Source organism: Acidipila rosea, assembly GCF_004339725.1.
Lineage (GTDB): Bacteria > Acidobacteriota > Terriglobia > Terriglobales > Acidobacteriaceae > Acidipila > Acidipila rosea.
The window spans coordinates 57,672-115,342 of the sequence record NZ_SMGK01000006.1 but is presented as its reverse complement, the minus strand read 5'-3'; the positions used below and the strand labels follow the sequence as shown (position 1 = coordinate 115,342).

The window sequence follows — 57,671 nt, the reverse complement described above, 5'->3', positions numbered from 1 at the left end:
CCGGCAGCGAACGCCTCAGTCCCCGCCTCGGCGAGTGTGCTTCCCGCGGCCACATCGAGCACCTGCGTGACGGCAATTCCGACGTGCCTTTCTCCATCGCGGCACACCACAACCGTCATCTCGCCATCGACATCTCCATTCGCCAAACCTGCCGAGTCCTCGACCGGCAGCAGCGTGCCCTCGAAGCGAAGCACTGGCCGCCCGCGCAGCCGCTCCATCTTTGAACGCGGAAGGCGCTCGATGCGGAGTACATCTGAAAGAGGAAGAGCCGCCTGTTCAACGCCGACCTCAATGAGCAGATACTCGTCCGAAGTGCCCGTGGTCAGTTCCCTGCGCTCCTCTACATCTTCAGTTTCCTCGGCCAGGCGGATGCCTGCGCGGGCCGCGATCGCTCCGGGGTCGAGGATGAGCGCCATCTCTCCATTGCCAAGAACCGTCGCACCTGAGAAGAGTGCAATCTGCTTGAGCACAGAGGACAACGGCTTCACTACTATCTCTTCAGGATCTGCAAGGCCATCGACGACCAATCCGTAGTGGCGACCATCGGCATTGAGTACGGCGATATAGGTTTCGCCGCTACGGCCGGCATGTGCAGGAGTGCCCTCGCCGTGGCCTAGCAGGCTATCGAGAAAAACCAGCGGCAGCAGTTTGCCTCGCAGCCGATAGAGCGCGGCGTTTTCGATCCACTCGATCGCCGTTGAGGCCTCATCCGCCGAAAGGTGTACAAGCTCATGCAACGCTCCCTGAGGCAACGCAAAACTCTGCTGCAGACAACCGGAGCTGCTATTGCTCTTGCACCTGACAATCAGTGCAGGAATGATCGCGAGCGTCAGCGGAATACGCAGCCGCAGCGTGGTTCCTTTGCCTGGGCGACTCTCAATCTCAACCTTGCCGCCGATTTTTTCGACATTGGTGCGAACCACATCCATGCCGACACCACGGCCTGAAACGTTTGTGATGGCTTCGGCAGTGGAGAAGCCCGGCAGGAAAATCAGCTGCATCAGTTCGCGCTCGGAGAGCTGTGCCGCCTTTTCGCGACTGATGAGCTTGCGCTCGATGGCTTTGTCACGGATGCGCTCGACGGGCATGCCGCCACCATCATCGGACACCTCGATCAGCACATGGCTGCCTTCCTGATAGGCTCGCAGGCGCAGCGTGCCCTCGGGGCTCTTTCCTGACTGCTCACGCACCTCCGGCATTTCGATGCCGTGGTCGATTGCATTACGCACCGAATGGGTCAGAGGGTCCTTGATCGCCTCGAGCAGCCCCTTATCGAGCTCCGTCTCCTGCCCTTCCATTTCGAGAACCACCCGCTTGTTGAGCATCTGCGAGAGATCCCGCACCATCCGCGGAAACTTGGCGAAGACGTGGCTCACGGGCTGCATGCGCGCCTTCATCACCGACTCGCGAAGGTCCGCAGTGACCATATCGAGACGGCGCGAGAGCAGCGCAAAGCCGGCGTCGGTAGCTGTAGCCTGGAGAATCTGGTTGCGCGTCAGCACCAACTCACCCACCAGATTCATCATGCGGTTGAGCAGGTCAATATCTACCCTGAGGGTGGAGTCCGCGGTAGCGCTCCTGGCCGCGGTTCCACCCGACGCAGAGTCCTGGGCTCCATTTGCGGGTAAATCAATTGTTGTTTCAAGCGACTGTAATACTGCGAGCGCTGCTGTTGTTTCAGCTGCCTGCGCGGGCGGCTGCTTGGCGCGACTCTTCCGGGTACTCTTCTTCCGCTTCTGGGGTGGTGATGCTTGGACTGAGGTATTGCTTGGCTCAGTCTGCTGCAGCACGACAAGCCGCTCGATCATTGCATCATCGCCGCCCCCGCCTTCGTTCCCGTCCGACTCGATTGAGTCCAGGATCGAGCGCAGCCCATCGAGCAGTGCCAGTAGTCCGCTGATGATTTCCTGCGTCGCGCGCAACCTACCATCACGCAGCAGTCCCAAAAGGTTTTCGCCTGCATGGGCCAGCTTTTCAAGGCGCACAAAGCCGAGGAAGCCGGTGGTGCCTTTAATCGTGTGAACCGACCGGAAAATATCGGCAATCAGCTCGCGGTCATCCGGGCGGTCTTCAAGCTCGGTCAGGCACCGCTCCATGCGGTCAAGGCCTTCCTGGCTTTCAATCAGAAATTCGCGTGTAAGGTCGTCCACGGATAGGTTATCGGGAAAGATGATGAGGAACTTGAGAAGGATGACCCGCGAGGCTTGCATCCTGTGTCCGCAGCCATTAGCCTCAGGGTCGATGGTTACCCTGCGATTGGCGCCGGAAATGATCGCTCGGCTGCGGTCCGCCGCCGAGGAGGCAGCGTCGCGGGCCTACGCCCCTTATTCAAATTTTCATGTGGGGGCAGCCCTGCTTTTCGACGATGGAGCCGTGATTACCGGCTGCAATGTCGAAAATGTTTCGTACGGGCTGACCAGTTGCGCCGAACGCAATGCCCTTTTCCGCGCCATTAGCGAAAGTGGCGCAGGCCGGAAGATAATGGCGGTGGCAGTGGCCAATCAAAACCACGCGCCCAGCCCACCGTGCGGGGCATGCCGTCAGGTGCTGGCGGAGTTTGCCCAGCCAGACGCCATGGTTTTCTTCCAGGATGGAGAGGGGATGACGGCGATCTCCTTCGCCGAGCTCTTTCCGCTGCGCTTTACTCTTGAAGGACGATAGGCGATGCACCCGGTCGATCTCATTCGCAAGACTCGCGACGGCGAACCACTGTCTCATGCAGAGATCGAATTTCTGGTTGAGGGAGCCGCCCGCGAAACGATTCCTGTAGAGCAGCTCGCCGCATGGTTGATGGCTGTCTTTCACCGTGGGCTTGCGCCCAATGAACTGGCTACGCTCACTGCTGCTATGCGTGATTCCGGCAGTAAATTTGATCCCTCGAGACTCGGGGGCGTCTCCGTAGACAAGCATTCCACGGGAGGCGTTGGAGATAAGACGTCATTCATGGTGGCGCCCATCGTAGCCGCTGCAGGCCTGGTTGATCCGATGATCAGTGGACGGGCCCTCGGGCATACAGGCGGCACTCTCGACAAGCTGGAGAGTATCCCCGGCTACCGGACCAGCCTTTCTCCCGAGGAGATGAAGCGCGTGCTTGCGCATTGCGGAGCCTGCATCGTCGGGCAGACCGCCAATCTGGTTCCGGCCGACCGTATCCTCTATGCACTGCGGGACCGGACGGCTACCGTCGAGAGTCCTTACCTGATTTGCGCTTCGATCATGAGTAAAAAGCTCGCTGCCGGGCTCGATGCTCTGGTGCTTGACGTGAAAACCGGCACCGGCGCTTTCCTTCAAGATCAGGAGCAGGCTCTCTTTCTGGCCGCTTTGATGGTCGATACAGGAGAGCGGGCCGGAACCCGCACCGCCGCCCTGCTGACAGACATGAATCAGCCCCTCGGCTGCTTTGCGGGTAACTGGGTGGAGATTGCAGAAGCCGTTGCAATGCTCCGCAATGAGCGCCACCCACTCAATGAAGACCTGCGCGAACTGTCGCTGACTCTGGCCGGCTGGATGCTCCACCTTGGCGGCCAAGCCGACGGCCCGGAGACGGGCTATGCGGTGGCGGAGACGCTTCTGGTTGGCGGCAAGGCGCATTCTATTTTTCTTGAAATGGTTCGCGCGCAGGGTGGCGACGTGAGAGTGTTCGATCATGTCGCCTCCTTCCACGCGCCAAAGGCAAGACGCGAATATATAGCGAATAGAGAGGGTTATCTTTCTTACGTGGACTGCACGGCCGTAGGATGGGCAGTCCAACGCCTCGGAGCAGGGCGCGAGCGAGTCGGTGAACCGGTGGATCCACACGCGGGCATCGAGATGCATGCAAAGCTCGGCAGCCATCTGGGGGCAGGTCAGCCGCTACTCACGCTCTTCGGCAGCAGCGAAGATCATATCGAGGAGGCCGTGAGTATCCTCAGCCGGGCATTCGTAATTGAAGATATGCCGCGGGCATCACAGCCGCTTATCAAACAGATCATCACAGCCGAAAACAGAATTCAATTTCTCGAAAAGCCGCTTCGCCCTTAGGATTGTCTTTTACCGGAGAAAACCTTGGGACGTTTTACTGGCGTGCTTGGACTGCTCACCATGCTTCTGCTGGCGTGGCTCTTCTCGACGAACCGCCGCGCCATACGCTGGCGTACGGTTTTTTGGGGGCTTGGGCTCCAGCTTTTGTTCGCCTTTCTTGTGCTCGATTTCAGCTGGGGACAGCGCATTCTTGCCGCCGCCGGCGCGGGTATCAACCGCCTACTGTCTTACTCCTATGTAGGATCCTCCCTCGTCTTTGGCAAGCTGGGGGAGCAGCACTCCTCCTTCGGAGCCATCTTTGCCTTTCAGGTGCTGCCCACGGTTATCTTCATTTCCGCTCTCTTCGCCGTGCTCTATTACCTGCGGATCATGCAGTTCATCATCCGCATTTTTGCCAGGCTGATGCTGATAACAATGCGGGTAAGCGGAGCGGAGTGCCTCAACGTAGCGGCGAGCATCTTCATGGGGCAGACAGAAGCGCCTCTGACCATCCGGCCATTTCTGCCAGGCGCCACCCGGTCAGAGCTGATGACTATCATGACCAGCGGGATGGCCCATGTCTCCGGCGGCATCATGGCCGCATATATTCTCTACGGCATCTCTGCGCAACACCTGCTTGCCGCGGTCATCATGACCGCGCCCGGCACGATCCTGATATCAAAGATGCTGGTGCCTGAAACCGAAGTTCCGGCCACGGAGGGCACCGTCCATATGCCCGAAGAGGCAGAGCACAGGGGAGAAAACCTCCTCGGCGCGATCGCCCGCGGGACCATCGACGGCGGCCAGCTGGCTTTCAATATCGCCATCATGCTTATCTCCTTTCTGGCGCTCATAGCGCTGCTAAACGGCATTCTTGGTGGCATACACAACATACTGGGGGCACACCACATTCCCTTTCCCGCCAAGCTCGATACGATCCTCGGGGTTCTTTTCGCGCCGATTGCGTGGCTGATCGGAATTCCGTGGCACTCGGCACGGGTTGTCGGCAACCTGCTGGGCACGCGGATGGTGGTCAACGAACTGGTTGCCTATTCCCTTCTCGGCGCGCAGAAAGCGGCTCTTGACGTGCGGTCCTTCACAATTGCAACCTTCGCCCTCTGTGGCTTTGCCAACCTCAGTTCCATCGGCATCCAGATTGGCGGCATCGGCGCGCTGGCTCCGACGCGCCGCAATGAACTCGCACGTCTTGGCCTGCGCGCCATGCTGGCGGGAACGATGGCGAACCTGATGTCGGCCTCCATAGTCGGCATCCTGATGAGATGAATACCGTCGATTGAAATTGTGCGATAAATGATTAGCAGATGAATCTCTACGAAAAGGCCAGTGCAGCAGCGGACTTCCTCCGCGAGCGAATCCCGACCATCCCGCAGATCGCAGTCGTGCTCGGCTCGGGGCTGGGCGGCTTTGCCACCCAGCTTGAGAACAGCGTGGCGATTCCGTTTGCGGAGGTACCCTATTTCCCCAAACCCACCGCGCCGGGCCATAGCGGACGCATCCTTTGCGGAAGCTGCGGCAAGACTCCCGTTGCGGTCATGCAGGGTCGGGTCCACGCCTATGAAGGCTATTCGCCTGAGGAGGTCAGCTTTCCCGTTCGGGTACTCGGACGGCTGGGCGTGAAGACGCTCATCCTCACGAATGCCGCTGGCGGCATCCGTATGGACTTGCAGCAGGGGCAGCTGGTGCTGATCTCGGACCACATCAACTTTCCTCAACTGAACCCGGTTGCCGGACCCAATGACGAAAGGCTCGGCCCCCGGTTTTTCGACATGACGGAAGCCTACTCCGGACGGCTGCGAAAGCTCGCCCAGGCGGCTGCCCAGCATGAGGGCTTTATGCTCGAGGAGGGTGTCTACCTCAACGTGCTTGGCCCCAGTTTTGAAACGCCAGCCGAAATCAGGGCCTTCCGCGGCATGGGCGCAGACCTTGTCGGTATGTCTACCGTGATGGAGACGATCGCCGCGCGCCACATGGACATTGAAGTCCTCGGCATCTCCTGCGTGACGAATATGGCTGCCGGCATCCAGGCCGAGCCCCTGAATCACGAAGAAGTTCTTGCAACTGGGCGGCAGGTGGAAGAACAACTTGGACGCCTGCTCACCCGCATCGTGCAGGCACTGCAGGAACAGCAGGGATGAGCAGACCAGTTATTCTCGGTATCGCGGGCTGCTCGGGATCTGGCAAGACAACGCTCGCACAGGAACTTGCGCGAGAGCTTGAAGGCACTCATCTTCACCTCGATCACTACTACCGCGATCTAAGCCATCTGACTTACGAACAGCGATGCCAGCAGAACTTTGACCATCCGGATGCGCTTGAGTTGCCGCTGCTCCTCAGCCATCTGCGAGAGCTCGCCGCTGGCCGCAGCGTCGAGCTGCCGCAATATGATTTCACTACCCATACCCGCAAGCCCGGAATTACAGAGCACATTTTCGAACGGCATCTACTGCTGGTGGATGGCATCTTCGCGCTGCATTACGACAATCTGCGCCCTCTCTACGACCTCAGCATTTATGTCGATACCCCGGACGAGGTCTGCTACGGACGCCGCCTGGCGCGCGATGTACGAGAACGCGGCCGCTCCCCGGAGGTAGTCGCTGCGCACTACGCTGACACGGTCCGCCCGATGGCCGAGAAATATGTGCGCCCCTCGGCTCAATATGCTGATGTCATTGCCGATGGCACCTCTTCGCTTGACTGGTCGATTGAGCAGGTGCTCTCAGCACTGCGCAAGCGCGGGCTTCTCAAGCTGCTCGAGGCTGGCATGAACAGCTATCTTGGGCACATGTAAGCGTGCATTTGGATAGCATCCTGAAAGGAGACAAGTTTAATGGTCCGCGTTGGAGTTCCCCCCGAAACCTCGCCAGAACTATTTGAGAATTTTCCTCCGGAAGTATCTGTGCACGTGCTGCCGCCGAAGCCGGAATCTCCAATCGAAATTGACTTCTGGGTTGCCTCTGTCTACGCTGCTGCAGCGAAGCAGATCGTGCCGCAACTGCGCGGGGTAAAGGTGGTGCAGTCTCTGCAGGCCGGGGTTGACTGGCTGAAGCCTCTTGTCCCAGAGGGCGCACAGCTCTGCGATGCCCAGGGGGTGCATAATGTCGCCACGGCTGAGTGGGCAGTTGCAGCGCTACTCGCTATGCTCAAGTTTCTCCCCCGGTACGTTGACCTGCAACACGAGGGAAAGTGGGCTAATCGGCCTGCAGCCAATGCGTACTACAAGTCACTCTATAAAACCGATCACGATCCATTTCCGCCAGTGCTGCTCGAGGAACTGGACCGCAAGACGGTCCTCATCGTCGGCTACGGGTCCATCGGTAAGTCCATTGAAGACCGACTTATCCCTTTTGGCTGCAACATCCAGCGGATCGCGCGGAATGCCCGGCCCGGCGTCGAACCCATCGGAAGCCTGCATGCACTGCTACCGCAAGCTGATGCGGTTGTACTCATCACTCCACTTACGGCAGAGACACGCGGCCTAATCGGTGCGAAGGAGCTTGCATTGATGAAACAAGGCGCCGTGCTGGTTAACGCTGCAAGAGGTCCCGTTGTCGACACTGGCGCACTTCTTGACGCGCTGAACAACGGACAGATTCGGGCAGCTCTCGACGTCACGGATCCCGAACCGCTGCCCGATGGACATCCGTTGTGGCATGCGCCAAATGTTCTGATCACCCCGCATGTTGCCGGCTCAAGCCCGATGTTCATGAGGCGCGCCTTTGAATTTATCGCCTCTCAGGTGCGGCGATTTGCGAACGGTGAGCCGCTCGAAAATGTGGTTCACGGAGAGTATTGACCGACCTTTCCTTTGCTAGCGCGGGGCAATAATCTCTGCGAAGTGAACTGCGCGACGCGATGAGTTCTGCGCAATCTGCTCGCGACAGCTGAAACCGTCCGTCACGATAAGAGTCTCCGCTGAGGCTGAGCGGACGGCAGGCAGCAGTACCCGCTCGGCCAGCGTCTGCGAAACCGCGAACTTTTCTTTCTCGAAACCGAAGGGGCCCGCCATGCCGCAGCAGCCGGAGTCTAACACCTCTACCTCCGCTCCTGTGGCACGGAGCAGGTCAACTTCAGCGTTCATTTTCAACACAGACTTGTGGTGGCAGTGACCATGAAGAAGGATGCGGGCGCCCTCGCGCTGAGGTGGGCGATAGTGCGGCGCGCGCTCCACAAGGAAATCGCTGAGCAACCTTGTTGATCGGCTCAGGCGTTGCGCGCGCTCGTCCGCAGGAAAGAAGTTGAGCAACTCATCGCGAAAAACGCTCGCGCAACTCGGTTCGAGGAAAATAATCGGCATGCCGCTGTCGATCTGGGGCGCCAGGGTCCGCATCACCCGCTCTAGGTAGGAGCGCGCCTGCTTGAGGAAACCAAAATCGTAGAGCGGACGCCCGCAGCAGAGGTGTTGACGCGGGGTTTCTACAGAAAAACCTGCAGAGGCCAGCACGCTATGGGCAGCGGAGAGCGCCGGCGGATGAAAATAATTGTTCCAGGTATCAGGCCATAGCAGCACGCGCTCGCCAGCGCCTGTTGTGCGACTACGTGCTATTCCCTTCTGATAACTCTTCGATGCGAAGCGCGGCAACGTGCGTGCGGGGGCGATGCCAAGGGTAGCCTTAACGAGAGACGCAGCGGGAGGCAGCCTCATGGGCAGGTTCGCAAGCGCAGGAGCGTAAGATGCCGCATGCGCCCAGCGATCCATAAAGCCGAAGGCGTAGTCACGCAGACGGTGACCATGCCGCTCGTGATAATGCGCAAGAAACTCCGCTTTGTAAGTGGCCATGTCGACATTTACAGGGCATTCACTCTTACATGCTTTGCAGGAGAGGCAAAGGTCGAGAGCCTCATGCACATGCTCGTCCTGCCATTCGTCTTTGAGCACGCCGCCTTCGAGCATCTCCCATAGCAGGTGCGCACGGCCGCGCGTGGAGTGCTGCTCCTCCTGCGTAGCCATGTAGCTTGGGCACATGGTGCCGCTGCCGGCCTTTCTACATGCTCCGACGCCGACGCAGCGCAGGGTCGCCTCGGCGAACGACCCATGGTCCCCAGAAAAGCTGAAATAGGTATCTGTCTTGCGTGCATGGTAGCCGGCGCCCAGGCGAAGATTCTCCTCTGGCTGGTACACCTCGATCGGGTCAATGAGTTTACCGGGGTTCATGCGATTGAGCGGGTCCCACACGGCCTTAAACTCACGGAAGGCCTGCATCAGCTCAGAGCCAAACATCTTGGGCAGCAGAGCCGCCCGGGCCTGGCCGTCGCCATGCTCGCCCGACAAGGAGCCGCCATAGGCGAGCACGATGTCAGCCGCATGATCGATGAAGTCCCGATACTTCCGGATACCCTCCTCGCTCTCCAGATCGAAGTTGATGCGCATGTGCACGCATCCCTGCCCGAAATGTCCGTACATGGGGCTGCGATAGTTGTAATCGCGCATGAGCTCCGCCAGATCGCGCAGATAACTTCCCAATCGCGCGGGTGGCACGGCAGCATCTTCCCAGCCCTCCCAGCCGTGCGGTTCGCCAGGTACAAAAACGGTCGCCCCGAGAGCTGATTCGCGGACCTTCCAGACCCGCGCAGCATCGGCCGGAGAGTAGAGCTGCGCATGCGGTTGAGGCGCAAGAGACTGTGACGCCAGGACAAACTCCGCAGCCTGCAAGTCGGCCTCCTCCGCGGACCACGCCCCGAACTCGACCAGCAGGTGTCCCCGGCCTTCAGGCAGGAGCTTCACGTCTTCGACTGCAAGCTGCTTACGCAGCATGAAGTCGACCAGCATCCCGTCAAAACCCTCAAGCCCTATGGGCTTATATTCCAGCACGAACGGGACATGGTCTGCTGCGAGAAATGGATCAGCAAACCCAAGCGCGACCAGCCGGCGGTAGGGTGGACTTGGCTTGAGGTCAAGCTGTGCGCCCACAATCGTGACGCACGTTCCTTCGCTGCCGACGAGAGAGCGTGCAACATGGAAGCCGTGCTCCGGCAGCAGTTCGTCCAGGTTATAGCCGGAGACACGCCGTGGAATTCGCGGAAAGCGCTGGCGGACGAGATCTGCATAACGGTCTCGTATATTCAACAGCGATTGATAGATTTGCCCACGGCGTCCGCCCGATGCAACGATGGCGCGCAACTCTTCATCACTCGTGGCACCGACGGTCATTCGAGTTCCGTCGTAGAGCACTACATCCAGCGCACGGATATTTGAGACAGTCTTGCCACCCATCAGCGCATGCACGCCGCAGGAGTTGTTGCCTATCATGCCGCCGATGGTGCAGCGGCTATGAGTAGCGGGATCAGGTGCAAAGGTGAGCCGATGTAGTTCGGCGGCCTCTCGGACACGGTCAAGCACAATGCCTGGCTCAACCTGCGCTACACGCGCATCTGGATCGAGAGACTGAATCGATCGCATGTATTTTGAAAAGTCGAGCACCACCGCGACGTTGCAGCACTGACCAGCAAGGCTTGTGCCGCCGCCACGAGCGAGCACAGGCGCCCCCACTGAGCGGCAGGCGCGGAGCGCAGCTTCAACATCCGCTGCATCGCGCGGCACAACCACAGCAATCGGCACCTGCCGGTAATTGGAAGCATCGGTCGAGTACAGAGCGCGCGAACCGGCATCGAAGCGCACCTCGCCGCGCATCTCAGCGCGCAAGACACGTTCGAGCTCCTCGACGGCTCCAAAACGTTCATGAGAATGAGGATGATTATTGAGAACCGGAAGCAAGGAAGAAGCGCCCACGGCTGTCATGGTAGCAGTTCAGCAACTGGCATTGCGCGCTGAATCTCGGGTGTCCCTTGAACTAGGCCGCGATGAGCGCTACAGCCGCCAGCGCCAGTCCCATGCCCACAGTTTGCCGCCGCGTGGTGCGCTCTCGCAACAGGAGCGCCGCGAGGAGAATGGTGCCCGCAGGATAAAGTGAAGCCAACACGGCCGCGATATCGAGCCGCCCCATTAGAGAGGCGAACGTATAGCAGACGTTCCCGCCAGTATCGAAGATGCCGGCAACAACGGCGAGTGCAACAACAGCTGCCAATCCCCTGCTGCTACCCCTAACTGCCCGTTTAGCAAAGGGTAAGGCCGCGCCGGCTACAAGCGCCCCCGCAATACGCGACCACGTCATGGCCCAGACGACCCCGCCTCGTCCGGCAATATGCAGCAAGGTCAGTTGAATTCCGAAGCCTATGCCGGCGAGCACGGCCAACCCCAGGCCCCGCGGATGCGGTTTGCCTCCTGGAGTGACTGCAATCAGCCATATAGCGACGACAGCGAGCGCAAAGCCAGACATCTGCCCCAGCGTGGGCCGCCCCTCCTGAACCATGGAAACCAGTACGGGAAGAACAGCCGTCAGCACCCCAGCCACGGCTGCCGGGAGGCCCATCGTGTCAAGCGCCAGCGCCTCATAGAAACAGAGCAGCGCAAGACCGTTGGCAGCCCCACTCAACAGGGCTATAGAGGCCAGGTGTTCTGACGGCAGAGGAATATGCCAGAGAAAAACTGCGAGCAGCAGGAGAAAGATACTCGAGCCATGAGCCAACAGCACAACCAGCGAAGGGCCTGCACGACGAGCCGCCAGCCCCCCGGCGAAGTCGGCTGCTCCCCAGATGGCCGCTGCTGCAAGCCCAAGGCCTGCAGCATGCGCGGCTCCTGCGGTCATCAAGCTACGATCGTCACTGCTCGATATCGGCGGACGACGGATAGTATCCGTCGCGGGCCTGTACATCGAGGCCGGTAATTCCCTCAACCCGAACATCGATTGTGTGGAATTTGCTGCTCATGATCGGCGCGTGGCTTATGTAGCCAAGGGTGTACTGAGTACGAACAGATTGAGTGATTTTTGCAAAGCTGCGCTGGATGCCATTTTCAGAAAACTCGGAATCGAGTACACCTCCCGTGGCAAACGCATACTTCGGCAGGATGTTATCGCGCATCGTCGGAATAAGCGGTAGATGCATCTTGTCCAGATACCCCATTCCCCACATCGCCGATTCCCCTACCAGAGTGCCGTAGAGGGAGATGTTGTTGGTCAGCATGTAGCGAACAACTTCCTTATAGGTGGCCTTGCTGCCGGCCTCCTTGCCGTCGCTGATGACGTAGAGAATGCGCCGACGGCCTTTGGGCTGGCTAGCCAGGGCCTTGGCAGCGGCCAGGATCGCATCGTTGAGGGGATGATTCTCCTTCGGAATCTTGATAAAGCCCACACTGCCCCGCTGGGGGGCCATATTAGGGTCAACCTGCTTATTGTTGATCATCGGCCCGTTATCAAGCGGGCCTCCGAGGGCAGGTACGCCCATGTCGCGACCCGGGCGCTTTGCGCTCTGAAAAGCAGCCACGAGTCGGTTTCCCTCGGCGGCGGTGAAGGTCGTGACCTCGGTTGGGGAGGTGTTGTACGTAAAGATGGCGACCGAATCCGCCGGTGAAAACGCTCCTGGAACCGCGGCGAGGCTTTCATTCACTTTGTGCATCACGTCGGCTGGAACGCTGGCATCGATAACAAACGCGACGGAGAGCGGGAAGGGATCAACGGTAAAGAAGGAGATGCGCTGCGGCTGGCCATCCTCGTAGACGCGGAACTGTCTCCAGGTAAGACCCGGGACCAGATTCCCCTTCTTATCCCGGACCGTGACGGGCACAAGGATTTCGTTTACCGGAACGTGAATGGTGTAGCTCGGGCCCTGTCCGGCGACCGGAAGTTCGGGCGCCGTCTGCTGTACTGGCGCTTGTTCAGGAGGGGGAGCGGGCTGCTGGTCAGCCTGAGACTGCGGAGAATCAGGGGTCGCATCTTTCGCGGTACCTTCGCCCGGAGTGACACTATTCTTCAAGTTCGACAAATTCGCAGGCGAAGAAGCAGCCGGCTGCGGAGCCGGTGCATCCGGAATACTCTGCTGCTGTTGCTGCAGCCCACCCATTAAGAACAATGCCAGTGTGGCTGCTAAAGCGCCTTGCATCACGAAACGACCCCCAGAAACACTTACCGCAATCGCTCAGTCCGAACGGAGCGGAATTATTTGCACTCGTTGGATGCGTCCTACCAGTCATCTGGAATGCCTGAAAGGGAGCATCGCCTGAAACGATTGCCAAGCAGTTAGACTAACAGATGACCCATGCGTCATCCCTGCGGGTTGTGATGCAGGTAGACTGACCTTTAATGCTGATCTTCGTCTAACGCACCGTATGCGACCATTTTGTGTCCCGGCCCTGCTGGCCACTGCCCTCTGCTCGATAGCCCTCTGCAGCCCTGCGCAGCTCTGGGCGCAGGAAGCGCCATCGCCGGACGCTCCGCCGGTCAGCACTGCGCCGGACACCAGTAATCTGGATCAACAGCCGCCCACGACAACACTTAAAGTCAACGTGAACCTTGTCAGCCTGTTTTTCACGGCCCGGGACAAACGGGGAGCACTGATCCCTAACCTGACCCAGAATGAGTGCCAGGTTTTCGAAGATAAGCAACTCCAGAAGGTCAAGAACTTCTCTCCTGAAACCGATCTGCCGTTGACTCTAGGGATAATGCTCGACACCAGCGGCAGTCAGCAAAATGTCCTGCAGATGGAGCAGCAGACCGGCGACTCCTTCGTAAAGCGCATTCTGCGAGACAAGGATCAAGCCTTCCTGATCTCGTTTGATGTACAGGTGAGCCTGCTGCAGGACTTCACGAGCAACCCGCGGCTTATCGCCAAAGCGATGGACCAGGCGGAGATCAATACCGCTGGGGGCAATGGGTCCGCCGGCATTCCCGGCATCGGGCAAGGCCCCATGCCGACGCAGGGGGCACCGAAAGGAACCCTGCTCTACGATGCGGTTTACCAGGTGTCGAATGATAAGCTCCGGAGCGAGACAGGCCGCAAAGCACTCATCATCCTCACCGACGGCGAGGATGAGGGCAGCCGCGAAAAGCTTGCCGATGCCGTTGAGGCTGCGCAGAAGGCCAACGCTATCATTTATGTTCTGCTCATCGCTGATCGCGGCTTCTATAGCGGTGGCGGAATGATCAACCTCGGAGGATTCACCGGCGATTCGGCAATGCGCAAGATGGCTGAAGATACCGGAGGCAGGATGATCGACGTCGGCAATAACGGCAAAAAGATGGAAGCAGCCTTCGCCCAGATCGAGGAGGAACTGCGCACGCAATACCTTGCCAGCTATACGCCGACGAATACCAGGCTCGACGGCAGCTACCGCAAGGTGGATGTTTTCTGTAAGCACAACAACGAAAATCTCAAGATTCAGGCTCGCAAAGGCTACTATGCGATAGCCCCGGACGATAGCGGGCAATAGAGACCTCTGCGCGACGTTATAAACATTGATTTTGCATCCCGCCCTCGGGATGTTAACCTGTCGGGCAACACGAGGCCGTAACCGCTCTCTAAGTAGAGGAGGAACGTGTCCCAATGAACCCGACCCCTGTTTCCCTGCCGTACAGCGCAACGGCCAGCTTATTTGCCAGCGTCCGGCGGCAGTCGGAAACTTTGTGCTCTCCCCTTACCCCTGAAGACATGATGGTGCAGTCGTGCCCCGAGGCGAGCCCTGCCAAGTGGCATCTGGCGCACACCGCATGGTTTTTTGAAACATTTGTGTTGCGCGAGTTTTTGCACGGCTACCGCCCCCTCAATGAGGACTACCTCTGGCTCTTCAACAGCTACTACAACGCAATTTCAGCACAGCCGGAGAAGAAGCTGCGTGCCTGCTTTTCCCGCCCTTCGCTCGCCGAAGTGCTCCGCTATCGCAGCCATGTGGATTCCGCCATCCTGGAACTATTGGAAATGGGCGCTCCGGAAGAGGCTGAGAGACGCATCGTTCTCGGCCTGAACCATGAGCAACAGCACCAGGAACTGCTGCTGACTGACATCAAGCATTCCTTCTGGATGAATCCGTTAAAGCCTGTGTACAAGCTTGAAGGGCCCGCGATCACAGGACGCGGCGCGCCAGTGCGGGAATTCCTTGTCTATGAGAGCGGGGTGTACGCAACAGGCCACAGCGGTGAAGGCTTCGCGTTCGACAACGAACTCCCGAGGCATAGGGTCTGGCTGGACAGCTTTGCAATTGCTTCGCAGCCTGTCACCTGCGCCGAGTACCTGGAATTCATGCAGGACGGGGGATACGAACAGCCGGAACTGTGGCTGGCCGAGGGCTGGACCGCGGTCCAGGAAGAAAAGTGGCGCGCGCCTCTTTATTGGTTTCAAGAGGACGGCGAGTGGCAGCTCTTCACCCTGCGCGGAACGTTTTCTGTGAGCGACCTTGGGAACTCCCCCGTCTGTCATCTCAGCGGTTATGAAGCGGAAGCCTTTGCGCGATGGGCCGGCAAGCGCCTGCCGACAGAAGCTGAATGGGAAACTGCAGCGGCGACCCAGCCCACCCATGGCAACCTCCTGGAATCGGGCGCTCTTCATCCAGTTGCCAATGCGGGCACCTTCTTTGGCAACACATGGGAATGGACGGCAAGCGCCTATCTCGGATATCCCGGCTATCGCGCACTGCCCGGGGCGCTCGGCGAGTACAACGGCAAATTCATGTCCAACCAGACGGTTCTACGCGGCGGCTCCTGTGTAACGCCCGCCAGCCATATTCGCCCAACCTATCGAAACTTTTTCCCCTCACGGACGCGCTGGCAGTTCTCAGGCCTGCGCCTGTGCCTAACGCAAGAATGACCCCTGGAGTTGTTGCTTATGCATGTTGCCTCAGCACGATCTTCGCTGAATACCGCCATTCAGACGCCGCTCGGCGAAGAGGTCTATCGCGGCCTCACCGGACATCCGAAATCCCTCTGCCCCTGGCTCTTCTATGACGAGAAGGGTTCGGCGCTATTTGAACAGATCACGGCATTGCCGGAGTATTATGTGACGCGCACCGAACGCGCGATTCTAGCCGACTACGCTGATGAAATTATCTCTACTGCCGCCGACCGCAGGCTCACCCTTGTCGAACTGGGAGCAGGAACAGCTACCAAAACCGGGCTGCTTCTCGAGGCTGCCTTGCGGCACCAGCAGAGGGTAACCTACCACCCCATCGATGTCTCAGAGAGCGCCCTCAATGAGGCGAAACTGCGCATTGAGACCAGACTACCGGGCGTTACCGTCAAGCCGCGCGTCGCCGACTACACGGAAGGACTGGGAGCAATCGATGCAGCTGGACAGCGCCGCCTCGTGCTCTTCATCGGATCGAGCATCGGCAACTTCGAGCCGACAGATGCTGTTCAGTTGCTGCGAGGCCTGCGTCAACAGCTGCATGCAGGAGACCGGCTCCTGCTTGGGGTTGACAGGATCAAGGAGCGCAAGCTGCTGCTCGCCGCCTATGACGATAAGGCTGGCGTCACAGCCGCTTTCAACCTGAACGTGCTCGAGCGGCTGAACCGTGAGCTGGGTGCGAATTTTAATCTGCGCCTCTTCCGCCACTGCGCGCGGTGGAGTGAGGAACATTCTCGCATTGAGATGCACCTCGAGAGCCTGGTTTCTCAACAGATCTTTATCCCCGCGCTGGAGCTTGAAGTGAAGCTCAACCGAGGAGAAACGATCCATACGGAGAACAGCTACAAATTCACACCCGAGGGGCTTTCCTCTCTGCTGGAGCGTTCGGGATTCAAACCGTCGCGCCAATGGACGGATGAGCGCAATTGGTTCAGCGTATTCCTGGCTACAGCCTGGTGATCTATGGAGCTGACGGCCGGCGCTGCACCTGTCGAGTGCCGGCCAACTTCACCCCTGGCGAAGCTCCGCTGGCGGAGGTTGCACCATTGGCCTGTCGGGAACAGCTCGGAAGCGAGTCACGGGCAGGCTGTCCGGATAATTCTTCTGGATGTAGGTGATCATCGCTTCGCGCACAAGACAGCGCAGATTGAACTGATCACTGGAGTTGGACGCGCTTAGGAGAAAGCGCAGCTCCATAGTGTGGGCATCAAGGTTCGTCACCTGCACAATTCCCACTTTACGATCCCAGATGGGAGACGCCTCGAGCACCCGGTTGAACTCTGCGCGCAACGGCTCGATGGGGATGCTGTAATCAACGTAAACGAATGCAGTTCCCAGCAGATCGGCACTGTGGCGGGTCCAGTTCTGGAATGAGTTCTCGATGAAAAAACTAAGCGGTACAATCAGGCGCCGCAGATCCCAGATAGCAACGACCACGTAAGCGGTGGTAATTTCCTCAATACGTCCCCACTCGCCATCGATCACCACCACATCATCAATTCGGATTGGCTCAGTGAGGGCGATCTGAATACCTGCCAACAGGTTTGAGGCAGTGGATTTAGCCGCGGTAGCGAGTACCAGGCTGGCCAATCCTGCGGATGCCAACAACCCTGCGCCATAGTGCCATATCTGCGAATCGCGGAAGATCGACAGCACCAGCCCAAGATCAATCAGGATGATGATGCCGATTGCGAGCCGGCGGAGCACCTGAAGCTGGGTACGGACGCGGCGAGCACGGAGATTATCGCTGACATGGATGTCGTACCGCAGCACCATGATGTCTTCCACCATGTACACCGCGGAAACGGCCAACCAGCCCAGCACGATCAGCCAGAGAATGCCTACCGTGCGCCCCACTATAAGGCGATACGGGCCAAGCACACTCAGGAACGGAAGTGCGGCCCCGACGCCAGTGAGAACGACCATCCACCGCGCGGGACGCTTGAGCCGCTGTACGACGACCAGCATCCTGGAGTGTTCTATCGTCTTCGCCAGTTTGAAGCGGCCAAGCACGCGAAAGACAATGTCGTGCAAGGTGAGGCCAACCACAATTACCAAACTAAAGATGACTACGCTCAGCACCCACTCATGCCCATGTGAGTGAAACATCCGCTGGACCTCCAAAATGGCTGTTCGAGAAGCTTTCCTCGCTAGGAAGATGCCCACAAACGCAGCAGAGGTTTGTCAAAGGAGTAAATGAGGGAGACGAGAGGAACACTATCCTCGGCTTCAGGATTTGGAGCGAAGATATTTCCCGCTCTTGCCGCCTGATTTCCGCTCAAGTTTTATTTCGCGGATGACAATCCCTTTATCCAAGGCCTTGCACATGTCATAAACCGTGAGGGCTGCAACGGAGGCCGCAGTGAGCGCCTCCATCTCAACGCCCGTCGGGCCGGTGGTGGCTGCCTGCGCGCGAATCGCTACACCGTCCTCGACGATAGTCGCCGAAACATCAATGAAGCTCAACGGCAACGGGTGACACATTGGCACCAGCTCGGATGTCCGCTTCGCAGCCTGGATGCCGGCGAAACGGGCAACTTCAAGTGGATTTCCTTTGGGGTTAGACGGCAGGGCGGCTAACACGGCAGCCGAAAGAGCTACGAAAGCCGAAGCCTCGGCTTCACGCCGAGTCTCCGGCTTACCGCTCACATCAACCATCGCAGCGCGCCCTGCATCATCATAGTGGGAGAGTCTGCTCATGCAATCAGACTAAACCGCAGAAGCAGCCAATGACTCCGCAAGTGAATTTTCACGCTCCACTTGACCGATACACTCTTCGAAAATATCGAGAGCAACAGAGGCTTCCTGCTCATTGACGATAAGCGGAGGAGCAAGCCGGATGGATGTTTCGCCGCATCCCAGGATCAACAAGCCGCGTTCAAAAGCCAGTTCTACGATCCGATCACGCCATGCACCTGCAACCTCTCTCGTCGCCTGATCCTTGACGATCTCGATGCCGATCATCAACCCGCGTCCGCGCACATCGCCAACCACCGGATGCCTGGAAGGCCATGTTTTCAGGCGAGTCATCATCTTCTCGCCGATGACGCCCGCATTGGCGACTCCCTCACGCTCCAGAACATCCATTGTCGCAAGCGCCGCGGCAATCGAAACCGGGTTGCCGCCAAAGGTCGAGGCATGCGAGCCGGGTTTCCAGTCCATGATCTCTGCGCGAGTCATGCAAATACCGAGCGGCATTCCTGACGCGATTCCCTTCGCCATACAGACGATATCGGGCTCGACGCCCGTGTGCTCGATGGCCCACCACTTGCCCGTCCGTCCTGCGCCAGACTGCACCTCGTCGGCCACCAGCAGAATGCCGTATTTGTCACAAATCCGGCGCAACTCCTGCATGAAAATCGTCGGCGCAACCACATAGCCGCCTTCGCCTTGAATTGGTTCGACAAAGATCGCGGCAACCTCTTCCGGCGCAAGCGTCGTCTTGAAAAGCTTCTCTTCGATGTAGCGGGCGCAACCAAGCGCGAAGGCTTCTTCGCTCTGCGGGCCACCGCTGCAGCCGCGATACGCATAGGGATAGCGGACATGCGTTACGCCGGGAACCAGCGGCGAAAAGCGCCTCCGCTGCTGGGGCTTCGAGGCGGTAAGCGAAAGGGCTCCCATGGTGCGTCCATGAAATGCCCCGAAGAAAGCGATGATATTCTGGCGGCCCGTATGATAGCGCGCAATCTTCAGCGCGCACTCCACGGCCTCTGCGCCCGAGTTGCCGTAGTAGAAGCGGTGCGGCCCCTTCATGGGGGCAACTTTCGATAACCGCTCTGCAAACGTAACCAGCGACTCGTAGTAGAAGTCCGTACCCGACATGTGGATCAGTTCGGCTGCCTGCTCCTGAATTGCCTTCACTACCTCGGGGTGGCAATGACCGGTGGATGTAACGGCGATGCCGGCAGCGAAATCAAGGAACTCATTTCCATCAACATCCTCAACCCGCACACCGCGGCCGCGTTTCGCAACCATTGGATAGGAGCGCGTATAACTGGGCGAAATCAGCCGGTCATCTGCTTCAACAATCGATTTGGCCTTCGGGCCAGGAATGGGGCCCTTCAACTTCGGGCCAAACTTCTCAAATAATTCAGTCGTGCTTTGCATAGACGTCTCCTGTCTGGGGCCACATAGGCCGGTGGTGTGTGCACTTCTCAGGATTGATCAGATGGGTCTTCTTCCGACGAGGACACAGCGACGGGGCGTGCCTCGGGCAGCGGCGACTAATCGCTGCCGAAGAGACTAGGTCGCGTACGTGTAGGCAGCACGCGGAGATGCTTTCTGGGAGAAATCATGCGCGCGAAGGACCTGCTCCAGCGCTTCTGGCTGGGGGTACTCTCCGGTATCTGACAACTTGCACGCATGGGAGCCTTTGCCGATGAGCTTAGCACGTCAAAATGCGAATCGGAAGTGAATTACGCATCTTCCCGCCGGCGACCCACGTCCGCGCCAGTTTCAGCCGCTCAATGGATGGTACGCATCTTGCGCTGCATGTAGTCCATAAGCAAATATTCTCCCAGCCGGTCGGGGGTCGTGAAATAAGCCTTGCCGCGACACATCGCCGTCACCTTCTGAACAAACTGCATCAGCCCGAAATCGGAGGCGAGCATGAACGTATTGATCATGATGTTCGACCGCTTGCAACGCGAAACCTCCTCCAGCGTCTCAGAGACCACCAGGGGATCAAGCCCAAAGGCATTCTTATAAATACGCCCGTCGGGCAGGGTCAACGCAGACGGCTTGCCGTCGGTAATCATGACGATCTGCTTCATGTCCTTACGCTGCCGGTCGAGAATGCGCTGCGAGACTCGCAGTCCCTCGCGCGTATTCGTATAGTACGGACCCACCTTTACCCGCGCCAACTGAGAAATCGGCAACTCTTCCGCTGAGTCGTGAAAGAGCACCAGAGAAAGAGTATCGCCGGGGTATTGCGTTCGGATCAGGTGCGACAGGGCCATGGCCACCCTCTTCGCCGGGGTAAAGCGATCCTCGCCATACAGGATCATTGAATGCGAGCAATCGAGCATTACCACTGTCGCGCACGAACTCTGGTACTCGGACTGATGCACATGCAGATCGCTGTATTCGATATTGAGAGGGAGTCCGATGCCCTCGCGCGCGATAGCCGAACTCAGCGTAGCCGTGGTGTCGAGGTTCAGCACATCGCCGAACTCATAGGGCCGTGAGGCTCCATTCGATTCAATTCCGGTGGCAAAGTGCCGCGTGTCATGGCGTCCATAATTCGACTTTCCGAGTGAGCCAAGCAGGTCTCGCAGCGTCTTGAAACCGAGAAAGTCGAGACTCTTATCGGTGACTTCGAAACGAACCTCTCCTTCGCCAACTCCTGCCTGCCCCGGCGATTGCGCCGCGCGCGAAGGATCGTCGGACTGCTGGACATTGATGTAATTTTCCTGCTCCATACGGTCCATCAACTGCTCGATCAACTCATCCAGCTTGCCATCGGCCGACATGTCGTCGATCTTCTGCTGCATCTGCTGGTCGAAGACTTCGCCGGACTCCAGCGCTCGCCGAAGCGCCTCCCGCAGATCTTCCATGGTGTGGTCGAGGTCCTGGAACTCCATGAGCGGATTTTGAAAGCCTGAATCGAGCAGATAGTCGGAGAGCTTCTGGAGCAGGTCGTCCATGCTCATCTCCGAGGCCAGATCGCCGTTGTATTTGGTATAGCGGACGCGTTTCATGGCTCGACTCTCCTGTGGCTATGGTAACGCGCAGCAGCAAATCGGCGGACAACAGGAGGGAAGCCGTTTCATCCCAACACAAATTTCAGAAAAGAGGTGTCTGCCGACGCGGGAGTGGCAGACCGAAGTGCTCATAGGCGAGCCGGGTCGCCACGCGCCCGCGCGGCGTGCGATCGAGAAATCCAATCTGGATCAGGAAAGGCTCGTAAACCTCTTCGAGCGCATCCTGCTCCTCGGCCAGCGTCGCAGCCAGAGTGTTCAGCCCCACTGGGCCCCCGTCATACTTTTCGATGATTGTCAGCAGCAGGCGTCGGTCGAGTTCGTCGAAGCCATGGGCATCCACTTCGAGCATCTTCAGAGCCTGCTCCGCCGTTTTACGGTCGATGACGCCCGTTCCTCGCACTTGCGCATAATCCCGCACGCGCCGCAGCAGGCGATTGGCGATACGCGGTGTTCCGCGGGAACGCATGGCGATCTCCGCTGCGCCATCCTCGTCGATCGGCACGTTCATTACCTCCGCGGAGCGGCTGACAACGAACCGCAGATCGTCATCCGAATAGAACTCCAACCTCAGCAGGATGCCGAATCGGGAGCGCAGGGGCGAAGACAGCAGACCCGGCCGCGTGGTTGCCGCAACAAAGGTAAACGGTTTGATATCCATTACATGGGTGCGCGCTGCGGGGCCCTGGCCGATGATGATGTCGAGCTTGTAGTCCTCGAGCGCCGTATAGAGTTTCTCTTCGAGCACCGGCTGAAGACGGTGAATCTCATCGAGGAACAGCACCTGCCGCTCGCGCAGATTCGTCAGTATCGCCGTCAGGTCGCCCTGAATCTGCAGCGCTGGTCCGGATGTCTGTTGAAAGCCGACGTCCAGTTCATTGGCGATGATGGTGGCCAGCGTCGTCTTACCCAGGCCCGGCGGTCCGAAGAGAAGGACATGATCGAGCGCCTCACCGCGAGACTTCGCCGCTTCAAGGGCGATGGCGAGCTGCTCCTTTGCCTTATTCTGGCCGATAAATTCGGACAGCTTGCGGGGGCGCAGCTTCAGCTCAAAACCGCTCTCGTCTTCATCGCGAGCCGCGGAGACGAGCCGTTCAGGATTGTTGGGACCGGATGGCATTTTCTTCTTCGGAGTGTAGCGGGTACGGGTGGACCGAGGCAAAGGGTACACTTTGCTTGATGGCAAAGAAGCATGAACACATCTACGGTAAGGGGCACCTGCACCTGATTACCTGCACCAGCTTTGAGCGCCAGCCCCGGCTAGGGCTGGAAAAACATCGCGATGTCTTCGCCCGGCTGCTTGAAGAAGTACGAGTAAAGTTTCGCTTTGGTATTGTCGGCTACGTCGTCATGCCGGACCACTTCCGGCTGCTTATGCGTGAACCGGAGATCGATACTGCTGCGAACTCTGTCGAAATGATCGAACAGCGCTACCGGCGCCGCTACAACAACTCCGCCCGCAGCGTGGAACAGGTGTGGGAGAAGCGCCACTCCGACGAACATGTTTTCGGGGCTGAGATGATCGCTGCCCGTCTGGCATCCATGCATCAGGAGCCGGTCAGAGCCGGGCTGGTGGAAACTGCCACGGACTGGAAGTGGAGCAGCGCCCGCTTCTACGCCGGGCTGCCTGAGGGAGTAATAACGGTCGAAGCAACAATCGAGGTCCCTGTCCAGGGAACCGCCCCGATACCGGGCCAATGAAGATAGAATGGCGGAAAGCAATGTACACCGCCCAATCGACCACCTTCTGGCGCTCGGCAGTCCTGGCCGCAGCTATTGGCTTCTCCTTATGCGCTTCTGCGCAGACACCTGCACAAGCAGCTCCTCCGCAGACTGCGCCTGCGTCTAAGCCGGCACCACAGGCCATGCCTGGGGCTACACCGCAGCAGGGCCAACTGCCACCTCAGAGCCAGAATCAGGCGAACGATCAGCAGTTCACCATCACTGCGCAGGCCAACGAAGTCGATCTCATCTTTACGGTAACCGATAAGCACGGTCGCTTTGTCAAAGACCTGAAGCAGAGCGACTTTGCCCTGCTCGATGACCAGAAGGCGCCAGCGCAGGTTTTCAGCTTCACCCAGCAGACAAATCTGCCTCTGCGTGTCGGCATACTGATCGACACCAGTACATCGATCCGCCAGCGCTTTCAGTTTGAACAGCAGGCTTCGAGCGAATTCCTGCTGCAGATCCTCAAGCCGCAGTTCGATAAGGCTTTCGTGATGGGATTTGACGTAACGCCGGACTACAAGCAGGGCTGGACCAACAATCTCGACCTGCTCGATACCGGCATTAATGCCCTGCGACCTGGCGGCGGCACCGCCCTCTATGACGCACTCTACAGTGCCTGCAGGGACAAAATGCTCGACGTCGCACGCGGCCAGGAACCGGTGCGCAAGGCAATCGTCCTGGTCTCCGATGGAGATGACAACCAGAGCCACGCCTATCTCGATGACGCAATCAAGGAGTGCCAGCGCGCTGCGACGATCGTCTATGCAATTTCAACGAATGTAAGCCCCAGCCGCGACCGAGGCGACGATACACTGCAGAAGATCGCCGACGCCACTGGCGGACGCGCCTTCTTCCCGAAGCGCATTGAAGACATGCCCATCAGCTTCCAGAACATCCAGGATGAGCTGCGCAGCCAATATGCGCTCGTGTACAAGCCCGCCGACTTCGTTGCAAACGGCGCTTTCCGCTCTATCTATCTTTTCTGCCTTGATCGCAGATTTCAGGTTCGAGCTACAAAGGGCTATTTCGCGACAAAGCAGTAGGACTTCCTAGGGCTTTCAACCGGCTACTGGCTCCATGACCCGCTTCTATGGTGGATGACCACTAGCCGTACGGAAAGGGCAATCGCGCCGCCCAGAAACGTACAGAATGCCCGACGTTCTGCCGTCAAGTTGGCCGGCATATTAGCCAGCGAGAGCAGGAAGACAACATAGGCGGTCAGGAACAGCGTAAACAATCCATAATTTACGTTGATCATTCCATAGGAAAGCCACGCGAACAGGACGATGAAGAAGGCAATCTCTACCGTCCCAGGCTGCAGTTGCCGGATGAAAAGACTTACCAACACCGCACCGGTGATCGTCCCCAGGGTGCGGGCAAGTGCCCGGCTGACTGTATCCACAAGGCCGGGCTTGAGCACCAGCAGGGCAGTCATTGGGATCCAGTAGCCGCTCGAGAAATGGACTCTCTGGTAAATCTCCGTACAAATGCCTAGGGTTGCTGCCAGTCGCAGCGAGTAGGGCAGGGCCGCGTCCTGCATTTCTCCACGTCCCAGCGAGCGGAAGGCTTCAGCCAGCATCGCACGCATCTCTGTCTCTTCCGAACGGATATATCCCCCCAGCGCTACGAGATCAGATTTAAGTTGGCCGAAGATGCGCAGCAACAGGCTTGAACAGATGATCTGGACTGCGCCACCGGCAAGCTCCAACAGCGAACGGACCGCTGCGGCCTTCACTGAGAAGGGAAAGGCCGAGGCAACGAGCAGGGTGACGACACATTGCTGGCCAACCCAGCTATATCCTGCCTGTCGTTTTGATAGCATCCCGTAGCCGAATCCCCAGAGCGCCGCAAGAATGACCAGCACAAAGCTCTCATGGCTGGCGATCATTCCAAAGAAAGTCGAGAGGCTCATCCCTAAGGAGACGAAAATCATAGGCAGCAGGCGAGAATCATCGATACTCTGCTTGGCGCCAAGACCAACGGTCATCGCGCCACTTCCAGCAATCAGCGCCGCTCCGGGGTGACCGGCAGCCAATCCAGCCCCCAGGCAAATCGCGGTCGCAACTGAAAAAATCCAGTCGGATCGAAAGGAAGATTTGCGCCAATCGAAAACAAGACTATCCGCCAGGTAAGGGGCAGCATGGGGCATAACTGCGGTGGCTGTTGATCTTTCTTCGGGAGGCATACGTTTTAGGATGGCACAAAGGCCCACCAGATCGCTTCCAGAGACAGCTCTTTGAGCGGGGAAAATGCATCCATTTAAGGTGACGGATGCGAGCAGACTCCTTCAATCTCGACCGCTTTGTGCAGGCCCAGCTGCCTGTCATCCGTCAGGTGCGTGAGGAGTTGCGCGAGGGCCGCAAGAGAAGCCACTGGATGTGGTTTGTCTTTCCTCAAATTAAGGGACTGGGAGAGAGCTCGATGTCAGCCCGGTTTGCCCTTCAATCCCTGGGGGAAGCAACGGCTTATCTACAACATCCCACCCTGGGCCCCAGGCTTGAAGAATGTACCCAGCTTGTTCTTGATTTGGAGGGGCGCAAGGTGGAAGAAATTTTCGGCTATCCCGATCATCTGAAGTTCTGGTCTTGCATGACAATCTTCGCGCTGGCAAGCCCCGAAGATTCTCTCTTCAGGGCTGCCTTGAGGAAGTACTTCAACGGCCAAATGGACCCTGAGACCGTCGAGCGCATGTAGATCCCGGCCTGCGGGGACAGGCCGGGACGGAATTTACTTTGTATCGAGCCCGCGATATTTAAGCATGGGCTCTATACCCGGCGTCGAACCGAGCCACGCTGCATACATCTTCGCCAGGTCCTCCGTATTTCCGCGTGAGAGAACCATCTGCCGGAAGCGGTCACCATTGGCGCGCGTCAGGCCGCCATGATCCTCAAACCACTGGTAGGCATCATCGTCCAGCATCTCGCTCCACAGGTAAGCGTAGTAGCCAGCTGCGTAACCGTTACCCCAGATGTGCATAAAGTAGCTGGAACGATAGCGCGGCGGTACATAGCTGACATCGATATGGCTGCGCTTCAGCGCTTCTGTCTCGAACTTATCAGGCTCCTGAAGCGGTGCGTCTGCTGAGAGCGTGTGCCACTTCATATCCAGTTGGGCGGATGCCAATAACTCCGTGAGTTTGTAGCCCTCATTGAAGGTTTCCGCCCTCTTGATCTTCGCAGCCAGTTCAGCGGGCATCAACATACCCGTTTTGTAGTTGCGGGCATAATGGTTGAAAACGGCTGGATAAGTTGCCCAGTGCTCATTGAACTGCGACGGGAACTCCACAAAATCGCGCGGTACAGCTGTTCCTGACAGACTCGGGTATTCGGTATTTGCGAACATGCCATGAAGAGCGTGACCGAACTCGTGGAACATCGTGGTCACATCGGTAAAGCTGATAAGGGCAGGTTGGCCCGGCGCAGGCTTGGTGAAGTTGGCTACGTTGAAAACGACGGGGAGTGTACCGAGCAGCTTCGACTGAGGAACGAAGCTGTCCATCCACGCGCCACCGTTCTTGTTATCGCGTTTGAAGTAGTCACAGTACCAGAGAGCCAGAGGCTTGCCGTCGGCGTCATAGACTTCGAAAACACGTACATCCGGGTTGTATGTAGGGATGTCCTTATGCTCTTTGAAGGTTAACCCGTAAAGCTGATGGGCAGCATAGAAGACACCATTCTCCAACACATTGTCCAGTTCGAAGTAAGGCTTTATCTGTTCCTCGTCTAAATCGTATTTCGCCTTCCGCACCTGCTCGGGGTAGAACTCCCAGTCCCACGGCTCTAACTGGAAACCTCCCCGCTGCTGGTCGATAAGCGCCTGAATATCTCTGGCTTCGTCCTCGGCCTTGGCGGTGGAAGCGGGAACCAGCGCGTCCATGAACTTCAGCGCCGCTTCAGGGTTCTTCGCCATCTGATCTTCAAGCTTCCAAGCAGCGTAGCTTGGGAACCCCAACAGCTTTCCCTTTTCTGCGCGGAGTTGGGCCAGCCGCGCAATGATGGCCCGGGTATCGTCGGGCCCGCCGCGTTCGGCACGATTCCAGGAGGCCTCGAACAGTGCCTTTCGAGTCGTCCGATCGCTCAAGGCTGCCAGGTCTGGCTGCTGAGTCGTGTTCTGCAGCGGCAGGAGCCAACCCTGCAGCTTACGATCCTTGGCTGCTTCAGCAGCAGCGGCGAGCTGCGTCTCAGACAAGCCGGCGAGGCGCGACTTGTCTGTTGTGGCGTATGCGGCATCCTTGGTTGCAGCCAGCAGCTTGTTGATGAAGTCGTTCGAAAGCGTGGACTCTTCTTCGTTGAGCCTCTTCAGCTTCGCCTTGTCAGCGTCTGAGAGATTAGCCCCGGCATGTACGAACTGCTGGTGGTAGAACTCCACCAGACGCAGTGATTCGGGATCCAGCTTTAGCGAATCGCGGGCCGTATAGATCGCCTCAACCCTGGCAAAAAGATTTGTATTGAGGAAGATAGCGTCATTATGAGCGGCCAGCTTCGGGGCCTCGACATCCTGCACCTTTTGCAGTGCAGGGTTCGTGTTCGCGCCCGTGACAGCGCCAAAGACAGCCATGACCCGGCTTAAGAGCTGACCGCTCTTTTCGAGCGCGACCAGGGTGTTATCGAAGGTTGGCGGGGCCGGATTGTCTGCGATTGCCTGCACCTCCCGGATCTGCTCGACCATGCCCGCTTCAATAGCTGGCTGGTAATCACTATCTTTGATCCTGTCGAAGGGTGGAGCATGAAAGGGTAGCGTACTCGGCGCATAGAAGGGGTTATCAGGGCCGAAAGCTGAATTGGAGGCGGCCGCGGGTATCCCGCTGACTCCAAGCGCAATGGCTCCGGCTAGAATCGAAGTGCTCATTCGGGAAAGTCTCTTCCTTGTTCCTGGCTGTGAAATCCTGCACATCTTTGAGTTCCATCCTGAGTAATGCTCTCATTGTATGAGAGACAGCCACTGCCCCAACTCTTTGGCCATCGCCCTTTTCCTCTGCCACAGATACAATAGTGGCTTGGTGGCTGCTCCGCAGCCTCCGTCGAGTTTTCAGGAAGAGAGCAGAGAAGCGAGCGGATGAATTACGAGAAGTTCAGAACCACAGCAACACCCATGGGCAGCACTCGATCGAAGACCTGCAGCAAGTTCCTGATAGCTGCTCTCTGCCTGGCAGCGCCTTTAGCTATTTCGGCCCAGACTCCAAGTTCGATCTCCGATACCGCCCAAAGCCAGGCCCGCGTGGCAACCCGGACAGAACTGAGGGTTTCGACCAGCAAGAATGGCTCGAGCACTGAGGGCGTCTTCACGGTGAAAGTGCTTGATGCAACCGGGGAGCCGGTAACGGATGGATCGGTAAGCATCCTGAGCGGTAGCCAGTCGCTGGGCTCTGCACTGGTCAGCGCCGACGGGACAGCCACGGTAAACGTCAGCAATCTACCCGACGGGAACCAAAAGATTACTGCAGCTTACGATGGCGGCAGCAGTCACACAGCCTCGCAGTCTTCCTTTTCCCAAGTAAGCGCCGATGCGAGTGGAGCACCGACCTTCACGATTACCGCAAATCCAACCTCGGCCACGGTCACTGCCGGCCAATACGCCAGCTACGTGGTGACAGTCACGCCGCAGAATGGCTTCAACGAATCGATCACCCTCACCTGTGGTGCAAATCCGCCTTCGACAACCTGCACTTTCTCGCCGACCTCTGTAGTGTTCGCAGCCCCGCCTGCTGGCAGCACGACCCCCGCTCCGGTGAGCAGCACCCTACAGATTCAGACTTTGGCTCCTTCAGGAAAATCGCTGAGCGGAAGCCTCGTGCCTACGGGCGGCAACGGCACGATGCTCGCGATCCTGCTCCCAGGTGGCCTGCTGCTGGCAGGTCTGGGTCTTCTGAGGCGTAAGGATACGGCAGCTCTTCGCTACTTCGGGTTTGTGCTGCTCTTTGCCGCGAGTTGCACGGGGCTCACGGCTTGTAATCAACGCTGGGGCTACCTGCACCAGGGTCCGTTCCCCAATACAGGCACCCCCACGGGCAACTACTCGTTTTCGCTGACCGGCTACGGCAATAACGGCAGCGCCGTTACCACGCAGACGATCGGCCTTACGCTGATCGTGAAGTAGACTTCAGGCCCCGGGAGTCAGCAGAATCTTGCTGGCCTCCCCGGCCCTGAGCAGTTCCATCCCCCGCGCAAATTCGTGCATCGGCAGCCTATGGGTGATAACCGGGGATAAATCCAGCTTCCCTGCTTTCAACAGCGCTTCCATCTGATACCACGTCTCATACATCTTGCGGCCATTGATGCCCTGCACCACCGCGCCCTTGAAGATGATGTCTCGCGCAAAATCAATCTCAACCGGTTGAGACGGGATGCCCAGCAGCGACACGCGCCCCCCACTGCGCAGGATCTCAAACCCCAAGCGCATGCCCTCCGCATGGCCCGACATCTCCAGGACGACATCCACTCCCAGTCCGGCGGTGCGCTCGTGAATAAAGCCAACCACATCATCTCCCGCAGGATTGAGCACGGCATCGGCAGACATCTTCCGGGCAAGCTCGCGGCGGTGCTCGTTGACCTCTATGGCATAGACGGCGGCAGCGCCACAGGCCCGCGCTACTGCTATGGAAAACAGACCAATGGGCCCGCAACCTGTAACGGCCACTGTCTTTGCCGCAATGTCACCCGCCAGCACTGTATGCACAGCATTGCCCAGCGGATCGAGAATGGAAGCATATTCGCGCGGAAGGGCCGGATCGAGCTTCCAGATATTCGTCTCCGGAATGGTTACATACTCCGCAAAGGCCCCATCGGAATCCACCCCGATGATCTTCACGAACTGGCAGATGTGCGCCTGTCCTGTGCGGCATTGCAGGCATTTCCCGCAGGCCACATGCATCTCGGCAGAAACAAAATCGCCCTCGCGTACAGCGGTGACCTCGTTGCCGACTGCGGTAACCACGCCACAGAACTCGTGGCCCGGGACCAGCGGCGGCTTGATTCTACCCTGCGCCCATTGATCCCAGTTATAGATGTGCAGGTCTGTTCCGCACACCGACGCACTTTCCACTTTCACGAGCACATCCCGAGGTCCGAAGGCTGGAATCGGCACCTCGCGAATCTCCACGCCAGCCCGAGCTTCGGCCTTTACCACCGCCTGCATCATCTCCGCCATACTTCTCCTTACGGCATATAGACCGCAAAACAGCTCAGTTTATCAGCATGGTGCTGCCTGCCGAGAGGCGAGCGCGCATCTTCGGCTCATACTCCCATGTTTCTGGCGCGCAGGGGTGGGAGAGCGCACCCGCCCGCTGCTAGAATCACCCTTGTCATGTCAACCACTGCAAGCGTAGCGCCAGAGCTGCTGGCGAAGTACGAGCCGGTCATCGGGCTTGAAGTCCACGTCCAGCTCCTCACCCAGACCAAGGCCTTCTGCGGCTGCTCCAATAAGTTTGGAGCGCCACCCAATACCCTCGTCTGCCCGGTGTGCCTTGGGCTGCCTGGAGCGCTCCCCGTGCTCAACAAGCGAGCCGTTGAGTTCGCCGTGCTTGCAGCCAGAGCGCTCAATTGCGAGATACGGGAGCGCTCTATCTTCGCGCGCAAGAACTACTTCTACCCTGACCTGCCCAAGGGCTATCAGATCTCGCAATTCGACAAACCCATCGCCGAACACGGATGGATTGATGTCGACACCCCCAATGGGGAGAAGCGTATCGGCATCACGCGCCTGCACATGGAAGAGGACGCCGGCAAAAGCATCCACGATGGCTTTCCCGACTCGGCTACGCGCACCTACGTTGATCTGAACCGCTGCGGCACACCCTTGATTGAGATTGTGAGCGAGCCAGACATTCGCACCCCTGACGAGGCATATGAGTATCTCACCAAGCTCAAGGAAATCCTGCTCTACACGGGCGTGAGCGACTGCAATATGGAAGAAGGCTCCCTCCGCTGCGATGCAAATGTGAGCGTACGTCCGCGCGGGCAGGAAAAGTTTGGAACGAAGGCCGAGGTCAAAAACGTCAACAGCTTCCGGTTCATTCGTGCCGCTCTCGAGTACGAAATTGAGCGCCAGGTGGAAGTAATTGAAGGCGGTGGCCGCGTCGTCCAGGAAACCCGGCTCTGGAATGCCAATGAAGGCCGCACCTATTCCATGCGCTCCAAGGAGCAGGCCCACGACTATCGCTACTTTCCTGAGCCCGACCTGCCGCCCCTTATCGTCACTGCCGATAAGCAGGCCGCAATCCTCCAGGACATGCCTGAGCTGCCTGAAGCGCGGCGCAAGCGCATGATTTCCGAGTACGAGATTACCGCACAGGATGCGCAGACGCTGACCGCGACGCGAGCCTTTGCCGATCAATTTGAAGCTGCAGCCAAAGCGGCAAAGAGCCCCAAACGGGTTGCTAATCTCGTGCAGAGCGAACTGACAATGCGCCTCAAGGCCGCAAATCTTGAGCTCGAACAGTCGCCTATCACCATGAAGGGCATTGCCCAGGCAGCGGATCTTGCTGAAGAGGGCAAGCTCTCCAGCAAGCAGCTCAAGCAACTCTTCGACACGGCGTTTGAAAGGAACGAAGACTTCGGCATCGTGTACGAACGCGAAAAGCCGCAGCAGATCAGTGATCCTGCAGCCATCGAAAAATTGATAGACGAAGTGATTGCCGGAAACCCGAAGCAGGTGGAACAGTACCGAGCCGGCAAGAAGACTGTTGCCGCGTTTTTTGTTGGCCAGGTGATGAAGCTTTCAAAGGGGCAGGCAAACCCGTCGCTACTGAATGAACTAGTAGCTAAAAAGCTCGACGCGTAGGCAGCACGAGTAGGAATGAATGCATGCTCCTGGGCAAAGAAGCCAGCGAGGAATCCAAATGGGCGAACCAATACGCATCATGGTGGTCGATGACCACCATATAGTCCGGCAGGGGCTGGTCGCTCTCCTCAAGACCACTCATGAGATCAATGTAGTAGCTGAAGCGTCGGATGGACTACAGGCCATCGAACTCTACCGGCGCTTCAGGCCTGACGTGACCCTGATGGACCTTCGGCTACCGAAGATGAGTGGAGTCGAGGCGATCGGTCTCATCCGCCAGGAAAATTCAGCTGCGCGGGTGATCGTGCTCACGACTTTCGACGGGGACGAGGATATCTATCGCGCGCTACAGGCCGGTGCGCGAGGTTACCTGCTTAAGGGCGTAGACACTGACGAGTTGATGGAGGCGATCCGATCTGTACACGCCGGCAAGTCCCGCATTCCGGCCTTTGTTGCAGAGCGACTGGCCGAGCGCATGGGTGGTCCGGAACTGACGGCCCGCGAACTGGATGTATTGCGACACATCGTCTCCGGCGGCAGCAACAAGGAAATTGCTAATACTCTCCACATCTCAGAGGCTACGGTCAAAACCCACATCAATAACATCCTGAGCAAACTGGGGGTAGCTGATCGCACCCAGGCAGCCACCACAGCGCTACAACGAGGAATTGTCCACCTCGACCCTAAGGTGAATCGTTGAGGCGAGCATTTGCACTGCTCCTGCTGCTCTGCTCAATGGGTAGCATCGCTGCTCAGGAGACCAAACCCTCGGCCTGGCGCGCCGCCACGGAACCGGAACTGGCAGCGATCATTCCAGCCCGAGCTCCGGTCGTGCAGGAGCGAATCGAAACCGAACTGCGAACCGCTTCCGGAATCACCAACGGGAATGGGCGTTTTGTAGCAGGAGTTGTGCTCATCACTGCCGGGTACTCAGCTGAAGGCAAATACTCTCACTATCTGCTGGCGCAGGTGCCTCTTAAGATAGCGAACTTCCATTTGCCCGCAGGACAATACATTCTCGGCTGGACCCATAAAGATGAAGACACGCTTACGGTGAAGTTCTATGAAGCCATCTCCGGCAAGCCACTCGGCAGTGTCGATGCTGTGCGCAATAGTTCCATCACTCGCATCGAATCCTTCCGTATCTGGCCCCCCTCAGATCGCAGCCTCATTCAGATCGGACGCTTTACGTTTGCTTATCAACTTGGTGGCTGATCGCCTTTACCGGGCCTATGCTTCAGACTCGGTGTAGTTCCCTTCCTGACCGGCAAAGTCGTCAGATCTTCTACATCTGCAGTTCCAATCAGCCCGGAGCCTTCATCCTCCACCGCAAAGCGCAACCGTCCGCCAGAGAAGCTGTAGGGCAGCTGTACGGGCACTCCAAGTACGTGACCTTTCTGGCGCAGCCCAAGCCCGGTGGATAAAGTGATCGCGCGCCGCATCTGTATCGCGTGCATCCTCTTTCCTACTTTAGAAAAGTCAGCCGCCGCGAAATCAAGAGTGGCGGTCAGTTTGCCGTTCGGCTGAGGAACCCACACGAGCTGTGAACTGGCAATTAGCAGATTTACCCTGGCCGTGTCTGGATCTCTGGTTAAGGAAGCATCCTTCACTTCAACATGAAGCTGGTTGTATGGAAGCGGATTCCCGACAGCGAGATCGACTCTTTGCAAATTTTCCGCGGGCGTCCTTATTGCCGGCGATGGCAAGGCATAGTATCCCGTGCGTGTCAGCACCGCCGTTCCGGGCTGATCTACTGCGACTCTGATCCTGCGATATCTGCTATTGAAGTTTTTATTGGTCGGATAGTAGAGCAGGGTGTAATAGACATCAGCATCTGCCAGTGAAGCTGCTACCGCGTGATCAATATCGTTATCGCCAAAGAGTGCCTTGCCACCGGTCTGTACCGCAATGGTCTGGAGCCCCACATCACCAATGGCTGCATCGCCCATATTGATCGCGCCGCCTGTGTAGGCATTGAAGAAGCGATTGTTGTTGGCCAAAGCGCCCCTCGTTCCCCGAGGATCAACGGTGTAGAGCGTTACCCGTGACTGCATCAGCTGATCTGACAACCTCATGATCGTGCGGAAGAGATTGTCCTGATCCTGAGGCGGAAGCATCAGCTCTGATAAAAGGGGCAGTCCTGAACTAACCCACACGATCGTTTTATGGGTTGGGGTTCCCTGGGTCGAAGATGCTATCTGCCCCAGTGCATTGAGTGTTTGGCTAATCCTATCCAGTGCTCCGTAGAATCCCTGGCTAAGCATGTATGGCAAAGCCGATTGGTGCTTGCGCAGTGATTCGGCCAGCGTATGCCCATCGCGCGTATATCCACAGATCGTGATCAAGCCCTGATTCGTCAATGCTAGAAGTGTCGTGGGCTGATAAAGTTGGGCATTGTTTACTGCAAAGAGCCTCTTGAGTGCATCCCTTGCATAAACAACGTCCGTGAAGCGGGTATTCATTTCATCGAGTACCAGCACGGTAGCCGGCGCTTCACCTGAATCCGTTTTTACGCCGTGTACATCCACCGCCTCAAATGAAGCGATCTTCTGCGGTATGCCATCTTCGAAGATGCTGAAATCCTTGGCCGTCAGGCCATTGACAGGCACTCCACCTTTGCTCGTCACGACTACATCAAGAGTTACGGCACGCGCGGAAGCCTCGACTACGGGAAGGGTTTGAGGCGATGACTGCGGCGGCTGCGCCCGGCTGATTCCCAACAGTGCCACAACTGCAGAGATCAGCCATGCACCAATCCTGCCCCGGCGTCTTCTTGCCAACTGCTCTCCGGTTTTCAATCCGCATCCTTTCGGAGCGATTTCACTCCGTCACTTCACCGAAGAAGTCATCTTACGCCCCTGGGCATTCTCCAGGCCGGTGGTCCCGCGGGCTATACTCGTGGACTCACGCACAATCAGCTTTGGCATCACAGAGACCTCTGCCGGCACTTCCGCTGTTCCGCCAATCCGCTTCAGCAATATCTCCGCCGCCATTCTGCCCATCTCCTGCAAGGGCTGTTGGATGGTCGTGAGGCTCGGCATCTGGAAGGCGGCTGCTGAGATATCGTCAAACCCCACTACCGAAACATCATCAGGAACTCGCAATTGGGCATCGTGCAGTGCGCGGATTGCGCCGATCGCTGCCATATCATTAAACGCCAAAAGAGCCGTAAAACGCCGGTGATTTGCCAGCAGTTGCTGCACTACCGGATACCCGAGCTCTGGGGATGTGAGATCGCGGTCTAGTTGAATCGTCAGTTCAGGGCGTATTTCTAGCCCCAGTTCGGCTGCTACCTTCACCGTACTCTTCCATCGGTCGGCCGAATCAGAACTATAAGGTTGCCCCCGCATGAAGGCTATCCGCCGATGGCCAAGCTTGTACAGGTGGCGCAGCGCCAACTCAGCTGCACGGCAGTGGTCCAGCACCACGTTTGTCACACCACTCACATGCTTGTGCCCCGCCACTGCCACGGCCGGGACCGGAGGCCGATGGTCAAGCAGAGTATCGATCGCGATCAGTCCTTCGGCACCCCGGCTTACCAGCATTTTCGGATACTCATTAATCAGGTCCTGACGATGTTTATGGTGAGCGATGAAGTAAAAGTAGTTTTGCTCCAGCAAGTAGTCCCCTATTCCGCTCATGACTTCGGAGTGATATCCATCGGCAAGAACTGGCACCAGGATGCCGATAGCCATCGTTCGGCGATTCCTCAGCGAGCGCGCTACAAAGCTGGGCTGGTAATCAAACTTCAACGCGGCGGCACGTATCCGCTCACGCGTCGATTCCGGGATGGAACGTCCGGGCACATTATTCAGCACGACCGACACCGTAGCTGGATCAAGCTTGAGGTGTGCAGCCAGAGTCTTCAGCGTGACGGGCGCATCGGAATTCAAATCGGCTCGCTTCTTGTCGGTCATGCTACTTCCCTCTCTTCAGGAACGTCCCGATATTTGTAGGCACGGCTGGTAGCCGACAGTATACGTGCATGGGCTACTTACGGGATCCTGACTTTATTCAGCTTTAAAGAATAGGCAATCGATCACGCGAACTCCATCTTTTGGATAATGGTTATCTCTCAACCACAAGCCCGGCGCCCTCTTTTACCACGAAGATATGATCGGCCTTTAGGCCGGGGAAGACTTCCCGCTTTCCAGAGGGCCATAGCACCTCCACCTTGTCCACTGTCGTGTGGCTTCCCAGCCCAAAATGCAAACGCAAGTCATTCTGGGAAAGATAGCTTCCACCGCTGCGCATCTCGTCGGTCTGGACAAGGTCTCCCGCCGTCACCTTCACCTTTGCGTTCAATGCCAGCCGATTCGACTTCGCACCTTCCAGTGAGAATCCTATCCAGTGGTTCTTCGCTCCGTCCTCCGTCCGCAGGATCATCGGTCCACCTTCAAGGTTCTCTACCACCAGCTCAAGGTGCCCATCGTTGAATAGGTCTCCTACTGCCAGCCCGCGGCTCACCTGCGGAATCTGAATCGCGGGGCCTGCTTGTTTGCTGATATCCCTAAACCTGCCATTATGCTCGTTCAGAAAGAGCAGCTTTGGCTCACGATATTTCGTTCCTATCTCTTTGGTATCCACTTGTGGATAGACATGCCCGTTCACAAGCACCAGATCCGGCCATCCATCGTTATCCACGTCGAAAAATGCGTCGCCCCAGCCAACGTAAGGCTCTGTCGCACGCGCCACGCCTGCTGCATAAGAGACATCCGTAAAGTTCAGGCCTCCCTCATTGCGGAACAATGTCGCATATTCCTCGCTGAAATGAGAAATGAAGATTGAGAAGTGTCCCGTATGAAGATAGTCTCCGAGCGCAATTCCCATATTCGCCTGCTCATTCCCATCCTGGCTTACTGCAGCCCCCGCGTCATAAGCAACATCGGTGAAGTGCCCATCGCCATCGTTGCGATAAAGAAAATTTGGCTCACCATCGTTCGCAACAAAGAGATCAAGCTTCCCATCGCCGTTGAGATCGGACCACACAGCTGTAAGCCCGAAATACTTGTTCGGGTCATCGACGCCAGCCTTGTGCGAAACATCTGTGAATGTACCGTCGCCGTTATTGCGGTACAGATTGTCGGGAGAACCCTTCAACCCCCGCGGACCGCACTGCACAGATATACCGTGATACTGACATGTTTTCGTGGAGCCAAAGCTGGGTAGATCCTTCAGATCAAGCGCTACATAATGCGATACAAACAGATCTGTCCATCCGTCACCGTCATAATCGCCAAATGCCGCGCCTGTTGCCCAGCCTGAATCGGACGCCAAACCTGCGACCTTGGTTACATCAGTGAATGTGCCGTCGCCGTTATTGCGGTAGAGAACTACACCCCCAAAACAGGTAATCAGGAGATCCGGTAGTCCATCATTGTTATAGTCGCCAACGACAGCGCCCATCGCCCAGCACGGCGTTCCAACGCCAGCCCTTTCCGTCACGTCAGTAAACGTACCGTCATGATTGTTGTGGAAGAGTGCACCGCGTGCCTTTTTGCCAGCAAGCGACATCTGTACACTGGGCGCATTTGTGAAATAAATATCGGGCCAGCCATCGTTATCGTAGTCAATCAGCGCCACTCCGCCGCTCATCGATTCGACAATATACTTCTTTTCAGGCGCGGAAAGATGCTCGAAATGAATGCCCGTCTTCGCTGTAATATCCACGAGACGAGGACCTTCGACGCCTTCTTTCGTTTGTGCCCTTACCACCGCCGCCAGCAGTAGAACCAGGCAAACCACCCATCTCCTGGAAGCCCGGTTCACCTATTTCATCCCACCCTCGGACTGCGCTTTGACATCTTCAGCCGTCCGCATCTGCTGGAAAATCTTGCCCAACTTGTCCTTCAACTGCTTGTAGTGCTGGAACTCCTCGATCTGCTTTCTCGCATCCGCCGTCCTGCCCATCTGCCGATAAAGCGTACTCAAGCGGTAGTGAGCTGTGTAATTGGTCGGATCAAGCGCTATTGCGCTCTCCAGCAGTGCCATCGCCTGCTGCTTCTGGTTAAGCGCGATCAGCACCTTCGCCAAATCTGTTTTTGCTTCAGAGTCATTGGGCTCCAGAGCTACAGCACGCCGCTCTTGTATCTCTGCGGTCTTCAAGTCACCCTGCTCCATCGCCAGCTCACCCAAGCCACGTAGAGCTTTTTCGTCGAAGGGATTCACCTCCAACGCAAGCTTGTATTCGCCTTCGGCCTGCGCCTGCAGCTTCGGCTCAGGCGAGTTGTGCAGCATCTCCGCGTATTCATAGTGCAGACCGGGCAGGTTTGGATTGATCTTCAATGCCTCCTGGTACTGCAAAATTGCCGCTGCATTATTTCCCTGCTGCACCAATTCATGTGCCATCATCATGTGCATCTGCGCCGATTCCGGAGCTACGACTGACAAGCTCAGGAGCGCCTCATCCGCAAGCTGGGAATAGATTTGGTACACCGTCGCCAATACCGCTGGATCCTCGGGGGCCATGTTTCGCAACTCCCCCGCTATAGACCCTGCTTTATCCAGCCTCCCCATCGCTGCATAAGTCTCGATCAACGATAACCCTGTCTCGATCCGCACCTTAGGCTCGTCAATCTTCTCGAAGGCTCCACTCAAGTTCTCAGCGGCCCCCTGCAGATCGCCAATTCGCTCCTCGCTTGTTCCCAGCAGTGATCGTATCTTTGCTAGATTCGGATCAAGCTTCAGCGCCGCCTCGAACTGAGGTATCGCATCTTTGTAATTTCCGGAGAAATACAAAAGGACACCCAGATTTGCGCGGGCGTTCAGATTAGAGGGATCGAGCGCGACGACTGCCTTGAATTCGGGTATCGCCTGGGCAGGCTGCTTCTGGCGCAGGTATTCCAGAGCCCTGGCCATATGATCCGCGACCTGCTGCTGAGCTTTCGCTTGTGCCCACGCGGGGTACGTGCCTGTAGATACAAGCAAAACCACAAAATATAGAACCATTCTTTTCATAACAACTCAATCATAGCTATGCGCCCAAAAATTATGGGACGGCAACCTGCACCGTCCCGCCAAGGGCTAACTACCATATTCGCTGCATAGCCGCTCTTTTTCACTGTATCGCCGCGAGGCATGGAACCATCGCGGCGATACAGCGCATAAATACTGCAAGCAACCGTTAGAACGAAATACGTCCGTAGAGCTGCATGGTACGTCCACCAACCGAGACTGAAGTGATCTGTGCCGTGTGTCCGGGACCGATGTTCGTATCCGGCAGACCAAAGCTCGGATGGTTGATGAAGTTATTGGCCTCTCCGCGGAGCTCAAAGTTTACGCGCTCCCACACATGGAACGTTTTTCCAAGAGCTAGATTAGCCAGTAAATAATGGGGCCCGTACAAGCTGTTTCTATGGAGGTCGCCGAAAGCGCCAGCTCCTGGTGAAGCGAAGGCGTTCACATTGAACCATTCATTGACGCCAGCTTGCTGCAGTGTCGGGTTACCTACAAGATTTGGATACTGGTCGCCCGCCTGCGAAAACGACTGATTGGTCTGCATCACAGGGGTAAAGGGCTGCCCGGAACTCCAGATGAGGGTAGGCGCCAACTGCCAACCGCCGATAACTTCATCGAGCAAAGTATTGCTGTTAAGAAAGCGGCGATTTCTGCCGAAGGGAAGATCGTATAGCGCTGATTCCTTGAAGGAGTTACGGATGTCAAAGTTCGACGATCCATAGTTCGCTCCGGGGCTGTACGAATTTTGATATCCCTGCGTGCCGGAGCTGCTGCCCCAACCCGAAGAGTCAATGGTGTCGAGCATATGCGACCAGGTGTAGTTAGTGTTGAACTGCAGCCCGGAGGACAGCCGCTTCGTCAATGACACCTGCAGCGAGTTATAGTTCGACACTGCATTATTGGTGCCGCCCGAACCACCTCCACCGATGCCCTGGAACAGGGGATAAGGACGCGCGTTAGTTGCACCGGAAGCATCGTTCGCAGCCAGCTTATTCTCCGGAACCTGATTGATATCTACAGGGAAAAGGAGGTTATATCCATGGCTTGCGACATAAGCAATTTCAGCCACCATGTTGTGCCCGAATTGCTGCTGCAGAGACAAGTTCCACTGCAGAATCTTCGGCACGGGAGTGTGGTATGCCTGATAGGAAACGCCCTGCCCATTATAGGCATCGGCTCCAAGCGGCGCTTTTTGGAACGCTGAGTTGATGCTCTTGCCTGCTGCACCTTGATAGTTGGTATTTCCGTCTGAGCTGAGCAGGACAACCGGATCAATACCATTCGTATTGTCGGATACGCTCCCACTGGAGCCAAAGGCTCCGCCCATTCCTGGACCATATGTATCAAGACTCCAGGTATAGGCATACAGACCGATTCCGCCGCGTATTACTGAATCCGGACGGAAGCCATAGGAGAAGCCAGCTCGCGGCAGGAATGTGCTCCACACAGGAGCCTCCAACCGGTTTCTGCCGTTTGCGTGGGTTACCCCGTACCACATGGCGCCATTGGTGTTGTTGGCCGGGTTGGCCACTGAGGGATCAAAGGACTTCATGTTTCCCTTGACTTCAGTCCAGCCGGTCATCCCCTGCCAGCGCAGTCCGAGGTTAACGGTGAGGTTTGGACGCACCTTAAAATCATCCTGCACAAACAACTGCGGTGATTTCATCCGGCCGCCAAATTCAGGGGTTACGTTGGCATTCCATCCGTTGGCATAACCCAGCAGGAAGTCTGCATAAGGAACACCTGTGCTGGATGCTGTGCCCTGTGTCGACGCAGTGTAGACGCCACTGAACTGCATCTGGCCGGCATTCTCGTTCCCCCATGCCGTTGAGTCCGCACGCGTAATCAGGAACTCCCCACCGAAGTGCAGCACATGCCGTCCGCGGGTCAAAGTGATAACGTCGGAGGGATCGAAAACAAACTCCTTATAAACTGCATTGCTCTGAGGCTGCAGTTCAAAACAGCAGGAGCCGTTCACTTGAATATCAGGGAAAACGTCTGCCTTGGCAAAGTTCCAGCCCAGCTTGGCGGGGAAACCCTCGTTAATCGAAAACGGGGTAAAAAAGTTCAGCTGGTCTGTAAAACCAAACCGGGCTTCATTGATGGTGCGAGGGCTGATTGTCGAAACGACTGAGACTTGGGCATTGTCATTGCTCACATCGCCGTGCTGGCAATTAATAGGGCAGATTCCCTGGTTAAGATACTCTGCCGGATTGTCAGTGTTGGTCTCCGAGACAATCATGTGATTGTTTGCGTTGATGTTGTAATCCAGGCGACCGAAATACTTTGTATAAGGATTGCTGCTGGGGACGTTATAGAAGTAGTTGTTTGTGACCTGTCCATTGACCAGGGTGCCTGCGGTGTTCGCCTGGGGATAATACGCCTGAATTGCTTTGGCGACCGGATCCATCAGGTTCGTGGGAATCTTATTACCCTGCCCATATTCCTGCGCAAACGATGTGCGATGCAGAACGCCATTGGCATCAACATGCTGAGTCGTAGGATCGTAGATTGTAGGCTGGCCGGAGAAATCACCATTCAGCATGGCAGCCGTTGGCACTGTAATGAAGCCATTTGACGCTCCGCCGTAGTCGAGCGTCCGATCATAATTAAAGTAAAAAAACATCTTATCTTTAATGATGGGACCACTCACCGAGCCGCCAAAGTTGTTGTAGCGCAGCACAGGTACCGTAGACTTCTGGCCGAACGCATACGGTGCAGCATTCAGGGCGTTATTCTGGAAAAACTCATAGCCAGAGCCATGCCACGTATTGGAGCCACCCTTGCTGATCTGATTGAAGGTCACACCACCGATGCCATATTGAGCAGAGAAGGCAGAGTCATCGACTTTAACCTCTGAGACCGTCTCCAGCACCATGACATTGGAGTTTTCACTCATGGGCAGCGTGGTAGTTGCTCCATCTCCCAGCACCGTATTGTAAGGAAGATTGCCGTTAATCGATGCTGCCTGTCCGTTACGGTTGTTGAAGATCGTGCTTGATGCGCCGGGCAGCAGGGTAATGAAATTCTCCCAGTCTGCGCCAACTTGAGGCAGATTCAGCAACTGCTTGGATTCGAGCGTCTGTGACTGCGATCCCGTCTCTGTCTGCAGGAGTGGAACATCCGTATTCACCACTACTTCCTGCGTAGACGCTCCCACTTTCATTTCCGCATTCACACCAACGACCGCTACCTGCAGTGTGATCGGGCCCCGGACATACTTCTCAAAACCGTCTTTTGTAAAAGTAATTAGATAGTGGTCCGGAACAATGGAGCCGGTGTCGTACACACCAGAGCCGTCCGTTGTGTAGGTGTGAGTCACACCTTTATCTATATCCTTTACCGTAACGGTCACACCAGGAATGACTGCTCCCGTTGGATCGGTGACCGTGCCACGAATGTCTCCTGAATTGGTGTTCTGTGCAAAGGCCACGACACCTGACAGGATGAATGTTCCCGCCAGCGCCAGACCGTTGCGAATTACCTTATGCATCTGCTGTCTCCTCAAAAAAATCCCTTCTCTTACTCGATCCCGCCTGTGGGTGGCAGCGGGTATCGCTTTCGAATTCCCGAACAAGACAAACGATTGTTTCGGGAAAACAGAGAAAGGCCCCGCGTTGGGGGCCGTTGTTGATATAAACAACCCTGAATAACCCTTGTCAAGCTAAATATTTCCAGGCACCTTACAACACAAAGCGTTTGTCTTATGCCCGCTGTGACTTTCAGTGAGCTTACCAAATGGACAAGGATTAGCTATGTCTTTCCCAAGACCACCGCCCCAACTCCCCCGGGAACGCTGCCAGCCCTCCGTTCCGCACGATTGAGAGAATCAGTCACCTGATCTTTTCAGACAAATGCCCAACCCAAGACTTAAGCACGGTCTCGAGCGGAACTCTCCCGCGAATTGAGTGCTGCTGGGGTGAGGTGAGTTCGCAGATGGAGTTCCTTCGCCAAACGTGCACTCCCATTGGCGAAGGCAAGCTGTGTGCACGTCATCGAACAGGCATATTACGGGGCGGTGTAGATTTATTACGCAGATGGCGGGAGTACGGTAGAAGGCGCGCAGACACTCAGCGCGTTTCCTGCCATACACTATGCGCTCTCGCGGCAAACCGCTGCAGAGTGGAGCGCATGGTAAACTCTGCTGCGTCCGGATCTCCGTCAAGGATGAGATCAACGATTCGCTTATGCCTATCCAGATCCGACTCCCACGCTTTTACTGTTTGATTCACTTGAATGGCCCGCATCGAAACGAACGCAAAGAGTGGCACAAGCAATGTACGCATTTGCGTATAAAGAAGGTGATTACCGCTTAGTTCGCAGAGACACAGGTGAAAACGCAGGTCTGCTTCAATAAGCAACCGTATCTGTCCCTGTCTTGTAGCCCTGCGCATTTCCTTCAAAGCATCCTTAAGGGGAGCCAGATCAGCGTGACGCTGTGCAGCAAGACGTGCTGCGAGGCCCTCGAGGGCTACACGCAGTTCATAGATCTGCGCAATGTCCGCCTCGGTATAGGATGTGACCCGCGCACTGCGTCCGGATGCCTTGGTGACAAAACCTTCACTGATAAGGATGTTTATCGCTTCTCGCACCGATGTCTGCGCAACCCCGAATTTGCGGGCCCAATAGCCTTCAACAATCCGTTGTCCAGGAATGAGATGTCCATGGATAATCTCTTCGCGCAGCTTTGTGGCGAGGCTCTGCTTGGCTAGAAGGGCTGCTTCTCCGCGAACCGCATTGGGGACATAAACCATGAATCAATTAAATAACGTAATCAATTCAAGATATACAGGGTAGTGACACTTCCTGAAAGGGCCGACCTCAACGTGTCGAAAGTGCCGTGGTCACAGTAGCGAGAATCAGCACCGCTACGCCGGAAGTGAGTACAACGAAGGAGGTCCTTGAGGCTCGCCGCCATTCGCCTGTCGCAAGACCAGCTAGATTAGCGGTCACCACCATCGTGATCTGGTAGATTGCCCATCCAGCCTAGTCACCCAGTCGCCCCAGATAGCGAGTAGAGATGCCGTAAATCGCAACGGCCCCAATCCATAACAGCCCCATAAGCAGACTAGAGGCTGTTATGAAGTTCATGCGAGTTGTTTGAAGATGTTGGCGATCATGAGGCAGGCAAAGACGACGTAATGGAACCCTTTGAGGGTAGTGTCGAGCCGTTCGTAGTCGCGCACGAGTCTGCGGAAGCGGGCGGCCCAGGCGAAGCTTCTCTCGACCACCCATCGGCGCGGCAGCAGCACGAAGCCGCGTTTGGCCATGGGGTATTTGACCACTTCGAGCCGGATGCCGTGGCTCTGGGCGGCCTCCACCGCGTTTGGCCCAGTGTAGCCCTGATCGACGTAGGCCATCTCGATCGTGCCGCCGGTGTCCGTCTGCATCTCTTTGGCCAGCGACTCGACCTGGGTGCGGTCGGGGTGACCGACAGCGCAAGCAGGTGGCCCAGCGTATCGACGGCGATATGGACCTTCGAGCCCTTGCGCCGTTTCGTGCCGTCGTAGGCTGCCCGCGCTCCGCTCTCGGGCGTGGATTGCAGCGTGCGGCTGTCGATACACGCTGCCGTTGGCTGGCCCTTGCGTCCGGCAAACTCGCGCAGCAGAATGCGCGTGTCTTCGACCAGCCGGTCGAAGCATCCCGCCCGCATCCAACGCTGCATCCGCTGATAAATCGCAGGCCAGGGAGGGTAATCGTGCGGCATGAACCGCCATTGGTTTCCCGTCCGCGCAATGTAGCGAACGCCGTTGAAAACAGACCGCAGATCATGCTCCCGATGCGCGCTGTCCTCGCGGCTCAACAGCAGATAAGGCAACACAAACGCCCACTCCTCATCCGAAACATCGCTCGGATAACCGACTTTCTCCTTGCTTGCCATCCATCCATCCATAATGAACAGAACGGGCCGACAACGTAAGCACCTATCTTGGTGCAAACTTCATAACAGCCACTAGAGCCCTATGCCATTAACGCTGGACGACTACGCAGTCTGCAGCACCAGCACCGTCGCAATGGGATCGAGCGGCTGCTCTGGTAGTGCAACATCCAGCCCATTGCCAGTCTTTGTCACCTTCAACGGCGTCCGGGCTTTGTCGGCAAGCAGATAAGCACCTGTTACGTGGCGCGGCATCTTATCCAAGTGAAACACTGGGGCTGGCCATTCAAAGAGCTGGATATATACCTTGTCGACGCCGGTCGTCGACCGCCACTTCCAGCTCGGGATAAATTTAGGCTTGCCATTCTTATCCATTTCCGTGGTTGAAAATGATCCGGCCTCAGCGCCAAATAGCGTTGGCTGCGTTGCATAGATCGACTCCCCGTTCACCGCGAGCCATTTGCCCATCTGCTGCAACCGGTCGACCTCAGGCGCAGGCACCTCACCCGTCGCCATAGGGCCGATATTCAGCAAGTAGTTGCCTCCTTTACTCGCGATATCAATCAGGTTTCGCAACAGCGTCTCGGTGCTCTTGAAGTTTGTATCGTCCTGCTTGTATCCCCACGTATCGTTCATCGTCATGCATGACTCCCAGTCACGTCCGGGATAGCCTTGCGCGGGAATGTATTGCTCCGGCGTCTCCGTATCGCCCTTGTATCCACCACCTAACCGGTTATTCCATATCAGCTTGGGATGCTCGTTCAGAACCTTCACAATTTCACCCGCTAGCTCCGGGGTCATATCCTTGGTTGGCGTATCAAACCAGACAATGACCGGATAATCACCGTAGTTGGCCAGCAACTCTTTCATCTGCGGGATGGCTTTTGTGCGGAGGTATTCAGGGAAGCTTCCATTCTGGGCTGGATCCCAGTGATAGGTGGGAGGCTGATGATCACCCGTCTTGTATGCTGCACCACCGGGTGCCGTCCAATCCTGATCCTGGGAGTAGTAGAAGCCAAGCTTCATGTTCTGCTTCCGGCATTCTTCAGCGATTTCCTTCAGCGGATCGCGCTTGAACGGCGTTGCCTGGACAATGTTGAATGGATTCGCCTTTGAATCGAACATTGCAAATCCATCATGGTGCTTTGCGGTAATCACGATGTACTTCATACCCGCGGACTTCGCGAGCCCAACGATCTCGGCCGCACTGAAGCTCGTCGGATTGAACTTCGGCGCAAGTGCCTTATAGTCTGCCACTGGAATCGATGCGCGATTCATAATCCACTCTCCGATTCCTGGCACCTCCTTTCCATCCCAACGTCCCGCGGGAATAGCGTAAAGGCCCCAATGGATAAACATGCCGAACCGCGCTTCTCGGAACCACTGCATGCGCTCGTTCTTCTGCGCCGCCGTTTCGGTGTCTTGGATTGCAGGAACGGGATGCGCATCGCTTGCCTGAATATGCTCGCCCTGCACCTGCGCCCAAACTTGCATCTTCTCGCCGATCGCGAGCCCAGATGCAGCCAGAACACAGCCCTTCGAAAATGCCCGTCTTGATACCTTCATGGACTCTCTCCTTTTCTGAAAGCTGCCCGGGCCATCTGCGAGCGCACCGCAGAAGTTCGTTGCGCCTGGGTCCGAAAGAAACAGCTTGGCAAACAATGTATCATCGGCGATAAACATTGTTCATACACGGAACTGAATGCCGGGAATTACGTGCAGACTTTGTAGCGGCCAGCCCGAGCTAGGCACGTTGGGAAAGCTCGGCTATTTTCCGATGCAGAAGGTTGAAAATATCAGGTTTAGCACGTCGTCGGGAGTCGTCTCACCAGTCAATGAATCGAGATGGCGCAGCGCAGAGTAGAGATCAAGCAGGACCATCTCATGCGGGATATTCGTCGCGGCCGCGGCCCGAGCCGCCAGCAGGCCCTTCAATGCGCCAGAAACTTCTTCATGCTGCCGGAGGCTCGTCAGCACTGCATCCGTCTCGACCGCACCAGATGAACTGACCAGCGCCAGCAGCGCGTCTTGCAACTCGGCCATGCCTTCACCCGTCAGTGCTGAGGTCTGGACGGTTGGCAACTCGGAAATAGCGGGAGTGTGTCCTCCAATGTCCGACTTGTTAAACACCAGCAAGGCTTTGCGCTCCGCAAGCGTAGCGATGAGCACCCTTTCTTCTTCCGCGAGCGAAAGGGTGCTATCCACCACAAGCATCACCAGGTCGGCATCCGCCATAGTTTCCCGCGACTTCCGGATACCAATTGACTCCGCCTCATCGGTGGCCTCGCGCAGCCCCGCCGTGTCAACCAGGTGCAGGGGGATTCCGCCGATTGCAACGGTCTCGGTCACTAAATCTCGAGTAGTGCCGGGACTGGCTGTAACAATGGCACGCTCGCGCTTGAGCAGCGCGTTGAACAGGGAAGACTTGCCCGCGTTAGGCCGGCCAACAATGGCCAGCGTAAGTCCAGAGTGGATGATCCTGCCGTGTTCGAACGACGCTGCAAGCGTATTGAGGGGCTGTATCAGCGTATCCACTGCAGTTAGGATTTCAGGATTACCGGCAACCTCGATATCATCTTCAGCGAAATCTATGCCAGCCTCTAATCTCGCGATCAGCCCGACAAGGGCTTCTTTTATCGGGTGAACGCGTCGGGAGAGAGCGCCGCCCATCTGACCTGCTGCCACACGTGCCTGATATAGCGTCTGCGAGCCGATAAGGTCCTTCACCGCTTCAGCTTGCGTCAGATCGATGCGACCCGAAAGAAAAGCTCGCTCCGTAAACTCACCCGGACGCGCCAGGCGTGCACCGCGATTGAGGCACTGTCGAACCAGCATTTCAAGAATGACCGGCGAACCATGCGCGGCAATCTCAACAATGTCATCACCGGTGTACGAATTCGGGGCAGCAAAAAACGTTACGACCGACTCGTCCAGTTTGGCAGCGGTCTCAGGATCGATCACCTCGGCAAACCGCGCGGTGGCGTGTGCGAGAGGATTGCGTAATCGGAGCAGCTGCCCTGCTATTGCCACCGCCAGCGGACCTGCAAGGCGCACCACGCCTATACCGCCCCGGCCGGGCGGGGTGGAGATCGCGACAATAGTCTCCTGAGACCAACTGGAGAAATCGGATTTCACTGGCTTCACCCCGAAAGCAATCAGCGGTCGCGCAGAGCAGAAGGCCTCTTGCCCTTGGGGTAGACAACGACGAATCTGCGCATACCCTCGCCGCTCGATGAAGTTTCAAGATCCTGATATTCGCGAAACGCCAGATGAAGCATGCGCCTTTCACGTGAACTCATCGGGGCAAAGCTGAACGGCTGACCATTGTGCCGAACCTTCTCAGCCGCCGTCTCCGCCGCCAGTCTGATCTCCTGCGCGCGCAGCGCCTTGAAGTTGCCGGCGTCTAAAGATAGCTTGTCATGCTCCTCATTTTCGAGACGGATAACTTTTGCCGCAACATGTTCGAGTGCTCTCAGCAACTCACCTCCCCGTTGCGTCAAAAGCGGAACATCAGGACCGGAGAGTTCGATATAGATCTCGCGCGCCTCCAGCCCGTCGGGGTCAGCGGCGCCAGCGCCAGCCGTGATACGAAACTTGAGACGGAGCCCCCCCGTACTGATAAGCATCTTCAGAAAGGAGGCTAATTTTTGGGCAGAGCCTGCGTGGTCGTCAATAGGCATTGTTTCAGTATCGCACTCCGATTAACGAGGAATGAGCTCAAACAACATGAACCCACACCCTATTGCAGCCACAAAAAACTGCGGAGGCTGAGGATCGCAATGCTTGCGCATTTCGAATCGGCAACTTCCGCAGAATCTATTGGAAGGTCGGACAGTAGCCAGCGAGTTTAGCCCGCAACCCTCGCGTAAATCTTGCCTCCGGCGCCCCTCTCCCTGAAGGGCCCGAGTATGCGGGCTCTACGCTAGCTGTAGTCCATCCTTCTAACTGCCAATCAATATGTTGTGCAGCATAGGCAGATATGTCAAGCACAATGCCCTAGCTGAAAAGAACTTTCGTAATACTCTACTGCATCGTCAGTTCGCGTGAGGATTCAGGAAGATGCTGCCGTGGCTTCTGCCCTAGCTGCTTGAATGCCGACCGGACAAAACTCCCCAGATACCAGGCATCGATGAACTTGTAGGGAGTCTCGCCTGTCGTGTAATGACCACAGGGAAGCACCTTGGAGACAAAATCAATGCCCAGCTCACGAAAACTCTTCAGCACTTCAAGCGAATACTTCTCAATAAACGTGAGGTCGTATGTCGCGTGCACTACGAGGACGCGCTTAGGGGTGGCTGCAAACCGCTGCATGTAATTTATCGGGCTAATTGCGCTCCACAGCGCGGTGAGCTGATTCTGGGTCATGCCAGCATCTTCCAACGCCGCACGGATATGGCGCGTGCTCTGCCCGGTCCATACCACGTCGCCGAAAGACGTCGAGGCATGATTGAAGGCGCAGACCTGCAAACGCGCATCATGCGCCGCCGCAATAAAGGCATAGCAGGAACCCAGACTTGTGCCGAGAACGCCAAACTGCTCATAACCCTGCGCCTCCAGCCAGTCCAGGCAGCAACGGATGTCAACTACCGCCTGACGGCAGGCTGCCAGTGTGCGCCCAATGTTTGAGCTGACTGCATAATCGGAGCGCTCAAGTTCGGCCGGACGCCGTATGTCGTGGTAAGGCTTGCTCAATCTGAGCGCCGAGATGCCGAAACGATTGAAAAGTGAGCAAAGTGCATTGTGGCTGAAGGCATCCGCATTCCATTGAGGCATGACGATGATGGCCTGCTTTGGCTTACCTGGCCGCTGCTTATCAGCAGGTGCCGGATACCACCGCGCGTTAACCATGTCGTTTTCCGGATAGGGTGTCCGCACAGGCGAAGTAAAGCGAAGAAATTCAGCTGGCTCCAGTCGGCCTGCAGCAGCTTCTTCTTTGAGCTTGGCATCCTGCGCCAGCGTCTCCGGACGAACGTTCGTGGGAAACAGCTGAGGGTGCCTCTTCTCCAGGCGATAATCACGTGGTGACGCATAGCTGTAAAACTCGGCGCTATTACGGATAATCGCCTCGTTCAGACGCAGCATCAACTGCTCAGGATCAGGTTCAACCTCTTCGCTGAGATTGTGCGCCTGCATGAAGTCCTCAAGCCATTCGAAGCCCCACTCTACCGGCCGCACGATCCGGTTCTCGTCGCGTGTGGTCAGGGCAGTTTCCCAGGCAAACATCCATCGTGCATAAAGCTTGCGAAGCATTCCTTCAGTTTAACGGAGATGACGGTCGCACAAGCATCCGGACATTTGCGATTGACCTCGGGTTCGCCTACAGAATATTCACCGCCCGCGCCGCCAGCAGCGCCACTGTTGCGAATGAGATGAGCGCCTGAACCATCATCAGCATCTTCGCCCATCGCGAAAGGACCGGGGAGTCAGTCGGAGAAAATGCCGTGCTGGTATTGAACGCGAGAAACAGATAGTCAATGAAGCCGGGGCTCCAGTATTGCTCGCCCATCTCTCGCTTGGCCGCTTGATCAAGCGTCATCTGGGGAAAAAGAAATGCCCCATCCGTATGAACGCCGCGCACTTCACGAGCGTGCGGTCCTCCGGCATCAAGCCTCCAATACCACGAGGCAAAAACAAGGATATTAGCAATCCATAGCGCCCCCGCCGACTGCAGTAGCTCCTTTGGGGTTTCCCGGTGGCCAGGGAGCGCCGCCAGAAGCAGCCAGAGCGACCACGCCATATCGAGCGTGACAACGGACGTCAGCACATAACCCAGCACCCGGTTAACCCCGTAACTGCCTCGACGACGCGCCCACTCCGTCGGGACCAGCAGGACTCCGACAACAACCAGCAACAGCCAGCGTGGGCCGATCTTCAGGCCATCTGGCAGAGCAAAGCGCAGACTGCCGATCGCAAAGAGCGCTAGAACCGCAGGCCAGCGCGGCTCCCGATTGGCAGACGGGCGCGTTGAAGGGGGCGGGGTAAAATCTGGAGGCAGGTTCATCAAAAATTAGCTTATGCGCACCGCGGGAGGACAGCTATCATTGAATCGCTGACATCCGTCAAAGAATCAAATGTAAGGTCACAACCTGGCCACCCGAAGTGCTATGAAGAAATACAAATTGCTGCTTGCAAGCCTCTTTATCGCCGGCGCTGCTCCGGTGTATGCCCAGATTTCTCCCGCCCCGGAGACGGCCCAGACTGCTGAAGTACAGCAGTTTCAAAAGCTTGAGGACCAATGGAGCATCGCGGAAGTAAAGCGCGATCAGTACACGATGGAGCTATTGCTCTCCCCGGTCTACGTCGGCATTTCATCCAAGGGCGATATCTCCACGCGCAACCAGCAGATTGCAGCACTTTTCGACCGCACGAGTGCAGAACTCACCTCCATGGAACAAAAAGTGGTCAGCGTGCGCACCTTCGGCGATCTTGCTGTAGTGGAGGGCACCTACATCCTCAAGCACCACGAGAACGGTAATACCATCGAAGACCGCGGAATTTTTACTCATGTGTTTCAAAAGATTCGTAGCAACTGGCTCTGTGTTAACGCCCAGCGAACTCTCGTAGTGCAGCAATCCGACGAAAAACCCGCGAAGATATCGAAGAAGAGTGACGCTCCTCTGCCATTCCATATCCCCTTGCTGCATAAGGGGTCAACTTCAAATACCCAAGCCAACACCAATGTAGAGCAACAACCGCAGTAGGAGATTTATCTGCGCCTAAGCGGGTGTTTCGGCTTGCCTTCGCCCCTGAATCTCTATATACACATTCACCAGCGTCAACGCTGCTGGAGTGACCCCAGGGATGCGACTTGCCTGCCCTATCGTGTGGGGCCGGATGTGCGCCAGCTTCTCCTGCATCTCCCGCGAGAGCCCGCTGACGGCCTTGTAATCAAACCACTCTGGTATAGCGCGGCCTTCGGCCTTTTTCAGCTTTTCAATTGCCTTTCGCTGCTGGTCGAGGTAGCCTGCATACTTTATTTCCGTCTCGACAGATTTCAGCTCATTGCGAACCTGGGCACTCAACACCTCGGCATGCCGCCATGTCGCGAAGACAGGCTCATCGCCGAAATCGTCGCGGAGCAGAGAATAGAGAGCCTCGATCGTGATCTCAGGCCGTTTCAGCAGTTGCGCATAGGTCTGTCCCGCCACGCTGCCGAGGCCCGGAATTGCGGCTTCCACTCCTGTCGCATTGACCTTCTTCGTGGCCAGCAGTTTTTCCAGAGCCACCGCCCGGGACTGCTTCGCTTCGTAATCTTCCCATGCTGCATTGCCAATTAGTCCCAACCTGCGACCATGCGGCGTCAGCCTGCGATCTGCATTGTCTATCCTGAGGTGCAGCCGGAACTCCGCCCGCGAGGTAAACATCCTGTACGGTTCGTTCGTACCCTTGCTGATAAGGTCATCGATAAGGATACCCGTGTAGGCCTCTGTGCGATCGAGAGTAAATGGCGCGTCTTCGCGCACCTTGAGCGCTGCGTTTATGCCCGCCATAAGCCCCTGGCAGGCCGCCTCCTCGTACCCTGATGTTCCGTTGATCTGCCCAGCAAGATAGAGCCCACTAAACTTTTTCACCTTGAGGGAACGGTCGAGTTCCGTCGGGTCTATGGCGTCATATTCAATCGCATAGCCAGGGCGCAGCATCTCGGCATTCTCGAGGCCGGGAATGGAGCGCACGATCTGCCACTGCACCTCCATCGGCAGTGAAGTAGACATGCCGTTCACATAGACTTCATGAGTATTCAACCCCTCCGGTTCAAGGAAGAACTGGTGCTGCTCCTTATCGGGGAAGCGCACAACCTTATCTTCAATCGACGGGCAGTAGCGAGGTCCGGTCGCGGTAATCTGCCCCGAATACATCGGCGAACGCGAGACGTTTTCGCGGATTATGCGTAATGTCTCTGGCGTCGTATAAGCGATGTGGCAGGAGACCTGCCGTTGTGGCAGTGTTTTCGTGCGAAAGCTGAAGGGTGTAGGATCGGCATCGCCCGGCTGCTCCTCAAAACGTGCCCAATCGATCGTCCTGCCGTCAAGACGCGGCGGAGTCCCCGTTTTCAGACGGCAGCCACGCAGTCCCAATGCTTTGAGCGCCTCGCCTAGCAGGACAGCAGCCGGCTCGCCCGATCGACCTGCCGGGTAGTTCTCCTCTCCGCAGTGAATCAGCCCATTCAGAAAAGTTCCCGTAGTGATGACCGTTGCTCCGGCCAGAATGGTCCTGCCATCGCGGAGCTTGAGACCCAGCACGCGGTCCTCTTCCAGCATGAGCCCGATAACCTCAGCCTGCTTGATGAACAGTCCACGCTGCGACTCAAGCACCTCGCGCATCTTCACGCGATACTGCTGCTTGTCGCATTGCGCCCGCGGTGACCAGACCGCCGGCCCGCGCGATGTATTGAGCAGTCGAAACTGAATACCTACAGCATCGGCAACCTCCCCCATGATGCCGCCCAGCGCATCCACTTCACGGACAAGATGCCCCTTGGCAATGCCACCAATCGCAGGGTTGCAGGACATCTGCGCAATCAGGTCAAGGTTCAGAGTAAAGAGCGCCGTCCGCAGCCCCATCCGGGCCGCCGCCATCGCCGCCTCGCAGCCGGCATGCCCAGCGCCAACCACAGCGATGTCGTATTGTTCCGTAAATGCCATACAGTTCCATTTTAGCTGGGTGAAGAACGCGAGATAAGCGCCACTCGCAAAAAGCGACTTCTCTCTACCGCTTCAGCCGATGCCATCCAAAGGCAAGCGGGAATGCAATCCCTATTGCCCAGTGGCCGATGGATAGCATTGGCCTTATCCGTTCATCGCCAACGTAGTAGAGCAGGAAGCCACTAAGAGTGAGCCATGCGAATACGGCCGTCAGCATGGCTCCTGACGAACGCCGTCGCTTGTAGGGCCAGGCCTTCGTCACATGGACTCCCCACATCAGGCCGAAGATCCAGGTGGCCGCGAAGGCAAATGCACCATGAATCTTAAGCCACCAAGGCTCCAGCGGATTTACCTGTGGCCCGAACTCACCCTGCTCCACAAAAAAATAGTGGAACAGCAGCCAAAGACCGCCGGATAGCCACGCGCCAATCCCGATGATGTACAAGCCCCAGCGTCTTGAGCGGCCAAGACCGCCTGAGTTTCCGACTGAAGCGCTCATCCTGCATCCTCTCTGGCCGGAAGATGCATCCATCCGCCACCTGGATCAAAGACATGAGCCGTTGCCCCAAACTGCCGCAACAGATTGGCACTCTGTGCTCCCTGCGCCATCACTACTTTGGTAAGCGCGTCTGCTACAACACAGTGATCTGCCACAACACAGACAAAGCGGTCGGTCCACGAGGTGGTGCGATCCGCCCCGTCCAGATGCGGGCCGCGTAACTTCCCACCTATGCACCTCTTTCGCTGCCAGCCGCAACTGCTGGCTACACTCCCATTCGTCAACTCCACGACAGCTGCAGTACCGGGACTTTCAACCTGTAGACGGATGAGTTCAGTTCGGTTGCCCTGGACACGGATATCCCCTCCTGCGTTCACGACACAGTGCTCCGCACCGCGCTCCAGCAGGCATTCGATAGCCTTATCCACCGCGTAACCTTTTGCGATGCCGCCGAGATCAATCCAGAGAGGGCGGTGAAAGAGCACCTGCCCTTTGGGCAGCAGTTCAATATCCCGCCAGGAGCCCGAGGGTGAGGTCACCGAGCCGCAGGGAGACGGCAGCAGCCCCCACTCGACCAGTTCTGCCCCCACCGAAATATCGAAGCAGCCATGCGACAGGCTCGCAAATCGCTGCGCCCACTGCAGCACGGCAAAGGTGGAAGGATGCACAGTCACAGCCCTTAGTGTGCCCTCGCGATTGAGCCGGGTTACGTCGCTGTCTGCCTCATGAAAACTCATCAACCGATGGACAATCGCAGTGTGCTCGAACGCTGCAGTGATAGCGCTGTTTGCCTCTACGGCGTCCAATCCCTCGACCCGGATACTTACATAGGTGCCGAGCCACGGCTGTGTGCGTTCAACGATCATTTTGCTTGAGCGCAATTTCATAGGTGACCAGCAGGCGCTGCACTCCATCAGTGATGTGTTTGCACGAGAGCGTCGCGCCTGAGATGTTGCGGATATTCCGGCCTAATTGGAGCCGAGTACCTGAATCTTTCCCCTGGAACTGTGCCCGCCATGCCGGCTCGCGAATCTGTCCTCCGTAGGCTTCCCGGTATTCGAGAATCTCCACACTCCTCACCCGCCCCTTGTCATCGAGAGCAAGCGCAAAGGGGATGTATTCGTGCTTGCCTACCACCTCATCGACAAGGAACCATCCGCCTGTGGAGACGCGCCACGCCTTCACCTCTCTATTCCTCACATCCACCCCTGAGGCATGTTGAATAGCTTTAACCTGAGCCTCGCTCAGTGTCTTGAAGTCAGGCTGAAACGATGCCCCCGGAAACATCAGAGCCTGCGCCTGCTCCACCGAAAGATAAGTAGCAGCGTAAGCTGCGCCACCCTGAATTGCGATTGCAGCGAGCGGCAACAAGAAGAATGTTGATTTCATATTCACCCTAGAAGTACCAGCCGAATTTCACCCGCACGCGATATTTTTCAAAGTCGTTATCGATGATTCGCCCACCGACCAATGCACCTGGAACAGTGTCTACATGCCTGCCAGCCCAGGGCATCTGCTCGTCAAAGTTGGTCGTGACGAAGAAATTTTTGCCCGCATAGTGAAGCGTGGGGCCAAGGTAATATCCACTGTTCGATTCGTGCGTGAAGTTGTAGCTGTTGAATTCCCGCTCGTTGAAGATCTCAAAAGCTGCCGACCAGTTGCGGATGAACCGATACGACGCGCCGAGATCAATGTTGGCGTCGGTTTCCTCCTGTATCTCTTTTCGGGAGGGGTTCTCATCCTCCCGCAACCGCCGCCACTCAGGCGCATACGTCATGTTGGCAGCCAATACCAGCCTATCGTCGCGGTAGTTCTTCTGGAAGATCAACTTGCTTTCCGATTCTATGAATCCAGCGCCAAATGTAGGCTCTTCATAGATCGCAAAACCAAGAGGGTGGGTGTAAGGACTCACCAGGCGGTAGATCGCTTCGCCCGAGACGCCGATAAACTTCGTCGCGTTGAATCGATCGTTCGGTCCGGGCGTGTAATAGGAAAACTGCTCCGCCGGTGTAGTCTCTCCAAATGGACCGTTATGGTAGGCCGCAGTTGAGTCATAAGTTTCGTAGATTGCGAGCTGCAGCCGGTCGCTGAATCCATACTCTTGCTCTGTTCTGTTTTCCTGCAGCCAGAACTGGCCGCCTGGCGCCTTATGAAACCGCGTCGTAGACCACTGCTCCAACTCAACCTTGCCCTTCGGGAGCAAGTCGGTCGTATACGAGAAGCCGAAAAGCGGTTCATCTGCATGAAGCGCTGCAGGCGAAAGGCAGAGGAGGAGCATACCCACAAGCAGTTTTGCAAGGAGCGGACACCGGGGCTTGTCGCGTCTCTTCCTGGAAGAAACAGATGTCTTGGGCAGAGGCGCACGGGTGCGCACGGGAACACGAGGTTGATCAGTCATGAGACCTTTCTTGAACGTTAAGGCCGAATGACTGTACTCTGGGTCCAGTCGTCAGCCATCAGGTTGTCGATTTCAGACCCTCGCGGAGCTTCGCCAAAAGTCAGCCGCGGGGGTCTCCTCTATATTTCTTGAAAAACTTTCATCCGGCTCTTATCCCAACAGGATGAATGGGTTGCAGTCATCTGCCAGCTTTCCTAATATGCAACCGGGCGCTGTTTACAACCGTTATCTGAACACGAGATTAAAAATACGACATAATCGGTCGGATATCAAGCCTCTGATAATAGCTCATCGGGAAATAGTGCATGCATCAGGTTCGCATCTGCCAGACACTGGAACCCTCGTGCACGTGATGCTTATTTTCTTCAGCGGCAACTTCAGGTATCTTGACTGCTTGCACTAGAGGTGAACCTTGGACCGTCGTGAATTTGTGAAGACCAGTGGAAGTCTCCTTGCCGCTGCTGCCGTAAACAAGTCTGCCTTTGCTAAGAAAGCACCTGCGGAAGCGCCGCAAGCAAACGGCCGCACCATCCTGCCGATGAATCGCAATTGGCGCTACCACCCGTCGGTTGTTGCAGGCGGTCATGAGGTTGGCTTTGATGACTCCTCATTTACTGAAGTGATTGTGCCGCATACGAATATCGCACTCCCGTGGCACGCCTTCGATGACAAAGATTACGAATTCATTTCACTCTATCGGCGACATTTTAAGGTTCCGGAAAGTGCCCAGGGGAAACGAGTCTTTGTAGATTTTGAAGGCGCTATGACGGCCTCCACCGTCTGGATCAACGGCACCAAGGTCGGCGAATACAAGGGTGGCTATACGCCGTTTTCCTTTGAACTTACGCCGCACCTGAATGCAAACGGTGACAATGTACTTGCCGTCGATCTGGACTCCACCGAGCGGGCAGACATTCCGCCATTTGGCTACCAGATCGACTACATGACCTTTGGCGGTATCTATCGCGAAGTTACGCTGCGCATCGTGCCGCAGACCTTTATCGAAAACATCTTTGCTCGCCCAGCGAATGTAATGAGCGGCGCTCCGTCTCTCGATGTCGATTGTTTTCTTTCCACTGCGGAGGGTACGCACGAACCGCTGATTCTCGAAGCGACACTTCTCGACACCGATCGTGAGATTGCCCACGCAACTCAGAAACTGCCAAAGCTCGCCCCATCTGCCGATGTAGTCAAACATACCGTCTCCATGTCGAACCTGAGCGGCATCAAACGCTGGGATCTCGACACGCCAAATCTCTACACCGTACGCGTGCGTCTTCTCCGCGGAGCGACTGTGGTGGATGAGGACACGCGCCGTACAGGCTTCCGCGAAGCCACCTTCACGGATCATGGCTTCCAGCTGAACGGAAGGATCATCAAGCTGCGTGGACTGGACCGCCACCAG

The 57,671-nt window shown here is 56.9% G+C and carries 46 protein-coding genes and 1 pseudogene (2 of these 47 cut by a window edge); 18 read left to right on the top strand and 29 right to left on the bottom strand.

All coding sequences use genetic code 11. The features are described 5' to 3' along the window. Positions 1 to 2,210, bottom strand: partial view of a chemotaxis protein CheW gene (locus C7378_RS15615; protein WP_131998823.1) — the 5' portion only. Its footprint begins 124 nt before the window's first position; 2,210 of the gene's 2,334 nt are visible here — the first part of the coding sequence; the start codon lies at positions 2,208 to 2,210; its stop codon lies off the left edge, out of view. 31 nt (positions 2,211 to 2,241) lie between these two features. On the opposite strand from C7378_RS15615, the gene C7378_RS15610 reads away from it, so the two are divergent. From C7378_RS15610 to C7378_RS15585, 6 genes are read left to right on the top strand one after another with little or no spacing between them, the layout of a single operon-like run. Beyond that, a complete protein-coding gene (locus C7378_RS15610; RefSeq protein ID WP_131998821.1) occupies positions 2,242 to 2,661 on the top strand; it encodes a cytidine deaminase in 420 nt (139 codons plus the stop codon). A gap of 3 nt (positions 2,662 to 2,664) precedes the next feature. Beyond that, on the top strand, positions 2,665 to 4,020 hold the full coding sequence (locus C7378_RS15605; protein ID WP_131998819.1) for a thymidine phosphorylase: 1,356 nt from the start codon (positions 2,665 to 2,667) through the stop codon (positions 4,018 to 4,020). A gap of 24 nt (positions 4,021 to 4,044) precedes the next feature. Then, positions 4,045 to 5,283 (top strand): NupC/NupG family nucleoside CNT transporter, encoded by a 1,239-nt coding sequence (locus C7378_RS15600; protein WP_131998817.1) that lies wholly within the window; start codon positions 4,045 to 4,047, stop codon positions 5,281 to 5,283. 38 nt (positions 5,284 to 5,321) lie between these two features. Further along, complete coding sequence (locus C7378_RS15595; protein WP_131998815.1) at positions 5,322 to 6,155, top strand: purine-nucleoside phosphorylase; 834 nt, start codon at positions 5,322 to 5,324, stop codon at positions 6,153 to 6,155. After that, positions 6,152 to 6,808, top strand: a complete 657-nt coding sequence (gene udk / locus C7378_RS15590; protein ID WP_131998813.1) for a uridine kinase — start codon at positions 6,152 to 6,154, stop codon at positions 6,806 to 6,808. The genes C7378_RS15595 and udk overlap by 4 nt, the downstream gene beginning before the upstream one ends. A gap of 39 nt (positions 6,809 to 6,847) precedes the next feature. Next, positions 6,848 to 7,813: a 2-hydroxyacid dehydrogenase gene (locus tag C7378_RS15585; RefSeq protein WP_131998811.1), complete on the top strand. Its 966-nt coding sequence runs from the start codon at positions 6,848 to 6,850 to the stop codon at positions 7,811 to 7,813. A 15-nt stretch (positions 7,814 to 7,828) separates the two neighbouring features. On the opposite strand, the gene C7378_RS15580 is transcribed toward C7378_RS15585, so the two are convergent. From C7378_RS15580 to C7378_RS15570, 3 genes are read right to left on the bottom strand one after another with little or no spacing between them, the layout of a single operon-like run. Beyond that, positions 7,829 to 10,756: an FAD-binding and (Fe-S)-binding domain-containing protein gene (locus C7378_RS15580; RefSeq protein WP_131998809.1), complete on the bottom strand. Its 2,928-nt coding sequence runs from the start codon at positions 10,754 to 10,756 to the stop codon at positions 7,829 to 7,831. A 52-nt stretch (positions 10,757 to 10,808) separates the two neighbouring features. Continuing rightward, entirely contained in the window at positions 10,809 to 11,663 is an 855-nt protein-coding gene (locus C7378_RS15575; protein ID WP_165876845.1) for an EamA family transporter, read from the bottom strand. Between the two features lie 13 nt (positions 11,664 to 11,676). Beyond that, positions 11,677 to 12,915: a VWA domain-containing protein gene (locus C7378_RS15570; protein ID WP_243648311.1), complete on the bottom strand. Its 1,239-nt coding sequence runs from the start codon at positions 12,913 to 12,915 to the stop codon at positions 11,677 to 11,679. A 265-nt stretch (positions 12,916 to 13,180) separates the two neighbouring features. Here C7378_RS15570 and C7378_RS15565 point away from each other — a divergent pair, with 265 nt between their 5' ends. From C7378_RS15565 to egtD, 3 genes are all read left to right on the top strand, one after another. Further along, on the top strand, positions 13,181 to 14,281 hold the full coding sequence (locus C7378_RS15565; RefSeq protein ID WP_131998805.1) for a VWA domain-containing protein: 1,101 nt from the start codon (positions 13,181 to 13,183) through the stop codon (positions 14,279 to 14,281). Between the two features lie 113 nt (positions 14,282 to 14,394). Then, positions 14,395 to 15,651, top strand: coding sequence for an ergothioneine biosynthesis protein EgtB (gene egtB, locus C7378_RS15560; RefSeq protein WP_131998803.1), 1,257 nt, complete (start codon positions 14,395 to 14,397; stop codon positions 15,649 to 15,651). Between the two features lie 18 nt (positions 15,652 to 15,669). Further along, a complete protein-coding gene (gene egtD / locus C7378_RS15555) occupies positions 15,670 to 16,647 on the top strand; it encodes an L-histidine N(alpha)-methyltransferase (RefSeq protein WP_131998801.1) in 978 nt (325 codons plus the stop codon). A gap of 48 nt (positions 16,648 to 16,695) precedes the next feature. Here egtD and C7378_RS15550 read toward each other — a convergent pair whose 3' ends face one another. The 5 genes from C7378_RS15550 to ruvB all read right to left on the bottom strand — a co-directional run bounded on the left by C7378_RS15550 (position 16,696) and on the right by ruvB (position 22,506). Next, the gene (locus C7378_RS15550; protein ID WP_131998799.1) at positions 16,696 to 17,796 is read right to left on the bottom strand and encodes a mechanosensitive ion channel family protein; all 1,101 of its coding nucleotides are present in this window, start codon (positions 17,794 to 17,796) and stop codon (positions 16,696 to 16,698) included. A gap of 120 nt (positions 17,797 to 17,916) precedes the next feature. Continuing rightward, complete coding sequence (gene moaC / locus C7378_RS15545) at positions 17,917 to 18,387, bottom strand: cyclic pyranopterin monophosphate synthase MoaC (protein WP_131998797.1); 471 nt, start codon at positions 18,385 to 18,387, stop codon at positions 17,917 to 17,919. Between the two features lie 9 nt (positions 18,388 to 18,396). Then, positions 18,397 to 19,794 (bottom strand): acetyl ornithine aminotransferase family protein, encoded by a 1,398-nt coding sequence (locus C7378_RS15540; protein ID WP_131998795.1) that lies wholly within the window; start codon positions 19,792 to 19,794, stop codon positions 18,397 to 18,399. A gap of 356 nt (positions 19,795 to 20,150) precedes the next feature. Then, positions 20,151 to 21,386, bottom strand: coding sequence for a vWA domain-containing protein (locus C7378_RS15535; protein ID WP_131998793.1), 1,236 nt, complete (start codon positions 21,384 to 21,386; stop codon positions 20,151 to 20,153). Between the two features lie 85 nt (positions 21,387 to 21,471). Beyond that, positions 21,472 to 22,506, bottom strand: a complete 1,035-nt coding sequence (gene ruvB, locus C7378_RS15530; protein ID WP_131998791.1) for a Holliday junction branch migration DNA helicase RuvB — start codon at positions 22,504 to 22,506, stop codon at positions 21,472 to 21,474. Between the two features lie 59 nt (positions 22,507 to 22,565). Between ruvB and C7378_RS15525 the strand changes: the two genes are divergently transcribed. Continuing rightward, positions 22,566 to 23,087: a transposase gene (locus C7378_RS15525; RefSeq protein WP_165876844.1), complete on the top strand. Its 522-nt coding sequence runs from the start codon at positions 22,566 to 22,568 to the stop codon at positions 23,085 to 23,087. A gap of 20 nt (positions 23,088 to 23,107) precedes the next feature. Next, a complete protein-coding gene (locus tag C7378_RS15520) occupies positions 23,108 to 24,157 on the top strand; it encodes a VWA domain-containing protein (RefSeq protein WP_131998787.1) in 1,050 nt (349 codons plus the stop codon). A 23-nt stretch (positions 24,158 to 24,180) separates the two neighbouring features. Here C7378_RS15520 and C7378_RS15515 read toward each other — a convergent pair whose 3' ends face one another. Continuing rightward, the gene (locus C7378_RS15515) at positions 24,181 to 25,263 is read right to left on the bottom strand and encodes an FUSC family protein (protein WP_165876843.1); all 1,083 of its coding nucleotides are present in this window, start codon (positions 25,261 to 25,263) and stop codon (positions 24,181 to 24,183) included. Between the two features lie 122 nt (positions 25,264 to 25,385). Between C7378_RS15515 and C7378_RS15510 the strand changes: the two genes are divergently transcribed. Further along, positions 25,386 to 25,808 carry a DUF1810 domain-containing protein gene (locus tag C7378_RS15510; RefSeq protein ID WP_131998783.1) on the top strand — a complete coding sequence of 141 codons (423 nt, stop codon included), beginning with the start codon at positions 25,386 to 25,388 and terminating at the stop codon, positions 25,806 to 25,808. Between the two features lie 33 nt (positions 25,809 to 25,841). On the opposite strand, the gene dcp is transcribed toward C7378_RS15510, so the two are convergent. Further along, positions 25,842 to 27,962, bottom strand: a complete 2,121-nt coding sequence (gene dcp, locus C7378_RS15505) for a peptidyl-dipeptidase Dcp (RefSeq protein ID WP_131998781.1) — start codon at positions 27,960 to 27,962, stop codon at positions 25,842 to 25,844. 207 nt (positions 27,963 to 28,169) lie between these two features. Here dcp and C7378_RS15500 point away from each other — a divergent pair, with 207 nt between their 5' ends. Continuing rightward, positions 28,170 to 29,210 carry an Ig-like domain-containing protein gene (locus C7378_RS15500; RefSeq protein ID WP_131998780.1) on the top strand — a complete coding sequence of 347 codons (1,041 nt, stop codon included), beginning with the start codon at positions 28,170 to 28,172 and terminating at the stop codon, positions 29,208 to 29,210. A 3-nt stretch (positions 29,211 to 29,213) separates the two neighbouring features. Here the strand turns inward: C7378_RS15500 and tdh are convergent, their stop codons facing one another. Further along, a complete protein-coding gene (gene tdh / locus C7378_RS15495; protein ID WP_131998778.1) occupies positions 29,214 to 30,260 on the bottom strand; it encodes an L-threonine 3-dehydrogenase in 1,047 nt (348 codons plus the stop codon). Between the two features lie 156 nt (positions 30,261 to 30,416). On the opposite strand from tdh, the gene gatB reads away from it, so the two are divergent. From gatB to C7378_RS15480, 3 genes are read left to right on the top strand one after another with little or no spacing between them, the layout of a single operon-like run. Further along, positions 30,417 to 31,892: an Asp-tRNA(Asn)/Glu-tRNA(Gln) amidotransferase subunit GatB gene (gene gatB, locus C7378_RS15490; protein WP_131998776.1), complete on the top strand. Its 1,476-nt coding sequence runs from the start codon at positions 30,417 to 30,419 to the stop codon at positions 31,890 to 31,892. Between the two features lie 58 nt (positions 31,893 to 31,950). Further along, complete coding sequence (locus C7378_RS15485; RefSeq protein WP_131998774.1) at positions 31,951 to 32,592, top strand: response regulator; 642 nt, start codon at positions 31,951 to 31,953, stop codon at positions 32,590 to 32,592. Next, positions 32,589 to 33,107: a hypothetical protein gene (locus C7378_RS15480; protein ID WP_243648295.1), complete on the top strand. Its 519-nt coding sequence runs from the start codon at positions 32,589 to 32,591 to the stop codon at positions 33,105 to 33,107. The genes C7378_RS15485 and C7378_RS15480 overlap by 4 nt, the downstream gene beginning before the upstream one ends. Here C7378_RS15480 and C7378_RS15475 read toward each other — a convergent pair. The 12 genes and pseudogenes from C7378_RS15475 to C7378_RS15420 form a co-directional block, all read right to left on the bottom strand. After that, positions 33,092 to 34,672, bottom strand: coding sequence for a VWA domain-containing protein (locus tag C7378_RS15475; protein WP_165876842.1), 1,581 nt, complete (start codon positions 34,670 to 34,672; stop codon positions 33,092 to 33,094). The genes C7378_RS15480 and C7378_RS15475 overlap by 16 nt on opposite strands. Before the next feature lie 48 nt (positions 34,673 to 34,720). Then, positions 34,721 to 35,809: a LacI family DNA-binding transcriptional regulator gene (locus tag C7378_RS15470; RefSeq protein ID WP_131998770.1), complete on the bottom strand. Its 1,089-nt coding sequence runs from the start codon at positions 35,807 to 35,809 to the stop codon at positions 34,721 to 34,723. Positions 35,810 to 35,960: 151 nt separating this feature from the next. Continuing rightward, on the bottom strand, positions 35,961 to 37,637 hold the full coding sequence (locus C7378_RS15465; protein ID WP_341539157.1) for a CRTAC1 family protein: 1,677 nt from the start codon (positions 37,635 to 37,637) through the stop codon (positions 35,961 to 35,963). Positions 37,638 to 37,661: 24 nt separating this feature from the next. After that, complete coding sequence (locus C7378_RS15460) at positions 37,662 to 38,750, bottom strand: tetratricopeptide repeat protein (protein ID WP_165876841.1); 1,089 nt, start codon at positions 38,748 to 38,750, stop codon at positions 37,662 to 37,664. A 265-nt stretch (positions 38,751 to 39,015) separates the two neighbouring features. Continuing rightward, a complete protein-coding gene (locus C7378_RS15455; RefSeq protein ID WP_131998766.1) occupies positions 39,016 to 42,342 on the bottom strand; it encodes a TonB-dependent receptor in 3,327 nt (1,108 codons plus the stop codon). A gap of 577 nt (positions 42,343 to 42,919) precedes the next feature. After that, positions 42,920 to 43,603: a GntR family transcriptional regulator gene (locus tag C7378_RS15450; RefSeq protein WP_131998764.1), complete on the bottom strand. Its 684-nt coding sequence runs from the start codon at positions 43,601 to 43,603 to the stop codon at positions 42,920 to 42,922. Positions 43,604 to 43,936: 333 nt separating this feature from the next. Continuing rightward, positions 43,937 to 44,730, bottom strand: a pseudogene (locus C7378_RS15445) (IS5 family transposase). Between the two features lie 102 nt (positions 44,731 to 44,832). Continuing rightward, positions 44,833 to 46,293, bottom strand: a complete 1,461-nt coding sequence (locus tag C7378_RS15440; RefSeq protein ID WP_165876840.1) for an alpha-L-fucosidase — start codon at positions 46,291 to 46,293, stop codon at positions 44,833 to 44,835. A 201-nt stretch (positions 46,294 to 46,494) separates the two neighbouring features. Further along, on the bottom strand, positions 46,495 to 47,862 hold the full coding sequence (gene mnmE / locus C7378_RS15435; RefSeq protein WP_131998760.1) for a tRNA uridine-5-carboxymethylaminomethyl(34) synthesis GTPase MnmE: 1,368 nt from the start codon (positions 47,860 to 47,862) through the stop codon (positions 46,495 to 46,497). Positions 47,863 to 47,882: 20 nt separating this feature from the next. Then, positions 47,883 to 48,407, bottom strand: coding sequence for a Jag family protein (locus C7378_RS15430; protein ID WP_243648294.1), 525 nt, complete (start codon positions 48,405 to 48,407; stop codon positions 47,883 to 47,885). 343 nt (positions 48,408 to 48,750) lie between these two features. After that, on the bottom strand, positions 48,751 to 49,977 hold the full coding sequence (locus C7378_RS15425; RefSeq protein WP_131998758.1) for an alpha/beta hydrolase family protein: 1,227 nt from the start codon (positions 49,975 to 49,977) through the stop codon (positions 48,751 to 48,753). Between the two features lie 67 nt (positions 49,978 to 50,044). Beyond that, positions 50,045 to 50,728, bottom strand: coding sequence for a hypothetical protein (locus C7378_RS15420; protein WP_131998756.1), 684 nt, complete (start codon positions 50,726 to 50,728; stop codon positions 50,045 to 50,047). 103 nt (positions 50,729 to 50,831) lie between these two features. Here C7378_RS15420 and C7378_RS15415 point away from each other — a divergent pair, with 103 nt between their 5' ends. Then, positions 50,832 to 51,428 carry a nuclear transport factor 2 family protein gene (locus C7378_RS15415; RefSeq protein WP_131998754.1) on the top strand — a complete coding sequence of 199 codons (597 nt, stop codon included), beginning with the start codon at positions 50,832 to 50,834 and terminating at the stop codon, positions 51,426 to 51,428. A 15-nt stretch (positions 51,429 to 51,443) separates the two neighbouring features. Here the strand turns inward: C7378_RS15415 and mnmG are convergent, their stop codons facing one another. The 5 genes from mnmG to C7378_RS15390 form a co-directional block, all read right to left on the bottom strand. Then, a complete protein-coding gene (mnmG, locus tag C7378_RS15410) occupies positions 51,444 to 53,369 on the bottom strand; it encodes a tRNA uridine-5-carboxymethylaminomethyl(34) synthesis enzyme MnmG (protein ID WP_131998752.1) in 1,926 nt (641 codons plus the stop codon). A 64-nt stretch (positions 53,370 to 53,433) separates the two neighbouring features. Next, entirely contained in the window at positions 53,434 to 53,868 is a 435-nt protein-coding gene (locus C7378_RS15405) for a hypothetical protein (RefSeq protein WP_131998750.1), read from the bottom strand. Further along, positions 53,865 to 54,734, bottom strand: a complete 870-nt coding sequence (locus tag C7378_RS15400; RefSeq protein ID WP_165876839.1) for an FAD:protein FMN transferase — start codon at positions 54,732 to 54,734, stop codon at positions 53,865 to 53,867. The genes C7378_RS15405 and C7378_RS15400 overlap by 4 nt, the downstream gene beginning before the upstream one ends. Then, entirely contained in the window at positions 54,724 to 55,257 is a 534-nt protein-coding gene (locus C7378_RS15395) for an FMN-binding protein (RefSeq protein ID WP_131998746.1), read from the bottom strand. Before C7378_RS15395 ends, C7378_RS15400 begins: the two co-directional genes overlap by 11 nt. Before the next feature lie 7 nt (positions 55,258 to 55,264). Continuing rightward, complete coding sequence (locus tag C7378_RS15390; RefSeq protein WP_207901457.1) at positions 55,265 to 56,152, bottom strand: hypothetical protein; 888 nt, start codon at positions 56,150 to 56,152, stop codon at positions 55,265 to 55,267. A gap of 526 nt (positions 56,153 to 56,678) precedes the next feature. Between C7378_RS15390 and C7378_RS15385 the strand changes: the two genes are divergently transcribed. After that, a protein-coding gene (locus C7378_RS15385; protein ID WP_131998744.1) for a glycoside hydrolase family 2 protein crosses the window boundary here: on the top strand, positions 56,679 to 57,671 show its start. Its footprint extends 1,347 nt past the window's final position; 993 of the gene's 2,340 nt are visible here — the first part of the coding sequence; its start codon is at positions 56,679 to 56,681; its stop codon lies beyond the right edge, outside the window.

Excerpts from the sequence above, each read along its gene's own strand:
- C7378_RS15610 (WP_131998821.1), top strand. The coding sequence starts at position 2,242 with ATGGTTACCCTGCGATTGGCGCCGGAAATGATCGCTCGGCTGCGGTCC.
- C7378_RS15605 (WP_131998819.1), top strand. The coding sequence starts at position 2,665 with ATGCACCCGGTCGATCTCATTCGCAAGACTCGCGACGGCGAACCACTG.
- C7378_RS15595 (WP_131998815.1), top strand. The coding sequence starts at position 5,322 with ATGAATCTCTACGAAAAGGCCAGTGCAGCAGCGGACTTCCTCCGCGAG.
- udk (WP_131998813.1), top strand. The coding sequence starts at position 6,152 with ATGAGCAGACCAGTTATTCTCGGTATCGCGGGCTGCTCGGGATCTGGC.
- C7378_RS15585 (WP_131998811.1), top strand. The coding sequence starts at position 6,848 with ATGGTCCGCGTTGGAGTTCCCCCCGAAACCTCGCCAGAACTATTTGAG.
- C7378_RS15580 (WP_131998809.1), bottom strand. The coding sequence starts at position 10,756 with ATGACAGCCGTGGGCGCTTCTTCCTTGCTTCCGGTTCTCAATAATCAT.
- C7378_RS15575 (WP_165876845.1), bottom strand. The coding sequence starts at position 11,663 with ATGACCGCAGGAGCCGCGCATGCTGCAGGCCTTGGGCTTGCAGCAGCG.
- C7378_RS15570 (WP_243648311.1), bottom strand. The coding sequence starts at position 12,915 with ATGGGTGGGCTGCAGCAACAGCAGCAGAGTATTCCGGATGCACCGGCT.
- C7378_RS15565 (WP_131998805.1), top strand. The coding sequence starts at position 13,181 with ATGCGACCATTTTGTGTCCCGGCCCTGCTGGCCACTGCCCTCTGCTCG.
- egtB (WP_131998803.1), top strand. The coding sequence starts at position 14,395 with ATGAACCCGACCCCTGTTTCCCTGCCGTACAGCGCAACGGCCAGCTTA.
- egtD (WP_131998801.1), top strand. The coding sequence starts at position 15,670 with ATGCATGTTGCCTCAGCACGATCTTCGCTGAATACCGCCATTCAGACG.
- C7378_RS15550 (WP_131998799.1), bottom strand. The coding sequence starts at position 17,796 with ATGTTTCACTCACATGGGCATGAGTGGGTGCTGAGCGTAGTCATCTTT.
- moaC (WP_131998797.1), bottom strand. The coding sequence starts at position 18,387 with ATGAGCAGACTCTCCCACTATGATGATGCAGGGCGCGCTGCGATGGTT.
- C7378_RS15540 (WP_131998795.1), bottom strand. The coding sequence starts at position 19,794 with ATGCAAAGCACGACTGAATTATTTGAGAAGTTTGGCCCGAAGTTGAAG.
- C7378_RS15535 (WP_131998793.1), bottom strand. The coding sequence starts at position 21,386 with ATGAAACGCGTCCGCTATACCAAATACAACGGCGATCTGGCCTCGGAG.
- ruvB (WP_131998791.1), bottom strand. The coding sequence starts at position 22,506 with ATGCCATCCGGTCCCAACAATCCTGAACGGCTCGTCTCCGCGGCTCGC.
- C7378_RS15525 (WP_165876844.1), top strand. The coding sequence starts at position 22,566 with ATGGCAAAGAAGCATGAACACATCTACGGTAAGGGGCACCTGCACCTG.
- C7378_RS15520 (WP_131998787.1), top strand. The coding sequence starts at position 23,108 with ATGTACACCGCCCAATCGACCACCTTCTGGCGCTCGGCAGTCCTGGCC.
- C7378_RS15515 (WP_165876843.1), bottom strand. The coding sequence starts at position 25,263 with ATGCCCCATGCTGCCCCTTACCTGGCGGATAGTCTTGTTTTCGATTGG.
- C7378_RS15510 (WP_131998783.1), top strand. The coding sequence starts at position 25,386 with ATGCGAGCAGACTCCTTCAATCTCGACCGCTTTGTGCAGGCCCAGCTG.
- dcp (WP_131998781.1), bottom strand. The coding sequence starts at position 27,962 with ATGAGCACTTCGATTCTAGCCGGAGCCATTGCGCTTGGAGTCAGCGGG.
- C7378_RS15500 (WP_131998780.1), top strand. The coding sequence starts at position 28,170 with ATGAATTACGAGAAGTTCAGAACCACAGCAACACCCATGGGCAGCACT.
- tdh (WP_131998778.1), bottom strand. The coding sequence starts at position 30,260 with ATGGCGGAGATGATGCAGGCGGTGGTAAAGGCCGAAGCTCGGGCTGGC.
- gatB (WP_131998776.1), top strand. The coding sequence starts at position 30,417 with ATGTCAACCACTGCAAGCGTAGCGCCAGAGCTGCTGGCGAAGTACGAG.
- C7378_RS15485 (WP_131998774.1), top strand. The coding sequence starts at position 31,951 with ATGGGCGAACCAATACGCATCATGGTGGTCGATGACCACCATATAGTC.
- C7378_RS15470 (WP_131998770.1), bottom strand. The coding sequence starts at position 35,809 with ATGACCGACAAGAAGCGAGCCGATTTGAATTCCGATGCGCCCGTCACG.
- C7378_RS15460 (WP_165876841.1), bottom strand. The coding sequence starts at position 38,750 with ATGGCCAGGGCTCTGGAATACCTGCGCCAGAAGCAGCCTGCCCAGGCG.
- C7378_RS15455 (WP_131998766.1), bottom strand. The coding sequence starts at position 42,342 with ATGCATAAGGTAATTCGCAACGGTCTGGCGCTGGCGGGAACATTCATC.
- C7378_RS15450 (WP_131998764.1), bottom strand. The coding sequence starts at position 43,603 with ATGGTTTATGTCCCCAATGCGGTTCGCGGAGAAGCAGCCCTTCTAGCC.
- C7378_RS15440 (WP_165876840.1), bottom strand. The coding sequence starts at position 46,293 with ATGAAGGTATCAAGACGGGCATTTTCGAAGGGCTGTGTTCTGGCTGCA.
- C7378_RS15430 (WP_243648294.1), bottom strand. The coding sequence starts at position 48,407 with ATGCCTATTGACGACCACGCAGGCTCTGCCCAAAAATTAGCCTCCTTT.
- C7378_RS15425 (WP_131998758.1), bottom strand. The coding sequence starts at position 49,977 with ATGCTTCGCAAGCTTTATGCACGATGGATGTTTGCCTGGGAAACTGCC.
- C7378_RS15420 (WP_131998756.1), bottom strand. The coding sequence starts at position 50,728 with ATGAACCTGCCTCCAGATTTTACCCCGCCCCCTTCAACGCGCCCGTCT.
- C7378_RS15415 (WP_131998754.1), top strand. The coding sequence starts at position 50,832 with ATGAAGAAATACAAATTGCTGCTTGCAAGCCTCTTTATCGCCGGCGCT.
- mnmG (WP_131998752.1), bottom strand. The coding sequence starts at position 53,369 with ATGGCATTTACGGAACAATACGACATCGCTGTGGTTGGCGCTGGGCAT.
- C7378_RS15405 (WP_131998750.1), bottom strand. The coding sequence starts at position 53,868 with ATGAGCGCTTCAGTCGGAAACTCAGGCGGTCTTGGCCGCTCAAGACGC.
- C7378_RS15400 (WP_165876839.1), bottom strand. The coding sequence starts at position 54,734 with ATGATCGTTGAACGCACACAGCCGTGGCTCGGCACCTATGTAAGTATC.
- C7378_RS15395 (WP_131998746.1), bottom strand. The coding sequence starts at position 55,257 with ATGAAATCAACATTCTTCTTGTTGCCGCTCGCTGCAATCGCAATTCAG.